Raw genomic sequence first — 48,256 nt, forward strand, 5'->3', positions numbered from 1 at the left:
TGTCCGCTACAGCGAGGCCGCCGCCGAGCACCTGTTCGCGGTGGCCAGCGGCCTGGACTCGATGGTGGTCGGCGAACAGCAGGTGCTCAGCCAGATCCGCGGCGCCTACGCCACCGCCGACGACCGGCAGGCCGTCGGCCGCACACTGCACGAGCTGGCCCAGCACTCGCTGCGGGTCGGCAAGCGCGTGCACGCCGAGACCGGAATCGACCGCGCGGGCGCGTCGGTGGTGTCGGTCGCGCTGGACCGCTCCAAGCAGGTGCTCGGCGACCTGGCGGGCAAGACCGCCGTGGTGGTCGGCGCGGGCGCGATGGGCGGACTGTCGGTCGCGCATCTGGCCCGGGGCGGCATCGGCCGCATCATCGTGGTCAACCGCACCATCGAACGGGCCCGCAGGCTGGCCGAGACCGCCGCTTCGCACGGGGTGGCGTCCAGTGCGCTGGAGCTGTCCCGGCTACCCGAGGCCATGTCCGGCGCCGACGTGGTGCTCTCCTGTACCGGTGCGGTCGGCGCGGTGGTGACGTTGGCCGACACGCACCGCGCGCTGGCCGACCGCGACCGCGCCGAATTCCCGGTCGGGGAACGCCCGCTGGTGTTCTGCGATCTCGGCTTGCCGCGCGATGTGGAACCGGCCGTGGCCGGACTGCCCGGTGTCGCCGTCATCGACATCGAGTCGCTGCAGCGCGATCCGGCCGCGGGCGCCGCGGCCGACGACACCGCCGCCGCGCGCTCGATCGTCGCCGAGGAGCTGGCCAAGTACCTGGCCGGACAGCGGATGGCCGAGGTGACCCCCACCGTCGCGGCGCTGCGTCAGCGCGCGGCCGAGGTGGTCGAGGCCGAACTGCTCCGCCTGGATTCCCGGCTGCCTGCCCTGGCCGAACCGGAACGCGACGAGGTCGCGCGCACGGTGCGCCGCGTGGTGGACAAGCTGCTGCACGCGCCGACGGTGCGGGTCAAGCAGCTGGCGTCCACGCCGGGGGGTGACAGCTACGCCGAAGCGCTGCGCGAACTCTTCGAGCTGAAGCCGGGGGCAGCGCAGGCGGTGGCCGCGCCGATGGAGATCAGCGCGATCGGCAACGACCGCAGCGCCGGCTTGGCCGACGACTTCACGCCCGGGCACACCCTGGGCCTCGAGCAGCACCTCGGTGAGGAGGAAACCCCGGCATGACCGTCGCGCAGGAAGAGGGCAATGTGACCGCGGTGGGAACGGGAGCACCGTTACGCATCGGCACCCGCGGCAGCCTGCTCGCGATGACCCAGGCGGGCACCGTGCGTGACGCCCTGGTCGCCGCGGGGCACCCGGCCGAACTGGTGGTGGTCAAGACGCCCGGCGACATGTCCTCCGATCCGGTGGCGACGATCGGCGTCGGGGTGTTCACCTCGGCGCTGCGCGACGAGCTGCTGGCCGGCTCCATCGACCTGGCGGTGCACTCCTACAAGGATCTGCCGACCGCGTCCGATCCGCGATTCACCATCGCCGCGATCCCGCCGAGAGAGGATCCGCGCGACGCCCTGGTGGCGCGCGACGGTCTGGTCCTGGGCGAGCTACCCGCCGGCTCCACGGTGGGCACCTCCGCGCCGCGGCGGATGGCACAGTTGCGCGCGCTGGGTCTGGGCCTGGAGGTCGTGCCGTTGCGCGGCAACGTCGAGAGACGGCTGGGTATGGTGAGCTCCGGCGAGCTCGACGCCGTGGTGATCGCCCGCGCGGGCCTGTCGCGCATCGGTCGCACCGAGGTGGTGACCGAGTCGCTCGAACCCGTGCAGATGCTGCCCGCCCCCGCGCAGGGCGCGCTGGCGGTCGAGTGCCGCAGCGAGGACACCACGCTCGCCGAAGCGCTGGCCGGGCTCGACGACGCCGCGACCAGAGCCGCAGTGGTGGCCGAACGCGCGCTGCTGGCCGAGCTGGAAGCGGGATGCACCGCGCCGGTAGGGGCGCTGGCCGAGGTCGTCGAATCGCTCGACGACGACGGCAGGATCGTCGAAGAGCTGTCGCTGCGCGGATGCGCTGCCGCGATCGACGGCTCGGAGGTGCTGCGCGCCTCGGTGGTCGGCGACCCGACTCAGGCGGCCGAACTCGGCCGCGCGCTGGCCCGCGAACTGCTGGAACTCGGCGCGCGCGACCTGCTCGCCGACGCGAGCCCGCCAGACACAGACTTCAGCAATCCCAGTCCGATGGAGAACCCTCAATGAGCCGAGCCACCAAGAAGCACCCCGGTCGGATCCTGTTCGTCGGGTCCGGACCCGGCGACCCGGCGCTGCTCACCGTGCGTGCGCGCGAGGTGCTCGGCAGGGCGACGCTGGCCTTCACCGATCCCGATGTGGACAAGGGCGTACTCGCGCTGATCGGCATCCAGGTCGAGGAGAACGAGGACGGCACTCGCCCGGTGGACGTGCGTCCGGCCCTCGGCGAGCCCGCCGAGGTCGCCAAGACCCTCATCGCCGAGGCCCGCAACGGTCACGACGTCGTGCGCGTCGTCGCCGGTGACCCGCTGACCACCGATTCGGTGATCACCGAGGTCACCACGGTGACCCGCTCGCACATGGTCTTCGAGGTGCTGCCCGGCCTGCCCAACGGCTCGGCGGTGCCCAGCTACGCCGGGATCGCGCTCGGCTCCGGCCACACCGAGGCCGACGTGCGCGGGGAGGTCGACTGGGCGGCGCTGGCCGCCGCGCCCGGCCCGCTGGTACTGCACGCCACCTCCGGTCACCTGGCCGAGACGGCGAGCGCGCTGGTGGAGCACGGGATGGCCTCGCAGACTCCGGTCGCGGTGACCGTGCGTGGCACCACCCGTCAGCAGCGCACCATCGAGGCGACCCTGGCCACACTCAACAGCGCGGCCTCCGAGCTGGTCGGCCCCTTGGTGGTGACGATCGGCAAGGCGGTCGCCAGCCGCTCGAAGATGTCGTGGTGGGAGTCGCGCGCGCTCTACGGCTGGACCGTGCTGGTGCCGCGCACCAAGGATCAGGCCGCCGAGATGAGCGAGCGGCTGGTGACCCACGGCGCCATCCCGATGGAGGTGCCGACCATCGCCGTCGAGCCCCCGCGCAGTCCGGCTCAGATGGAGCGGGCGGTCAAGGGCCTGGTCGACGGCCGCTATCAGTGGGTCGTCTTCACCTCCACCAACGCGGTGCGCGCGGTGTGGGAGAAGTTCGCCGAGTTCGGTCTGGACGCCCGCGCGTTCTCCGGGGTGAAGATCGCCTGCGTCGGTGAGGCCACCGCCGAGAAGGTGCGCTCCTTCGGCATCAACCCGGAGCTGGTGCCCTCGGGCGAGCAGTCGTCGGAAGGTTTGCTGGCCGACTTCCCGCCCTACGACGACGTGTTCGATCCGGTGAACCGGGTGCTGCTGCCGCGCGCCGACATCGCCACCGAGACGCTGGCCGAAGGGCTGCGCGACCGCGGCTGGGAGATCGACGATGTGACCGCCTACCGCACGGTGCGCGCCTCTCCGCCGCCCGCGGAGACCCGCGAGATGATCAAGACCGGCGGTTTCGACGCGGTCCTGTTCACCTCGTCCTCCACGGTGCGCAACCTGGTCGGTATCGCGGGTAAGCCGCACGCCCGCACCATCGTCGCCTGCATCGGCCCGAAGACCGCCGAAACCGCCGTGGAGTTCGGCTTGCGCGTGGATGTTCAGCCCGAGGTCGCCCAGGTCGGTCCGCTGGTGGAGGCGCTCGCCGAGCACGCCGCTCGTCTGCGCGCCGAGGGTTTGCTGCCTCCGCCGCGTAAGAAGAGCCGCCGCAGCCGGTAGGTCCGGACTGATCTCCGCCGGGACTCGTGTGGTCGCGGGCGAGGTGGGCTGGTCGGCCGCCAGTCGGCGAGTCGCTCTCGGAGGGCGAGCGCGTCACGGGGCGCGATCACCTCGGCGCCGTTGTCGACAGCGATCGGGACCGATGTCCGGCGGTGGGTGTCGCACCGGGGCAGGGTGGGCGATCACTCGCCCACCCTGCCCGTTCTCGGCTTCTGCCGGGCCTCAGCGGCTGTAGCGCAGCAGGGTGCGCACCAGTCGGCAGGTCCGGTCCGACGGCGGGCGGATGCCCACGGATTCGGCTGTGCGCCGGATCTTCTCGTTGGTGGCCTGGGCGGGGTAGTGGATGCCCGAGTCGAGCAGGGCGATGGACAGGCGCATGGCCTTGAGCCTGCGGTTGTGGGTGATGTACCAGGAACGCGGCCGACCCGCGGGCAGTGGCTGCTTCTCCAGCGGCCGGTACGGCGTGATGGCCCGGGACTGTGTCTGGCTGCCGGTATCGGCGGTTGCGGTGGTGGGCACCTGCATCCTCCCCTCGCGATCGGGAACCCGGCGGATTCCCTCGAACACATCTTCGATTGTACCCTCGGACACCGACAGAAATCGGCTGGCCACAAGGGTTTTCGGTCGTCGGCGGACGGAGTGGAAACGGCCGCCCGAACCGGGCCCGCGGCGCAGGCGTATCGTGCGATCCATGACCGGAACGGACCGCCCCCGACGGTTGCGCCGCACCCCCGCGCTGCGTCGTCTCGTGGCCGAGACCACCTTGGAGCCACGGCATCTGGTGCTGCCGATGTTCGTGGCCGACGGACTCGACGAACCGCGCGAGATCGGCTCCATGCCGGGCGTGCAACAACATTCGATGGATTCGCTGCGCAAGGCCGCCGTCGAGGCGGTCGCCGCGGGCGTCGGCGGGCTGATGCTCTTCGGCGTCCCGCTGGCCGAGGACAAGGATGCCGCGGGCAGCCAGGCGAGCGACCCCGAGGGCATCCTCAACCGGGGACTGCGCGCGCTGGCCGAGGAGGTCGGCGGCGCCACCGTCGTCATGGCCGACACCTGCCTCGACGAGTTCACCGACCACGGGCACTGCGGCGTGCTCAACTCCTCCTGCGAGGTGGACAACGATGCCACCCTGCACCGCTACGTGGACATGGCCATCGCGCAGGCCGAAGCGGGCGCGGATCTGCTCGGCACCAGCGGCATGATGGACGGTCAGGTCGGCGCGATCCGGCGCGGCCTGGACGCGGTGGGCCGCTCCGACACCGGCATCCTGGCCTATGCCGCCAAATACGCCTCCGCCTTCTACGGCCCCTTCCGCGAGGCCGTCTCGTCCTCGCTGGAAGGCGATCGGCGTACCTATCAGCAGGATCCGGCCAACCGGCGGGAGTCGATGCGCGAACTGGATCTGGATCTGGCCGAAGGGGCCGACATCGTCATGGTGAAACCGGCGATGGCCTACCTGGACATCCTGCGTGAGGTCGCCGACCGCGCCACGGTGCCGGTGGCCGCCTATCAGATCTCCGGGGAGTACTCGATGATCACCGCGGCCGCCGAGCGCGGGTGGATCGACCGCGAGGCCGCCGTGCTCGAGTCGCTGACCGGCATCCGGCGGGCCGGGGCCGATATCGTCCTCACCTACTGGGCGACCGAGGCCGCGCGCTGGTTGTCGTGACGCCGCCGCCCCACTCCACCCCGCCGAGAGGTTTCCCGCCCGGATCCGCGCCGCCGCCCCCTCCGCTGCCCTCTGGTTCGTTTCCGGCGAAAGCCGAGCCCGCACCGCTCGCGCCGGAGAGCGTGCGCACCGCCGCCCAGTTGTGGTGGGCCGTGGTGGCTCTCGGGGTGGTGCGGGTGGTCGCCGGTGCGATCGACACCATGGGCAATCGCGCGGAGTTCGAGCGCCGCCTCGTCGAGGACGCGCAGCAGCCGATGCCCGAGGCGGTGGCGCAACTGTACGTCTCGATGTACATGGTGTTCCTCGTCATGGGCGGGCTCGTGCTGGCGGCGGCCGCGGCGGGCGCGGTGTACCTGTTCACCAAGGGGCGTGTGTGGACGCGCACGCTGTTGACGGTGGGCGGCATATGGTTCGTGCTCACAGCGCTGATCACTCTGTTCACGCTGGGTGGTTCGGGCGGCGCGGCGGCTTTCGTGGCGGGTGGAGTGGCCGTCGTGCAAGGGGTCCTCGCGGGTGGTGCGTTGTACGGAAGTTACCGACCGGAGTCGAACGGGTACTTCTCCATCACCAACAAGTGAACCCGGGTTGGCAACTCATCGAATTGGCCGCAATGAGGCGGACCTGTATCGTGAGGGTTGTCACAGGAGACATGGGAACCGGTGGTCGATGGTCATACGTTATCGAGCTTCGCGCGCGGACGGTGCCCGGAGACATCCGGGAGATCGGAGGCATCGATGCGCGTGGTGATCCAACAGCCGCAGAGCATTCGGAAAGACGTGATCGTTCTCGGCCTGCTGGTTCTGTTCGGGCTGGTCACCGTGGCGCTGCTCCTGCTGCCCGGATCGGTCGGCTGACGGCAGCGCGAGGAGGCGGCGCGTGACCGACAGGGAGGCCGACGAGGTCCGCGACGATCGGGTCGACCACGCCGAGGACACCAGCCTGTTCTACGAACCGGGAGCCTGCTGGTGGACCGTGAGCTACGGGCCCGTCGCGTGCGCGCTCATCCTCGTGATCGAGATGGCGACCGGCACCACCCCGCACTGGTTCGCCCTGACCTTCTGCGCCACTCTGATCGCCGCCTTCTCGTCCGTGCAGGTGCTGGCGGCCCGCGCGCATGTCAGCGTGCAACTCACCGCATCGGCGCTGCGCCAGGGTGCGGAGACCATCCCGCTCTCGGCGATCGCCGCGGTGCTGCCCGAACACGGGGAGGGCACACTGGATGTCGCTGCCCTGCAAGGGGTCTCGTGGGATGACGCGGGCTCCTGGCCCGATGAGGAATGGACGTCGGCCAGGGCGCTGGGTGAACTGAGCGGAGTGCCGCGCAGGCGCACGGGCATCGGGCTCCGGCTGCGCGAAGGCGGACTGGTACGGGCGTGGGCCAAGGATCATCGGGGACTGCGGGCGGCGCTGACCGAAGCGCTGCGCTCGCGCGCCGACGACCGAGGCGAGAACAACGGCGAGGAGAGCGCGTGAGGCGAGACCGAGTGATCGCGATCGTGGAAGCCGTCGTGGCCGCTGTGCTCATGGTCGCCGCGGTGGCGAGCTGGCGCGGTGGCGTGGTGGACACCTCGTTCGCGGCGCAAGGTGAGGTGCCCGCTCATGATTCGGTGCGCTATGTGGGTCCATGGCTCGTGCTGGCCGCCACGCTGGTCGCCGTGGCCGGGCTGACTCTCGTCGACGCCACCGCCCGGGTACGGCGGACTCGTTCGCTGCGCCCCTGACCGCTCGCGCTGTCCGTCCACTCCGGCTGGACCGGGAAGTGGCACACCACGTCGGCCCGCGGCCGCTCGTACTCAGTCCCAGTTCTGATAGACGTCGAGCACCCGTCCGTTGTGGGTGCCGGGCGCGTTGAGGAAGATCGAGACGGTGCCGTCGGGGTGCCGGGCGCTCTCGGAGATCACCTGCCGCAGCGAGGCGCGGATGTTGCCGTTCTCGTCGCGCCACAGCGTGGTCTCCGGATGCAGACCCGCGCCCAGGGCGCGGGGCGGGATCACCATCGTCACCAGCGCGGGGATCGGACCGCCCGCCAGCCACACGGTCTCGTCGTGGTTGAGGTGGACGCCGGCGCGGCCCTCATCGAGGGCGAGGACGGGTTCGGCCGCGGTCGCCGGCCCCGCGCAGACGACCAGGGCGGCCACGGCGCCGATGGTGACCGAGGCGAGACCGATCGCCACCGACCTGATCGGCGCACGACCGACCGACGGCGAACCTACCGACGCTGAACCTGCCGACGTGGAGAGCATGTGAACCTTCCCGACGCTGGGTGCCCGACCCACAGAGAGTACGCACCGGCCGCGCCCCTCGCGGGTAATCCGCGACAAACCGTTTCCGGCGCGTCGTTGCGGTGCGTATCACGTGTCCTACACCCTGTCGTCGACGCCCTCCGGCGGGGCTGCGACACTGGAGGCCGTGAGTTCTTCTCCGCGCGCGACCAGTGCCTCCTCGATCGGTGACGTGTCGGCGGCGGTGTCCGCCCGCCTGTTCGACCGGGCAGCTTCGGTGATCCCCGGCGGGGTCAATTCGCCGGTTCGCGCCTTCAAGGGCGTCGGCGGGACGCCCCGCTTCATCGCCTCGGCGGCGGGCTGCACCATGACCGACGTCGACGGCAACGAATACGTCGATCTCGTCTGCTCCTGGGGCCCGATGATCCTCGGCCACGCCCATCCGGCGGTGGTGGAGGCGGTGCGCGAGGCCGCGCTCGGCGGCCTGTCCTTCGGCGCTCCGACCGAGGCCGAGATCGAGCTGGCCGAGCACATCGTCGAGCGTGTCGAGCCGGTCGAGCGGGTGCGGCTGGTGAATTCGGGCACCGAGGCGACCATGAGCGCGGTGCGGCTGGCGCGCGGCTGCACTGGACGCACCAAGATCATCAAGTTCGCCGGCTGCTACCACGGTCACGTGGACGCGCTGCTGGCCGACGCGGGCTCCGGCGTGGCCACCCTCGGCCTGCCCACATCACCCGGCGTGACCGGTGCGCAGGCCGCCGACACCATCGTGCTGCCGTACAACGACCTGGCCGCCGTCGCCGCCGCCTTCCAGGCCCACCCCGGTGAGATCGCCTGTGTGATCACCGAGGCCGCGGCGGGCAACATGGGCGCGGTCGCGCCACTGCCCGGATTCAACGCGGGCCTGCGCGAGCTCACCGCGGCCGACGGCGCGCTGCTGATCATGGACGAGGTCATGACGGGCTTCCGGGTCAGCCGCTCGGGTTGGTACGGCCTCGAGGGCGTGGCGGGCGACCTCTACACCTTCGGCAAGGTGATGAGCGGCGGCCTGCCCGCCGCGGCGTTCGGCGGTCGCGCCGAGTTCATGAACCAGCTCGCCCCGCTCGGACCGGTCTACCAGGCGGGCACACTGTCGGGTAATCCGGTCGCCGTCGCCGCGGGTCTGGCCTCGCTGCGCGCGGCCGACGACGCGGTGTACGCCGCGCTGGACAGCAATGCCCGGCGTCTCGGCGGACTGCTCGGCGAAGCGCTGACGACGGCCGGGGTCGAGCATCAGGTTCAGTTCGCGGGCAATATGGTGAGCGTGTTCTTCGCCGATCGTCCGGTCACCGACTACGCCACCGCCAAGGCCAGCCAGACCTGGCGTTTTCCCGCCTTCTTCCACGCGCTGCTCGACGGTGGCGTCTACGCGCCGCCGAGCGCGTTCGAGGCGTGGTTCGTCTCCGCGGCGCTCGACGAGAACGCATTCGACCGTATCGCCGCCGCCCTGCCCGCCGCCGCTCGCGCGGCCGCGGCCGCCACCCCCGAAGGAATCCGCGCGTGAGTTCCGACCACGACAAACCAGGCGCCGACGGCCACGACCCCGTCGCGGCCACCACCCCCGCCGCCGAGCGGGCCGCCACCGAACCGCCCGTCGACGAGGTGGTGGTCGGGGCCGTCGAGACCCAGGCCGACGAGGTCGACGCCCTCGGGTCGGGGGAAGTGGTCCCCGAGACCACCGTCCTCGAGACCACCGTCACCGAGACCGCAACCACTGAATCCGCAGCCGCCGACGCCCGTATCACCGACTCCGCCGAACTGCGGTCGGTGCAGTCGCAGCCGGCCGCGGCCGGATCCGCGGCCGCCGCGTCCGACGAGGAGGCGCACTCCGCGGTAGCCTCCGCCGCTCCCGCGACGACGAAACCCCGTGCGGAGCAAGCGGACACCGACATCGTCGACGACGAGGTCGAAACCATCGTGCACGTGCTGCGCCACGGCGAGGTGCACAATCCCAACGGGATCCTCTACGGCCGCCTCCCCGGCTTCTCGCTCTCGGTGTCCGGCCGCGCGCAGGCGGGGGCGGTCGCGCGCGCGCTCGCCGATCACGACATCGCCCTGGTCATCGCCTCGCCGCTGCAGCGGGCACAGGAGACCGCCACGCCGATCGCCGAGCAGCACGGGCTGACCGTGCGCACCGACGAGAACCTGATCGAGGCGGGCAACACCTTCGAGGGCCTGCGGGTGTCCGTCGGTGACGGCGCGCTGCGCAAGCCGAGGCACTGGTGGAAGCTGCGCGACCCGTTCACCCCGTCCTGGGGCGAGCCCTATCTGCAGATCGCGCACCGGATGCTGGCCGCGGTCAACAAGGCGCGCGTCGAGGCGGGAGGCCGCGAGGTCGTGCTGGTGTCGCACCAGTTGCCGGTGTGGACGTTGCGCCGTTTCCTGCAGGGACAGCGCCTGTGGCACGACCCGCGCCACCGGCAGTGCTCGCTGGCCTCGCTGACCTCGCTGGTCTATCGCGGCGACACCCTGGTCGACATCGTCTACTCCGAGCCCGCGGGCGCGTCGGATCCCACGGTGCACGGCGCATGAGGCGCCCCGCGTCGGTTCCGCCGAGCCTGCTCGCGCCCGCACGGGCGCCGGGCCGGGTCGTCGCGGCGCTACTGGCGTGCGTGGCGCTGGTCGCCGGGCTCGCGGGCTGCTCCACCGGAACCGACGCGGTGAGCCAAGGCGGGACCTTCGAATTCGTCTCTCCCGGCGGCAAGACCGACATCTACTACGACCCGCCCGGATCGCGCGGCACCATCGGTGAGCTGTCCGGTCCCGACCTGATGAACGACGGCGAGACGATCGCGGTGTCGGACTTCCAGGGCCAGGTCGTGGTGCTCAACCTCTGGGGCCAGTGGTGCGGCCCGTGCCGTGCCGAGGTGCCCGCCCTCGAGGACGTCTACGAGGCGACCAAGGATTCCGGTGTCGCTTTCCTCGGCATCAACGTGCGCGATCCGCAGCGCGACAAGGCACAGGATTTCGTGACCTCCAACAAGGTCGCCTACCCCTCGATCTACGACCCGCCGATGCGCACCCTGCTCGCGCTCGGCGGCAATTTCCCGACCAGCGTGATCCCCACCACCCTGGTGCTCGACCGTGAGCACCGGGTGGCCGCGGTGTTCCTGCGCACGCTGCTGGCCGAGGATCTCCGGCCGGTCGTCGAGCGGATCGCCGGGGAGGCCAGGGCATGACCGTCGTGCTCGCCGGGGTGGGGGATTCGTTCCAGCAGACCGCGGCCACCGGCCCGTTGCTGCTGGCGCTCGGCGCCTGCCTGCTGGCCGGGTTGGTGTCGTTCGCCTCGCCGTGCGTGGTGCCGCTGGTGCCGGGCTATCTGTCCTACCTGGCCGGTCTGGTCGGCGCGGAAGCCCCGCCGGTCACCGCCTCCGAAGCCGTGGAATCGCGCACGGCCACCGCGACCGAGGTGCGTCTCGGGTCGGCGAAATTGCGGGTTGCGGGCGCCGCCGGACTGTTCGTCGCCGGATTCACCGTGGTGTTCGTGCTGGCGACCGCGACGGTCTTCGGCGTCATCGCGACCCTCAATGTGAACCGGGAATTGCTGCAGCGAATCGGCGGCGTGGTCACCATCGTGATGGGCCTGGCCTTCATCGGCCTCATCCCGGCACTGCAGCGCGACACCAGGATGGAGCCGCGCAGGCTCACCAGCCTCGTCGGGGCGCCCCTGCTCGGCGGCGTCTTCGCGCTGGGCTGGACGCCGTGCCTCGGCCCGACGCTGTCCGGGGTCATGGCGGTGGCGGCGGGCACCGAGGGCGCCACGGCCGCGCGCGGCGTCGCCCTCATCGTCGCCTACTGCCTCGGCCTCGGGTTGCCGTTCGTCGTGCTGGCCTTCGGCTCGGCGGGCGCGCTGCGCGGCGTCGGCTGGTTGCGCCGCAATTCCCGCACCATCCAGATCGTCGGCGGCATCCTGCTCGTCGCGGTCGGCGTCGCGCTGGTGACCGGCGCCTGGGATCTGTTCGTCGCCTGGGTGCGCGACGCGTTCGTCTCCGAGGTGACCCTGCCGATATGACCGTGACCGATCAGCGACCCGATTCCGCTCCGAAGACCCCACCGCGTCAGTCCGCCCCCGGCCGGGCGTGGGCGCTGGTGCGCAACACCTGGCGCGGGCTGACCAGCATGCGCACCGCGCTGGTGTTGTTGTTCCTGCTCGCGCTGGCCGCCATTCCCGGCGCGCTGTTGCCCCAGCGCAGCCTCAACGAGCAGAAGGTCGAGCAGTACATCGCCGACCGCCCGACGCTCGGACCGTGGATGGACCGGGCCCAGTTGTTCGACGTGTTCGGCAGCTCCTGGTTCACCGCCATCTACGTGCTGCTGTTCATCTCGCTGGTGGGTTGCATCCTGCCCCGCGCGGTCGATCACTACCGCGCGCTGCGCACCCCGCCGGTGCGGGCGCCGCGCAACCTCGCCCGCCTGCCGCGCCACTACACCGCCGAGTCGGCGCGTACGCCCGAAGAAGTCGTCGGACACGCCAGGACCGGTCTGCGCGGCTGGCGCACCGAGGTCCGCACCGGGGTGGGCCGCGAAGGCGAGATCACCGTCTCCGCCGAGAAGGGCTATCTGCGCGAATTCGGCAACCTGGTATTCCACCTGGCGCTGGTCGGGCTGCTGGCCTCGATCGCGGTGGGCAAGCTGTTCGGCTACGAGGGCAGCGTCATCGTCATCGCCGACGACGGGCCCGGCTTCTGCACCACCTCTCCCGCGGTCTACGACTCGTTCCGCGCGGGCAACGTCAACGACGGCACCGGGATGACCCCGATCTGCGTGCGGGTGAAGGATTTCCGCGCCGACTACCTCGAGACCGGCCAAGCCGAGATGTTCACCTCCAACATCTCCTACCAGGCCGGCGAGGACCTGGCCACCGGCACCTGGCGCGACACCACGCTGCGCGTGAATCATCCGCTGCGCGTCGCGGGCGATCGCATCTACCTGCAGGGCCACGGCTACGCGCCGACCTTCACCGTCACCTTCCCCGACGGGCAGACCAGGACCGAGACCATCCAGTGGGCGCCCACCGACGCCCGCACCTTCCTGTCCGGCGGCGTGCTGCGCATCGACCCGCCCGGCGGCATGTACGCCACCGACGAGGAGCGCCGCAAGAACCAGATCGCCATCGAGGGCCTGTTCGCCCCGACCGCCATGTTGCACGGCAGCCTGCTGACATCGGTCTTCCCGCGCATGGACGACCCGGCCGTAGCCGTGGACATCTACCGCGGCGACACCGGCCTGGACACCGGCCGCCCGCAGTCGCTGTTCTCGCTCGATCAGGAACTGGTGCGTCAGGAGCGGCTGACCAAGGAGGCCAGGGTGAACCTGCGCCCCGGCGAGTCGGCCACGCTGTCCAACGGCACCGTGGTCACCTTCGACGGCGCTAAGGAATTCGTGAACCTGCAGGTCTCGCACGATCCCGCCCAGCAGTGGGTGCTGGTGAGCGCGCTGACCATGATGGCGGGCCTGCTGGTGTCGCTGTTGGTCAAACGGCGTCGGATCTGGATCCGGGTGTACCCGGCGGCGGACGGGGCCGGTACGGTGGATCAACGACGCACCGTAGTAGAGATGGGCGGCCTGGCCAGGACCGACCAGGCGGGCTGGGGCGACGAGTTCGACCGCCTGCGCGCCCGGCTGCTCGACACGGACAACGACACGGCTCGAACCGGGGCCGACAGCACGGGAGACTGACGATGCCGATCGACGACACCCTCGCCCAGTACAGCGACCTGGCCTTCAAATCGGCACTGGTCGTGTACGCGCTGGTGCTCGGGCTGCTGCTGTGGCAGTTCGCTTCCGCGCAGGTCCGCAGGAGCGAGGAGCGCGAACTCGTCGGCGTGGGCGGCGGCAGCGCCGATCGGCCCAGCGGTCCCGGCAAGGTGATCGAGACACCGGCGACCCCGCTGCCGGTGCGCCTGGGCAATATGGCGTTCTCGGTGCTGTTCGTCGCGTTCGCTCTGCACGTCGCCTCGATCGTGTTGCGCGGCTTCGCCACGGACCGGTTCCCGCTGGGCAACATGTACGAGTTCGTCACCATGGCCTGCGCCGCGACCGTGCTCGTCGGCTTCTGGCTGCTGCGCGAACAGCGCCACCGCGCCACCTGGGTGTTCCTGCTGGTGCCCGTGCTGATCCTGATGTTCCTGGCGGGCACGGTCCTCTACGCCGACGCCGCTCCCGTCGTCCCCGCGCTGCGCTCGTTCTGGCTGCCGTTGCACGTGACCATCGTCAGCATCGGCAGCGGGGTCTTCATGGTCTCCGGCGTCGCCAGCCTGCTGTTTCTCTACCGCCTGCGCCAGCCCGAAGGCGAGGAGTCGTCGAACGTCCTGGGCGCCATCGCCCGCCGCCTCCCCGACGCGCGGACCCTGGACCGTCTCGCCTACCGCACCACCATCGTCGGCTTCCCGCTCTTCGGCGCGGGCGTCATCCTCGGCGCCATCTGGGCCGAAGCCGCGTGGGGCCGGTTCTGGGGCTGGGACCCCAAGGAAACCTGCTCCTTCATCGCCTGGGTCCTCTACGCCGCCTACCTGCACGCCAGGGCCACGTCCGGCTGGCGTGACACCAGGGCCGCCTGGATCAACGTCGCCGCATTCGTCGCCATGCTGTTCAACCTCTTCATCATCAACCTGGTGATCAGCGGCCTGCACAGCTACGCCGGCCTGACCTAAAACTCACCGAGACCATGGCCCCTACCACACCCCTGCCTCCGACCTCTCCGGGCGAGATTCTCGCGGAAGAGTTCTTGGAGCCACTCGAGATCAGTCAGAACGCCTCGGCGCGCGCGGTCGGCGTACCGCCCCGGCAGATCAACCAGATCGTGCAAGGAAGCCGGGCGATCACCATCAGGACAGCGCTGCTCTTCGCGCGATATTTCGGCACGACGCCCGAATTCTGGATCAACCTTCAGACGCGCTACGACCTGGTGCGTGAGAAGGAGAACCTGCGAGACAAGCTGGAGAGCATCACGCCCCGGCAGCCGATCGCCTGCTGAGTAGGTGGCACGGCAGGCCGGGAGCAACTCGACGGATCCCGGCCTGGGCGGCTAGTGCTCCTTGGGACCCTCTCTGTCACGGCGCTGCTGCTCGCGCGAGATCCGCCAGAGGAAGTCGGGATCGTCGTCGGGGCCCAAGATCGGGCGACGTCGCGGAGGGGCCGGAGGGGCTACGGACCGATCGATTCTTCCCGGACCGAACGCCTTCCACATCAGCACTGCCACCGCGATCACTGCGATGAGGGCCAACAGATATGCCACGTGGCTCACCTCCTGCTACCGAGGGTAGCCCTGTGAGTGGTCCACGCACAGCGTGGGCCACGGGCGAGTGACCTTCGGCAGCCGGTCAGTGTTCTGTTTTGGCCTCGGTGGTCAGTGACTTCAGCAGTTGCATGACCTCGGACTCGCGGAAGCGGCGATGTCCGCCGGGAGTGCGCAGCGATCCGAGACGGCCCGCGTGTGCCCATCGGGTGACGGTCTTGGGATCGACGTGGAACAGTGCGGCGACTTGCCCGGGGGTCAGCAGGGTGTCCTGGCCGCCGACGGTGATCGCACTCATAGCAAACCTCTCCGTTCTTCGACAGTCCCTCATCAGATGGCGCCATCGTCGCACTCCACCCCCTAGGTACTCGAATCACCTACAGCGGGTAAAGGCGAAGTAATGGACAAATCGGATGCTCGTCCGGTGAGGGCGCGTCGGGCCCGCAAACCGGGTCGCCTACCCTGGTCGGCGTGAGCGAAACGACTGGATCCCACCCGCGGGTGGGCCGCAGCCTGGCCGTCAACCTGGGCTTGTACACCCTGGCGCGGCTGGCCTTGGTCGCCGTGATCGCCGCGGTGGTCTACGGGGTCGCCCGACTCGTCGGTGTGCAGGTGCACCTGCTGCTGGCCGTGCTGGCCGCGGTGCTCATCGCGATGCCGCTGTCGCTGATCTTGTTCAAGGGGCTGCGCGGGCGGGTCAACGCCGATATCGCGGTGGTCGACGCCAAGCGCAGGCAGGACAAGGCGCAGTTGCGGGCGCGGTTGCGCGGTGAGACCGAAGGCGACGATCCGGCATAGGCCACGGCGAGCGAATGCGAGGCTATCGGTGAAGTACTGCGATCGCAGCGCCCCGCGCGACTGGGTGGACAACGCTGTCCGCCTCATCGACGCGGATGCCCAGCGCAGCGCGGACACCCATCTGTTGCGGTATCCGCTGCCCGTCGACTGGAACATCCAGCTCTACCTCAAGGACGAGTCGACCCACATCACCGGCAGCCTCAAGCACCGGCTGGCCCGCTCGCTGTTCCTGTACTCGATCTGCAACGGCTGGATCACCGAGGGCACCACGGTGGTGGAGGCCTCGTCGGGGTCGACGGCGGTGAGCGAGGCGTATTTCGCGAAGTTGCTCGGGCTCGACTTCGTGGCGGTGATGCCGGAGAAGACCTCGCAGCGCAAGATCGCGCTCATCGAGGCCCAGGGCGGGCGCTGTCACTTCGTGCGCCGCCCGCCGGACATGTACACCGAGGCGGCGCGGCTGGCGGCCGAGTCCGGCGGCCACTACATGGACCAGTTCACCCACGCCGAACGGGCCACCGACTGGCGTGGCAACAACAACATCGCCGACAGCATCTTCACCCAGCTGCAGCTCGAGACCCACCCGGTACCGGAGTGGATCGTCATGAGCGCGGGTACCGGCGGCACCAGCGCCACCATCGGCCGCTACATCCGCTACCGCAGGCATGCGACCAGACTCGCCGTGGTGGACCCGGAGAACTCCGCCTTCTACGGCGGCTACGAGACCGGAGACGCCGGTTATCAGACCGGCATGCCCTCGCGTATCGAAGGCATCGGCAGGCCCCGGGTGGAGCCGTCGTTCGTCGGCCAGGTGGTCGACCGGATGATCGCGGTGCCCGACGCCGCCTCGATCGCGGCCATGCGCTACGGCGGCCAGGTCCTCGGCAGGCGGATCGGCGCCTCGACGGGCACGAACCTGTGGGGTGTCTTCCACCTGATCGGCGAGATGCTGGACCGGGGTCGCAGCGGCAGCGTGGTCACCGTGCTGTGCGACGGCGGCGACCGCTACGCCGACACCTACTTCGACGACGACTGGGTCGCGGCGCAGGGCTGGGATCTGACCGAACCGACCGCCGTCATCGACGAGTTCCACCGCACCGGCATCTGGAACGGCTGATCCCTGCGCGCGGCGTGGATTCCGGCGCGCGCTGCTCTGTAATCGATGCTGTGTTGTCTCTCCGAGCGTTGTCTCTCCGAGCGGCCCTTTCCGCCGATTTCGTCAATTTACGTTGACATTCGCCGGTGATGTCAATCAAAATTGACGTCATGACCGAAGCGACAACTCTGGCGGCCGCGGCGGGCAGCCCCGATCCCGAGATCGGGCTGCGCGCGGTCCGCGCGCTGCGCAGGCTGCTCGAACGTTTGGAAGCGATTCAGGTGCGAAATGCCAGGGACCAGGGGTGGTCCTGGCAGGCGATCGCCGACGCGCTCGAGGTCAGCAAGCAAGCGGTGCACCAGAAGTACAACCGGAAGGGCGGCAAGTGATGTTCGAACGATTCAGCCGATCGGCGCGGACGGCCGTGGTCGCGGCGCAGGAAGAAGCCCGGGAGCTGCGCGCACCGCGCATCGACGTCGAGCACGTGCTGCTCGGCCTGCTCGCGCACGCAGAGCCGGGCCTGTCGGCGCTGGTCGCCGAGAGCGCCGGGCTCACGCACGACGGGGCGCGCCAGGCGCTCACGGAAGCGGGCGCGAGTGCGCCGCTGGGACCTGAGGACGCGGAGGCGTTGCGCTCCATCGGCATCGACCTCGACGCGGTGCGCGAATCGCTGGAAGCGAGTTTCGGCGCGGACGCGCTCGATCGCGCCGCACCGGAGCAACGGCGCGGGCTGTTCGGCCGCGACCGGAGCTCGGGCCACACCCCGTTCACCCGCGAGGCGAAGAAGGTGCTGGAGCTGGCGTTGCGAGAGGCGCTGGCCCGCAAGGACAAGAGCATCGAATCCGGGCACATGCTGCTGGCCGTGCTGCGCGCGCCGAACCCGGCCACGGTCCGGTTGCTCGGCGGCCCGGAGTCCGTCGAAGCGTTGCGCCCGCGGGTGCACGAACTGCTCGACGCCGACCGCGCGGCCTGAGCGGGCTCCGGCCGTCTGCGCGCGAGCCCCGCGCGAACAGGCCTGTGCGGCTTAGCATGGGCGCATGCAGCTTGTGATCCGACTGATCATCAACGCGGTGGCCATCTGGCTGGCGGCGGCGTGGGTGAGCGGCATCGACATCCTCAGTCCCGACGACGCCGGGACGGGGGCGAAGATCGCTGTCGTGCTGGCCATCGCCGCCCTGTTCACCCTGGTCAACGCCCTGGTGAAGCCGATCGTGCAGCTGCTGTCGCTGCCGCTGATCCTGCTGACCCTCGGGTTGTTCCTGCTGGTCATCAACGCCCTGATGCTGTGGCTGACCGCGGCGCTCACCGACGTGGTCGACACCGGCGGCTACGGCCTGGAGGTCGCCGGCTTCTGGGCGGCGATCCTCGGCGGCATCATCATCTCGCTGGTGAACTGGGTGCTCGGCGTGCTGGTTCCGGACGGAGACTGAGTTCCGCCGGGGCGGTGCGGGCCATCGCCCCGGCGCGGAATGTGGCGCTGTATCCGAGGCGCGGCAACGCCGGTCGTGCGGCGCCGGTCGTGCGGTGGCGCCGAGGAATACCGAACAGCTCAGCCCAGCGCGAGCGCGACAGCGCACAGGATCGACCAGGCCAGCAGCGCCAGGCCGGAATCACGCAGGGCCGGAATCAGTTCGAGCCCGTTGCCGCCGCCGCGCACCGGGGCGTTGGCCCGCACCGCGAGCGGCGCGGCCAACAGGCCGGCCAGCGCCCACGGCGTGTGCAGGGCCAGTGTCAGGGTGAGCAGGAACGGCACCGTCAGCAACGCCAGATGCAGTGTGCGGGTGCGGGCGTCACCGAGGGTGACCGCCAGGGTGATCTTGCCGGTGGCGGTGTCGGTCGGGATGTCACGCAGATTGTTCGCCACCAGCACGGCGCTGGAGAACGAACCGACCCCGACCGCGAGCGCCGCGCCCACCCAGTCGATCCGCTCGGCCTGCACGAACTGGGTGCCGAGCACGGCGACCAGGCCGAAGAACACGAACACGGCCACTTCGCCGAATCCGCTGTAGCCGTAGGGCTTGCTGCCGCCGGTGTAGAACCAGGCGCCCGCCAGGCAGGCCGCGCCGATCAGCAGCAGCCACCAAGCGGTGGTGAACACGAGCACCAGCCCCAGGACCGCGCCGAGCGCCAGGCAGCAGATCGCGGCGGTCTTCACCGCGGTGGGGGAGGCCAGCCCGGAGCCGACCAACCGCAGCGGGCCGACGCGATCGTCGTCGGTGCCGCGCACGCCGTCGGAATAGTCGTTGGCGTAGTTCACCCCGAGGATCAGCGCCACCGAGAGCAGGAGCGCCACAACGGCTTTCCACCAGACGACGGCGTCGAGCGCGGCGGCGGCTCCGGTCCCCGCGATCACGGGGGCGATCGCGTTCGGCAGGGTGCGCGGCCGCGCGCCCTCGATCCATTGCGCTGCTGTTGCCATGCGGGCAGCCTAATGCGCAACGCCGATCGGCGAACCGGCCACTGCCGCTCACCTACGACGGCGGACGGCATGAGTGCACATCAGCGCGGCCTCGCCGCCGTGTAGGGCAGCTCCAGCCCGTCGGGCAGCTCCACCCCGTCGGGCGACAGGGCGCTCGTCGTCGGGCTGCTCGGCGAGATCGCCGCCGGACGCCGATTCGCCGCCGGACGCCGGTGTGGGCGCGCCTGCCGCCGCGCCGTGATCAGGTGGTGGACCGGGCCATCAGCAGTTCGCGCAGTCTGTGCCGGTTCGGCTTGCCCGGCCCGTGCAGTGGCAGTTCCTCGACGATGGCCAGTTCACGCGGGGCCGAGGTGGGATCGAGCTCGCGCTCCACGTGCACCCGCAGGTCTTCCAGTGTCGGCGTCGCGCCCGCGGCGGGCACGACAGCCACCGCGACCCGCTGGCCGAGCCGGTCGTCGGGCAGGCCGAGCACCGCGCACTCGCTGATCGACGGATGGGTGACGAGCACGTCCTCGACGACCTGCGGGATGACCAGCAGGCCGCCGGTGAGAATGGCCTCGTCGAGCCGGCCGGTCACCCGCAGCACGCCGTCGTCGAAACTGCCCGCGTCGTCGGTGCGGAACCAGCCGGGTTCGGCGAAGGCGGGGTGGTCGGGCCGGCCGCGGTAGCCGCGGGCGATCATCGGGCCACCGAGCACCACTCGGCCGTCGTCGATGCGGACCTGCACGCCCGTCAGCGGGATGCCGTCGTAGACGCAGCCGCCGCAGGTCTCGCTCATGCCGTAGGTGCGTACCGCGTTGATGCCCAGCGCTCGGGCACGCTCGTAGACCGGAGCGGGAGTGGCCGCGCCGCCGACGAGCACCGCGTCCAGCTCGGCGAGCGCCGCCGCGGCGGCGGGTTCGTCCAGGGCTTTGATCAGCTGGGTGGGCACCAGCGCGGTGTAGCGGCGCTCGCCGCGCATCCCGGAGATCGCGCCCACCAGCGCCTCGGGCAGGAAGCCGCCGGACACGTCGAGCACGGCGGGTTCGGTGCCGGCCAGGATGCTGCGCAACAGCACCTGCAGACCGGCGATGTGATGGCTGGGCAGTGCCAGCAGCCAGGTGCCCGGACCGCCGAGCCGCTCGTGTGTGGCGGTGCCGCTGGCCCGCAACGCCGACGCGCTGAGCATCGCGCCCTTGGGCACGCCGGTGGTGCCGGAGGTGGTGACCACCAGCGCGACGTCGTCGTCGATCGGCTCGCCCGGGCCGAGCGCGTCGGCGAGTCTGCGCGCTTCCCGGCGGTCGGAGGTGGGGATCGGCAGCCAGGCGGGGCCGTGCTCGCCTTCCAGCGCCGCCCGCAGATGCGGGAGCACATCGACGACGCCCGAGCCCGTGGGCATGGGCAGTGTTCGCAGGGTGTTGCTCACGACGCGACCTCGTTCCAGCTCATGGTTCGCTCGCAGCAGGGCCTCACGACAGGGATGGTGTCATGTCGGCGGGCCCGCACGCGGAACGGGTGGGCCTCGGGGACAGGGGATGCGCTGGGCCGGACATCGGGACTGCGATTCACTCGGCAGACGGGACTGGCGGGCCCCGGGCGTCGGCGGCCGGGGAGCCGCTACGGGTGTAATCGTCCCCGCCGGGTGGGCGAAAGGCAACTCGATGTCCGGGCCCCGGCCCGCCCGCCGGGCCGCGGTCAGTCCTGCGACCAGCGCGAATCCCGCCGAAGCGGATGCTCGGCCGGGATCTGGACCAGGACTATCGGCACCCCATCGGGGTCTTTGGTCCACATCTCGATCAGCCCCCACGGCTCCTGTTTCGGCGCGCGATCGATCACGATGCCCTTGGTCGCCAGTTCGGCCGCCGCGTCCTGAGCGTCGCGGACCTGCAACCACAGGGCGCCGTCGAAGGTGCTCGCCGCGCCGGAGCCGCCGTGGGCGGCCACCTCGATGAGCGACTGCCCGGCGAAGAACACCGTGCCGCCCGGGTACTCCCTGGCGACGGCCAAGCCGAGTCCGTCGCGGTAGAAGGCCAGGGTGGCCTGGTAGTCGCGCGGTCGCAGGATCACTCGGCTGCCGAGGATGTCCATGACGGGATGTCCCTTCTCAGAAGTACCACGGGTAGGGCGTCCAGTCGGGGGCGCGCTTCTCCAGGAAGGAGTCGCGGCCCTCGACGGCCTCGTCGGTCATGTACGCCATCCGGGTGGCTTCGCCGGCGAACAGCTGCTGGCCCACCAGGCCGTCGTCGAGCAGGTTGAACGCGTACTTGAGCATGCGCTGCGCCTGCGGCGACTTGCCGTTGATGTCGGCGGTCCACTCCAGCGCCTCGGTTTCGAGCCGATCGTGGTCGACCACCTTGTTCACCGCGCCCATCCGGTGCATCTCCTCGGCGGTGTAGGGGCGGCCGAGGAAGAAGATCTCGCGGGCGAACTTCTGGCCCACCATCTTGGCAAGGTAGGCGCTGCCGTAGCCGCCGTCGAAGCTGCCCACGTCGGCGTCGGTCTGCTTGAACCGGGCGTGCTCGCGGCTGGCCAGGGTCAGGTCGCACACCACGTGCAGGCTGTGCCCGCCGCCCGCCGCCCAGCCGTTGACCAGTGCGATCACCACCTTCGGCATGAACCGGATCAGCCGCTGCACCTCGAGGATGTGCAGTCGTCCCGCCCGCGCCGGGTCCACCGTCTCGGCGGTCTCGCCGTCGGCGTACTGGTAGCCGCTGCGCCCGCGGATGCGCTGGTCGCCGCCGGAGCAGAACGCCCAGCCGCCGTCCTTCGGGCTGGGGCCGTTGCCGGTGAGCAGCACCGCGCCGACGTCGGAGGTCATCCGCGCGTGGTCGAGCGCCCGGTAGAGCTCGTCGACGGTGTGCGGACGGAACGCGTTGCGCACCTCCGGCCGGTCGAACGCCACACGCACGGTGCCCTGCTCGATGTGCCGGTGGTAGGTGATGTCGGTCAGGTTCTCGAATCCGGGGACCGGTCGCCACAGCTTGGGATCGAAAGTCACGTCGGTGATTATCGCCCCGGCCCGATGTGACGCGGCTCGCGCCACGGTCACCGGCGGGACCGGCCCGCCGACTTGACGGTGTAAAGCCACGCGATACCGTGCAGGTATGAGCCAGGAAGTGACACCTGTTCCAGAAGACGCGGCGGCGGGGAGCGGTGTAGCCACGAGCACGCGCCGTATCGACACCAGCGCGATCGATCCGGACCGCTACGAATCGCACGGTGGATTCCCCAAGATCGCCCCCGCGTCGCCCGGCCCGGAGTTCGGCCCGTTCGTGGAAGCCATGCGGACGCTGCAAGACCTGGCTGTCTCCGCCGACGCCCCCGACGAGGTCTACGGCGCGGCCCTCGGCAAGGCGCGCGAGCTGATCGATCTGCTCGAGCCCTACCGGGCGCCGGAAGGGCGTTCGCCCGCGGGCCGCTCGGTCGAACTGCCCGGCCGCGGCAGTTTGCTGATGCTGCCGTGGACCGTGGTCGAAGCGGGCCCGGACGGCATCACCACCACCGGCGTGTTCCGCCGATACCACCTGGGCGGCAACGGCGCCGCGCACGGCGGCGTGCTGCCGCTGCTGTTCGACGATCTGTTCGGGATGATCGTGCACTACGCGGGCAGGCCGATCAGCCGGACGGCGTACCTGCACGTCAACTACCGCAAGGTGACTCCGCTCGAGACGCGGCTGACCGTCACCGGGCGCGCGGATCGCATCGAGGGCCGAAAGACCTTCGTCACCGCGGAATTGCGCGACGAACAGGGCGAAGTGCTCGCCGACGCCGAAGGATTGATGGTTCAGCTGCTGCCCTGGCAGCCCTGATCGGCCCGGCTGCGAGCCGATAGCCGGACTTCCGTAGCGTGCGCGGGCGCGCCTGTGCGTATAGTGGCGTGCGCTCGTTCATCGATATCTATTCGGAGGACCCTCAAAGTGGTTGCAGCACTGTCTGAATCCCTGCTCGACGACACGAAGCGCTCGGCCTTCCTTGCCGAAGCCAAGGAGGTTCTGGACGCTGAGGTGTCGGACAAGGGCGGCGCGTCGGGCCTGGCCGTCAAGGGCGGCTACGCGGCCGTGAACAAGATCGGCCCGTCGATCGTGCCGGACGCCCTGGAGTCGTTGGCGCCCAAGCTGCTCGAGCAGCTGCAGCCCTTCTGGGCCGAGTACCAGGCCGCAGGCGCCGGCACCTTCGCCGACCTGCTCGTCTCCAAGTCCGACGCGGTCGCCGAGTCGCTGCTGGCCGTGACCGACGCGCGCGCCGAGTCGTCCAGCCGTCCGGCCCTGCAGAAGGTCTACAACTCGCTGCGCTCCTCGGCGAAGAAGCACGTCATCGAGGCGCTGCCCCGGGTCGGCGACCTGGTGCAGAAGCACGCCAACTGAGCCGACGCTCGGTGAGCGAGGTGGCGACGCGACTCGCGTCGCCACCTCGACGCGTTTCTCGGCGGTATCGCACCGGAAGTACGCGTTGATCGGCTCCGGTGGTGACATGGGGCCCGGCTGTGATCAGGCCGACCGAGCCGGAAGCGTCCGCATCTGACAGGCTGGTGAGGTGAATCCGTCCACTGCGCAGGCCAGGGTTGTCGTCGACGAGTTGGTGCGCGGCGGCGTCCGTGACGTGGTGCTGTGCCCCGGCTCGCGCAATGCCCCGCTGGCCTTCGCGCTACAGGCCGCCGACGCGGCCGGGCGGCTGCGGCTGCACATGCGCATCGACGAACGCACCGCGGGATTCCTGGCGATCGGCCTGGCCGTGTCGGCGGGCGCGCCGGTCCCGGTGGTGATGACCTCGGGCACCGCGGTGGCCAATCTGGGACCGGCTGTGCTGGAAGCCAATTACGCGCGGGTCCCGCTGATCGTCCTGAGCGCCAACCGGCCCTACGAGATGCTCGGCACCGGGGCCAACCAGACCATCGAACAGCTCGGCCTGTTCGGCAGCCAGGTACGCGCGACGGTCAGCCTCGGCATCGCCGAAGCCGACGGCGCGGGTGCGGGCAGCTACGAACAGCAGAACAGTGTGTGGCGATCCTCGGTCTGCCGGGTGCTGGCGGCCGCTCGCGGAACCCGCTCGGGCAATGCCGGACCGGTGCACTTCGACATTCCGCTGCGCGAACCGCTGGTCCCCGATCTCGCCGCGGGCGAATCCGAGCCCGCGGGCCGCGCCGACGGCAAGCCGTGGACGGCCACCCAGTACGCGACGCTGGACGTGCCGCTCGAGATCGATCTGAGCATCGACACCGTGGTGGTCTCCGGTCACGGCGCGGGCCCGCGCCCCGAACTGGCGCAACTGCCCACCGTCGCCGAACCGACCGCCCCCATGCACGGCCCGGCCCTGCATCCGCTCGCGCTGCCGCTGCTGAACCCGCGCCAGGCGATCATCACCGGACGTCCGACCCTGCACCGCCAGGTGTCGCGACTGCTCGCCGATCCCGAAGTCACCGTCTACGCCCTGACCACCGGACCGCGCTGGCCCGATGTCTCCGGGAACGTGGTCGGCACCGGCACCCGCGCGGTGACCTCGGGCGCACCGCGCCCGGAATGGCTGCGGCACTGCGCCGACCTGAGCGTCACCGCCGAGCGGGCGGTGCGCACCGAGCTGGCCGGGCATCCCAAGCCCACCGGCCTGCATGTGGCTGCGGTGGTGATGGACGCGCTGCGTGAGGGCGATCAGTTGCTGCTCGGCGCATCGAATCCGGTGCGCGACGCCGCGCTGGTGTCCACGCCGCGCCCCGGCGTGCGGGTGCTGTCCAACCGGGGTGTGGCCGGCATCGACGGCACCGTCTCGACCGCTGTCGGCGCCGCTCTCGCACACGAAGGCCGCACCATCGCCCTGATCGGCGATCTCACCTTCCTGCACGACGCCTCCGGCCTGCTGATCGGCCGGGGTGAACCGCGCCCGGCCGATCTGACCATCGTGGTCGCCAACGACGACGGCGGCGGCATCTTCGAACTGCTCGAACAGGGCGACCCGCAGTACGCGGGCGTGTTCGAGCGAGTCTTCGGCACCCCGCACGGCATGGACCTCGCGGCACTCTGCGCGGCCTACCGCATCCCGCACCGCCAGGTCGACCCGGCCGAGCTGGCGGCCGAACTCACCGGCAACGCCCACGGCCTGCGCGTGCTCGAGGTCGCCACCGAGCGCTCCAGCCTGCGTGAACTGCACGCCACCGTACGCAGCAAGATCGCCCCCTGATCAAGATCGCCCCCGATTAGGGTCGGCTCGCCGACCGAGGGCGATCCCGCCCCGGGCCGGAGCGGGATCGTCCCCGGCGGAGTCAGCTCTCCTCGCGGTCCTCGTCGTCGATCGGTACGGCGATGAACTGCTCGGCCACATCGGCCGGGTCGGCGTCCCATCCGGCGCGCGGGTCTGCTTCGGGCGGCGAGTCCTGCGCGGTCACCTCGGGGTCGTCGGGCTCCTGGTAGTCCGCCGGTGTCGTCTGATCGACGAGATCGGTCTCGGACACCTCGTCCGCCGCGCCGAACGTGCTGTGATCGACCATCGTGCGCTCCTCTCCGCTCGTGCACATCGAGAATTGCTTCTCTCGATCATGCCCGAAGTCGGTGTTACCCGCTCCCGGTCGGTCGACGCGGCCGGGTGCCCACGGCACTTCCCGGCCCGGCCGATGTCGGCGGTCCGGGGGGCTGAAGCGGCGAGCCGCTGCCGAGCGATGATTTCCCGCTGCCGGCCTCGTCTGCATCGGTGAGCCCTGATGTCGACCCGTCCCTGTCCGGGAGGACCACATATGCAGACCCGTTTCGATCTCCAGCCCGCCACCAGCACCCTGGAGTCCGTGGTGGCCGCGATCCGCGACGACCAGCTCGACGCGCCCACCCCGTGTGCGGAGACGTCGGTGCGCACACTGCTTGTGCACGTCCTCGGTCTGGCCGAGGCATTCCGGCAGGCAGCCACCAAGGAATCCGTCGGCCGCTCGCAGGCCCCCGACCTCGCGGCACTGCCCGACCTGCCGTCGGACTGGCGGGCACGCATCGGCGAGCGGTTGCGGGCGCTGACCGAGGCATGGCAGGCACCGCAGGCGTGGGAGGGCGAGACCGAAGCCGGTGGCGTGCGCGAGGCAGCCCCCGTCATGGCCGCGATCGCGCTCGACGAACTGGTCGTCCACGGCTGGGATCTCGCTCGGGCGACCGGTCAATCGTTCCACTGTGCCGACGCCCACATCGAGGTGCTGCTCGAGATGCTGCGCGGCACTCCGCCCGAGGGCGTGCCCGGGCTGTTCGGCCCCTCTGTCGCGGTGTCGCACGATGCCCCGGCGCTGCACCGGGTACTCGGCCTCACCGGTCGCGACCCGGAGTGGGCCGGGTGAGGGTCCATCCCGGATGCCTCCGGGCTGCCGATGCCGCGCGCGAGTGGCCGACCGTTCCCGCGAGGGGCCATCACGAGCCGGTGAACACCCCTGCGCCGACCGCGGCGAGCGTCGCCTCGGCGGCCGCCAGCGCCGTCGCGTCGTCGATGGGATCTCCGCTGGCCAGCAGCCGGTAGTACAGCGGCGCGGCGACCGCGGAGAACACCGCACGCGGGTCGGTGCCGGCCGGTGCCTCCCCGCGCTCGACGGCATCGCTCACGCACGCTCCCCATTCCCGGAGGCGGACGTCGTAGAAGCGGTGCAGGGCGGTCTCGGCCTCGGGGTCGCAGGTGGCGGCGGCGATGACGGCGCGAAACAGCCTGCCCTGCCGCGGATCGGTGAGGGTGCGCGCGATCAGGCGCGCGTTCTCGGTGAGATCGCCGCGTAGCGAGCCGGTGTCCGCACGCGGCACCGACTGCTCGGCCATGTCCTCGAGCAGGTCGGCGACCACCGCGGTCGGGGTGCCCCAGCGGCGGTAGACGGTCGTCTTGCCAACCCCCGCTCGTGCGGCGACCTCGGTCAGATCCAGGCCGGAGAAGCCGCGTTCGGCCAGCAGATCCCCGGCCGCCCGCAGTACTTCGGCCCGCACCCGGGCGGTGCGGCCCCCTGGCCGCACCGAACCGGGGGAGCGTTCGTCCTCGGCCATAGCTCGTTCGGTCATAACGGGACTCCAGTTCCATTTATCGCCGCGAGGGCGTACAGTCGCCCTTGTTAACGGAACTATAATCCCTTTAGGAGGGATCATGGAGTATCGGCGACTGGGCGCCTCCGGACTCGAGGTGCCCGCTCTGAGCTTCGGCGCGGGTACCTTCGGCGGCCGCGGCGAGCTGTTCGGCGCGTGGGGCGATGTCGACGTGAAACAGGCCAAGCGCATGGTCGACATCTGCCTGGAGGCCGGGCTGACCATGTTCGACACCGCCGACGTCTACTCCGACGGCGCGTCCGAGGAGGTGCTGGGCGCGGCCGTCGCGGGCCGCAGGGACCGGCTGCTCATCTCAACCAAGGCGAGCTTGCCCACCGGCCCCGGCCCCAACGAGTCAGGTTCGGGCCGGGCCCGTCTGATCGCCGCCGTCGAGGGCTCGCTGCGCAGGCTCGGCGTCGACCACATCGACCTGTTCCAGCTGCACGCCTTCGACGCGCGCACCCCCGTCCCCGAAGTGCTGGCCACCCTCGGGGATCTGGTGCGCGCGGGCAAGATCCGTTATGTCGGCGCCTCCAACTTCGCCGGCTGGCAGCTCATGAAATCCCTTGCCGCCGCCGAGGAGTACGGGCTGCCGCGCTACGTGGCGCATCAGGTGTACTACTCGCTGGTCGGCCGGGACTACGAATGGGAACTCATGCCGCTCGGGCGCGATCAGGGCGTCGGCGCGGTGGTGTGGAGCCCGCTGGGCTGGGGGCGGCTCACCGGCAGGATCCGCCGGGGCACACCACTGCCCGCGGGCAGCAGGCTGCACAGCACCGCCGAGGCCGGGCCGCCCGTCGAGGACGACCTGCTCTACCGGGTGGTCGATGTCCTCGACGAGATCGCCGCCGAGACCGGCCGCACCGTCGCGCAGATCGCGCTCAACTGGCTGCTGACCCGCCCCACGGTCTCCTCCGTCCTCGTCGGCGCGCGCAACGAGGAGCAGTTGCGCCAGAATCTGGGTGCGGTCGGCTGGCGTCTGGACGACGAGCAGATCACCCGCCTGGACAAGGCGAGCGCCACCACACCGCCGTACCCCTACTACCCGTACTATCGGCTCCCGGATTTCACCCGGCTCAACCCGCCCGCGGCATGACGCCACTCAATACACGTCGCGGAGGTAGCGCTTGTCGGCGATGAGCTGTTTGCGAAAGGCGATCGCGCCCTGCTCGTCGAGCTTGCCGTGGATCCTGGCCAGCGCGAGCAGGGTGTCGTCCACATCCTTGGCCATCCGCGCGGCGTCACCGCAGACATAGAAGTACGCGCCGTCGCGCAGCCAGGACCACAGTTCCGCGCCGTGCTCGATCATCCGGTGCTGCACATAGACCCGCTCCCGCTGATCCCGGGAGAAGGCGAGGTCGAGACGGGTGAGGAAGCCGGTGCGGAACATGTCCTCGAGTTCGCCGCGGTAGTAGAAGTTCTGGGCGGCGTGCTGGTCACCGAAGAACAGCCAGTTGCGGCCGGTCGCGCCGAGTGCGCGGCGTTCGTGCAGGAACCCGCGGAACGGGGCGATGCCGGTGCCCGGCCCGACCATGATCATGGGCGCGGCGGGGTCCTGCGGCGGGCGGAAGTGCGGGGCGCGTTGCAGGAAGATCGGCACCTCGGTGCCCGCGCGGTCGGCCAGGAAGGTCGAGGACACCCCGCCGCGGCGATGATTCTCCCCGTAGCGCACCACACCGACGGTCAGCTGGACCTCGTGCGGATCGACCAGCGGGCTCGACGAGATCGAATACTGACGTGGCTGCAGCTTTTTCAGCGCGCCCAGCCATTCGATCAGATCCGCGTGCACCGGGAACTCGCGCAGCACATCCACCGCCTGCCGGTCCCACAGGAAACTCTCCAGCTCGTTGCGGTTGTCCCGGCGCAGCAGCTTGGCCAGCCGCTGACTCGGATTGTGCCCGGCCACGAAATCCAGCAGGCCGGGACTCACCCCGGTGATGTCGTAGTGGGTGCGCAATGCCTCGGCCAGCGGCATCTCGCGCTCGTCGATCGCCACGGCGCGCCGCCCGTCCAACCCGGTCACCGACAGCCACTCCCGGACCAGATCGGGACAGTTCGACGGCCGGACGCCCAGCGAATCGCCCGCCTCGTACGTCACGCCGAGCCCGCCCAGATCGAAGCCGAACCGCCTGACCTCCTTAGCCGAATCCGGATGCGTCAGCATCTCGTTGCGCACCAGCGGCGCGAGGACCGGCGCGTTCCGGGTGAACGGCGCGGCCTGCGGACCGGGCTCGGTGAGCAGCATGGTCGAGCCGCTGCCGCCATGAGCCGAGGCCGATACTCCGGCTGCCCCGGCGTTGCGCCCGGCCTGGAATGCGGTACCGCCGAGAGCAGTTCCGGCGGCCCCCCTGCCCCCGGAAGCGGGGACGTGCGTGGCACCGTTGAGGGGCGTGCCGCCGGGAGCGTCATCTCCCGGAGTCGTGCCGCGCGGATCGGCTCCGGTGGGAGTCGCCGCGCCGGTGGAACTTCCGGGGTCGCCCGGCGATCCGCGCAGTACGAGGACGATCTCGTCGAGCCAGGTCTCGGCACGTTCGTGGTGCTCGGGTTCGGAGTCGACCCGCTCCAGCAGTCGTTGTGCGCCGCGTCCGGCGAGCAGGGTGTCGATCTTGCGCCCATGCCCGCAGAAGTCGTCGTAGGACGAGTCGCCGAGAGCGAAGACCGCGTAGCGCAGGCCGGGAAAGCGGACGGCGGAGCCGGACAGGCGTTCCCAGAAGTCCGCGCCGTTGTCCGGCGGGCCGCCGTCGCCGAAGGTGCTGCTGATGATCAGCACATTCCCGGTGAGCGCGTCGAGCGCGCAGGAGTCCATATCCCACAGCCGGGGCGCGAACCCCTCGGCGGTCAGCCGCTCGGCGGTCTCGGCGGCGATCTCCTCGGCCGTGCCGGTCTGCGAGGCCCACAGCACGGTGACCGGCGTGGGCGGCGCGGCGGCGGGTTCGGCCCCCGACGCGGCCACGGTTTCCCCGCCGGCCATGGGCTCGGCTACGGCGAGGCCGCGCGAGTACATGCCGGCCAGCAGCCCGTCGACCCACACCCGCCGCGATCCGGAGATCGGCGCGGATTCCGGCAGCACAGGCTGTCCGGTGACCGGGATCGTCTGCAACGCGGCCAGAAACCCGCCCAGATACACGCGCTCGAGTTCGGACAGCGTCGGCGCGGCCGCGGTGTCCACACCCAGCACGGCTGCCAACGGGTGCGGTCCGGCCGCGCCGGAGCCACCGTCGTGATCCGCGATACCTCGCTGTGCCGGTGCCCACTGCCCCGCTCCCGCCGGAACCGACTCCGTTCGGGCGCCCACATCGGCCCGCGCCCCACCCGGCGCGCTCGGCACTGTGCCGGACAGCGTCGCGCCCGTCTGCCCACTCAGCCCGTCACCGGCACGCGGCATCGGCGCGACCCGGCGCAGCGAGACCGCGCACTGCTTGAACTCCGGCTGCAGCGACTGCGGGTCGACCGCGTCGTTGGTCACCGCGTTGATGGTCAGGTACTCGCCCTGCTCGTCGTTCCAGTGGAAGGGCGCGAAACAGTCCCCCGGCCGTACCCGGTCGCTGATCCGCATCGGAAGCACCGCCCGGCCGCGGCGGGAGGCGATCTCGAGGTGGTCCCCGGCGCGCACCTCGAGCCGTTCGGCGTCCTCGGGATGCACCTCCACGAACGGCCCCGCGTCGAGCCGGGTGAGTTTCGCGACACGGCCGGTCTTGGTCATGGTGTGCCACTGGTGTTGGAGGCGGCCGGTGTTGAGCACGAAGGGGTAGTCGTCGTCGGGCAGTTCGGCCGGTTCCATGTGCGGTCGGGCGAAGAACTGGGCGCGCCTGCTCGGGGTGGCGAAAGCCAGCGCGGGGCGGTGCCCGTCGGCGTCGGTGAACAGTTCCTGGCTGACGCCGTCGTTGCGATAGCGCAGCGGGTTGCGCCGCTGCGCCGGGTCGGGGCACGGCCACTGCATCGGGCCGTCGGCCAGCGCGTCGTAGCTCATGCCGCGCAGGTCGTAGCCGGTGGCCGGATTGGCGAAGGAGACGATCTCGTCGAAGATCTCGGCACCGGAGGCGTAGTCGAAGCCGGGGAAACCCATCGCGGTGGCGATCTGGGCGATCAGCTGCCAGTCCGGACGAGCCTCGCCCACCGGGTCCACGCAGCGCCGCATCAAGGTGACATTGCGCTCGGAGTTGACCATCACCGCGTCGGATTCGGCCCACAGTGTGGCGGGCAGCAGCAGGTCGGCGTAGGAGTTGGTGGCGGTGTCGGTGTAGACATCCTGGACGATCACCAGTTCGGCGGCTTCCAGACCGGCGATCACCGTCTTGCGGTTGGCCACCGAGGCCACCGGATTGGTGCAGATGATCCAGGCCGCCTTGATCTCGCCCTCGGCCATGCCCCGGAACATCTCGATGGTGCCCGGTCCGGCCTCGGTGCGCAGCGCGCCCGGCTCGAGCCCCCACGCGGTCTCCACGAAGGTCCGATCCGTCGCCGAGAGCACCGAGCGCTGGCCGGGCAGCCCCGGCCCCATGTAACCCATCTCCCGCCCGCCCATCGCATTGGGCTGGCCGGTCAGCGAGAACGGCCCCGACCCGGTCCGGCAGATCGCCCCGGTCGCCAGATGCAGGTTGCAGATCGCGTTGGTGCTCCAGGTGCCATGGGTGGACTGGTTGAGCCCCATCGTCCACAGCGTCATCCATTCGCCCGCTTCGCCGATCCAACGTGCCGCGGTGCGGATGTCGTCCTCGGCCAGCCCGGTGATCCCGGCGACCACCTCGGGCGGGTAATCGGCCAGGAACTCCGGCATCGGCTCCCAGCCCTCGGTGTGCTCGGCGATGAACCGCTCGTCGATCGCGCCCTCGGCGACCAGCAGATGCAGCAGACCGTTCAGCAGGGCGAGGTCGGTGCCAGGACGCAGTTGCAGGAACAGGTCGGCCCTGGCGGCGGTATCGGTGCGGCGCGGGTCGGCCACGATCAGCTTCGCACCCGCCTTCAACCGATCGGCCATGCGCAGGAACAGGATCGGATGGCAGTCGGCCATGTTCGCGCCGATGACGAAGAACACATCGGCGTGATCGAGATCGTCGTAGGAGCCGGGCGGGCCGTCCGCGCCGAGGGACTGCTTGTAGCCGGTTCCGGCGCTCGCCATGCACAGCCGCGAATTGGCCTCGATGTGCTTGGTACGCACGAATCCCTTGGCCAGTTTGGTCGCCAGGTACTGCGCCTCCAGCGACATCTGCCCCGAGACGTAGAGCGCGATCGCGTCCGGCCCGTGCTCGTCCAGGACCGCCCGCAACCGATCGGCGGCCTCGCGCACCGCCTCGTCGACCGGGATCGGAACCGGCATCTGGTCGCGTTGCGGGCGGCGGTAGGCCGATTCCATCCGACCCGGCGCCCGGGTGAGCTCGAGGTGGGTGGCGCCCTTGGTGCACAGCCGGCCCGCGTTGGCGGGATGCAGCTTGTCCCCGGCGACCTTGGCGATCACCGGGGCGCCGGTGGCACCGGGTGCGGTCTGCACAGTGATTCCGCACCCCACGCCACAGTACGAGCACGCCGTGCGGGCGGTACCCGGTGTGGGGTCGATGGATGCGTCCGACATGCCCTCGATCATGCGGACCCTCGATTGCGCCGGATTTACCCCGCGTTAGCGACAGATGACAATCCACCTCACCGCCCCGGATCGCGGCTGTGAGGTGTGTCCGGAATCACGCGCCCGGCCGGACATCGGAGCCGGAGCCGGGGTGCGGAACGGCGCGGGGAGCGCGGGCAGGTCAGCCGAGCTTGTAACCCCGGTGCAGAGCGACGACACCGCCGCTGAGATTGCGCCACTTGACCTGCGACCAGCCCGCTTCGGCCATCCGCATGGCGAACTGACGCTGATTCGGCCAAGCCCGGATGGACTCGGCCAGATAGACGTAGGCGTCCGGATTGCTGCTGACCGCACGCGCCACCCGGGGCAGCGCCTTCATCAGGTACTCCATGTAGAGAGTGCGGAACACCGGAACGACCGGCGTGGAGAACTCGGCGATCACCAGCCGCCCGCCGGGCTTGGTCACCCGCAGCATCTCCCGCATCGCCAGATCCGGGTCCGAGACATTGCGCAGGCCGTAGGAGATGGCGACCGCGTCGAAGGATCCGTCGGCGAACGGCAGCGCCATCGCGTCACCCGCCACCATCGGCACCGGACGGAAGCTGCCCGCCGCGAGCATGCCCTTGGAGAAGTCCGTCGCCACGCACCACGCGCCCGACTTGGCGAATTCGACGGTCGAGACCCCGGTGCCCGCCGCGAGATCCAGCACCCGCTCGCCGGGCCGCAGGTCGAGCGCCTTGCGGGTCGCCCACCGCCAGTAACGATCCTGGCCCACCGAGATCACCGTGTTGGTGAGGTCGTAGCGCTTGGCGACACCGTCGAACATCGTCGCGACTTCGTGCGGTTGCTTGTCCAGCGAGGCCCGGAACGACTCGCGCTGCTGCTCTGTCTTCGCCACGCCTCGACCCTAGTTCGGTACAGCGGGATTCGTCTCGCCGGGTGCGGCTTCGCCCCGGACGAGCCGGCGGCCGGGTCAGGCGGTGTGCCAACGGCGGCTGTCGACGCCGGTGACCTCCGCGTAGTGGCCCATCAGTTCGGCGCAGACCGCGGGCCAGGTGCGCCGCAGCACCGATGTGCGGGCTGCCGCGCCGAAGCGCCTGCGCAGAGACCGATCGTGCAGGGCCGAGACCGCGCTCGGCAGCAGCTCTTCGAACCTGTCCACGGGCAGCAGATAGCCGTTGCGGCAGTGCGAGATCAGGTCGCGCGGGCCGCCCGCGTCCGGTCCGATCACCGGGATGCCCGCCGCCAGCGCTTCCTGGACGCCCTGGCAGAAGGTCTCGTGCTCGCCCGGATGCACCATCACGTCCAGGCTCGCGTACGCCTCGGCGAGGTCGTGACCGCCCAGTTCACCGGTGAACACCGCGCCGGGCAGCACCCGGCCCAGCCGGTCGCGCTCGGGACCGCCACCGACCACGACCAGGCGGATCCGCGGATCTCCGGCCAGCACCGCCAGTCGTTCCACGTGCTTCTCCGGCGCCAGCCGCCCGACGAACCCGACCACCAGCCGGTCCTGTCCCCGCAGCCACCGCTCCCGCAGCGCGGCACTGCGCGCCGACGGCGTGAAACGGCCGATGTCCACGCCTCGGCCCCAGCGATGCACCCGGGGGATGCCATGCGCGGCCAGATCGGCCGCCGCCGCGCTGGACGGGGCGAGCGTGCGGGTCGCGCGCAGGTGGATGCGGCGGGTCCACGCCCACGCGGCCCTGCTCGCCGGTGCGAGACCGTAGCTGCGCGCGAACCCGGCGACATCGGTCTGATACACCGCCACCGTAGGTAGATCCAGCCGCAGCGCCGCGGACAGCCCGCCCGCGCCGAGCAGGAACGGTGAGGCCAGATGCACCACATCGGCGTCGAAATCGGCCAGCAGGTGAGTGATCCTCGGCTGCGGCAGCCCCACGGGCAGCGAGCTGATCTTCGGCGCCATCACCGCGGGCACCCGGTACACCGGCACTCGCCCGTGTTCCCGCGGCGCCGCGGGCTGCCCACCGGGAGTGTCGGGCGCGATCACCAGCGCCTCGTGGCCGTGCCTGCCCAGATGATCGAGCACCTGGAGCACCGAATTCACGACGCCGTTCATGTTCGGCAGGAACGACTCCGAAACAATGGCTACGCGCACCCTGCCAGGCTGCCGGATCCGCGCCGCCTGCGCCTCACAGCGACATGACCGGCGCGCGAAGTTCCGGCGAACTCCTGTTCTCCTCACCCGCCTCCGGGAGCTCCGGGTTCGCGCCGGCCCGCACGCACCAGCAGCCACCACACCGGCAGCGCCAGCAACCAGGTGACCACGATGACCGACAGCGCGGGAACGACGGCGACCCGAGCATCGCGGCCGGCGACCCGGACCAGATCGGGATCGCTGCGACTGTATTCGACCTTGATGCGCTCGCCCGCGGTGAGATTGGTCGGATAGAGGATGCCGACCTTCGGATTGTGGGTCACGCCGTCCGGGGTGACGTAGACGACCGCCGAACGCAACCGGCCCGCCGAGAGCACTTCGCCGGTCGCCACGACCTTGTCCGACGAGATCAGGTGATCATTGCGCCACGCCGCGAACACCAGCAACACCATGAGCACACTGACCGCCGTCGCCGCGACGAGCACCCCGGTGCGCCATCGCCGCAGCCGGGTCGTCCGCCTTTCGGACTGGCTGGTTTCCGACACGGCCACAGGCTACCGAGGAACTCCGCTAGCGTGACCGCCATGTCCCGAAAAATCCGCTTCACCGTGCCGTACAACGTTCCGGTCGATGATCTGCACCGGGCCTTCACCAACGGCGACGCCTGGCGCACCCGATTCGCCGAAGCCACCACCGCGACCCTGGACGTGACGCACCCCGACGGACCGGGCACCGCCCGCATCCACATGACCGAACGGGCCCGCAAGGACAAGATCCCCGCCCTCGTCGGCAAAGTGCTCTCCGGCGAACTCGTCTTCGAGCGCACCGACAACTGGCGGCCGCTGTCCGGCGAGACAGCCGAGGGCGACTTCCGGGTGGCCACCACCGGCATCACCGCCGCCATGACCGGCAGCCATCGCCTGCGCCCCACCGCCGAGGGCAGTGAGCTCGAGGTCACCGGGACGCTGGAGGTGAAGGTGCCGCTGGTCGGGCGGGCCATCGAACCACTCGCCGAACAACTGCTGCACCGGGTGCTGAACAGCGAGCGCCACTTCTTCGAACAGTGGTGCACGCAACGCTCGCCGTCCTGACCCGTTCGTCGCCGACGGGCAGCCACCACGCGCTGCCTGCCCGATACCCCGGCCGGCTCGACACCCGGCCGCGGCATCGGGAAGCAACCAGCACGTCGACCGCGGGCCCGGTTGCGCCGACACAGCTGGTCGCGAACCCGCGGCGCCGCCCGCCCGTGCGCCTCGACGGCCTGGTCTCGCGACCGGCCCGGATATCTCCGTCTCGTCCTCGCCGCTGCGGATCGGCAATCGCACGCCGGTGGCGCGGGCCGAGAGCGCCGGTCCGCGGCTCCTCGGGCGATTGTCCGGCCCGGCCGGCGGTTCAGCTGAACGGCACCAGATCGTCCGCGCGCATGGACAACCGGCCCGCGGCGCGCCAGGCCCGTGCGGTCAGATCCACGTCCTCGTCGGTGACGAGATTGCCCATCACCCGAACCGCCGTGCGCTGCAGATACTTCGAGCGCATGACCGGCGGCCCGCCGGTGGGCACCATGCGCGGATGGGTCGCCAGCCCGGCGATCCGCCGCGCCACCGAGAAGGTGCGGCCGTAGCGTTCGCGCAGCAGATCCGGCCACAGCGCCGTGAAGTCGAGCGTGGCGAAATCCTCGGAGTCCAGGATTCGGCCGAGCATGTGCCCGCCCTCGAGCCCGTAATCGATGCCCTCGCCGTTGAGCGGGTTCACACAGCCCGCCGCGTCGCCGACCAGAACCCAGTTGCGCCCGGCCACATTCGACACCGCGCCGCCCATCGGCAGCAGCGCCGAGGCCACCGCCCGCAGTTCGCCCTCGAAACCCCACTCCTGGAAGCGTTGCGAAGTGTAATGGCGCAGCAGGGGTTTGAGCGCCACGTGCGAGGGCCGCCGCTCGGTCGCCAGCGATCCGACGCCGATGTTGACCTCGCCGTTGCCCAGCGGGAACACCCAGCCGTAGCCGGGCACCAGCTCCCCGTCGGCATCGCGCAGTTCCAGATGCGAAGTGATCCACTGGTCGTCGCTGCGTGAGGAGCGGATGTAGGCGCGCGCGGCGGTGCCGTAGGCGAACCGGCGATGCCAGGTCCGGCCGAGTTGCTTGCCGATGGGCGAGCGCACCCCGTCGGCCACCACCAGGATGTCGCAGGCGACGGTGACGGTCCGCTCCCCGATGGTGAACCGCACCGCGCTCACCCGATCGCCCTCGCGGACCACGTCGACGGCCTTGGCGCCCTCGACCATCAGCGCGCCGGACTTCACCGCGGTCTCGCGCAGCTTGTCGTCGAGTTCGGTTCGGGGGACGGCACTTCCGTAGGAGGGAAACGACCCGCCCGGCCAGGGCAACAGCGCCTCGCGGCCGAAGCCGGTCATCCGCAGGCCGTGGTTGACGGTGTGCGCGCGCAGCCAGCCGCCGAGACCGAGCAACTCCAATTCCTTGGTGGCGCGCGGCGTCAGACCGTCACCGCAGGTCTTGTCCCTGGGGAACACGGCGGCGTCGGTCAGCGCGACATCACGGCCCGCGCGCGCCGCCCACGTCGCGGCCGCCGATCCGGCCGGACCCGCACCGACCACGAGCACCTCCACGTGATCGGGCAGGACACGACCGGGCATGACATCGGCTGAACCCATGAGATCCATACTGGCACGCCGCACGATCTGGCCTGCGCGGCGTGTGGAAAAGTGTGCGATAAGCCGCCGAATGGCGGTGTTCATGGGCCGCGCGGCGGGGACACGCTAGGTTCTCTACCCGTGGGGTCGGACGCGGCGCTGGGAGACGAGATGAGCACATCGGCAGTGAGCGGCTCGAAGAGTGCCTCGAGCACGGTGGTCGCCGGAGTGGAACTCGGTGACGCTGAGCTCGCCGCGACCGTGGGCAACGGCCTCGAAGAGGTCGAGAAGCTGCTGATCGCCGAGCTCTCCGACGGCGCGGATTTCCTCCAGGAGGCGGCACTGCACCTGGCCAAGGCGGGTGGCAAGCGGTTCCGTCCGCTGTTCACCATCCTCACCGGTCAGCTCGGCCCTCGCCCCACCGATCCGGCGCTGGTCACCGCGGGCACCGTCGTGGAACTGGTGCACCTGGCCACCCTCTACCACGACGACGTGATGGACGAGGCCACCATGCGCCGCGGCGCACCGAGCGTGAACTCCCGCTGGGGCAACAACATCGCCATCCTGGCCGGGGACTACCTGTTCGCGCACGCCTCCCGGCTCACCTCGACGCTGGGCCCGGACGCGGTGCGCATCATCGCCGAGACCTTCGCCGAACTGGTCACCGGCCAGATGCGCGAGACCATGGGCGCGCGCGAGACCCAGGACCCCATCGAGCACTACCTGCGGGTGGTGTGGGAGAAGACCGGTTCACTGATCGCCGCCGCCGGCCGCTTCGGCGGCACCTTCTCCGGCGCCGACGCCGGACACGTCGAGCGTCTGGCCCGCCTCGGTGACGTGGTCGGCACCGCCTTTCAGATCGCCGACGACATCATCGACATCTCCTCGGCCTCCGAGCAGTCCGGCAAGACCCCGGGCACCGACCTGCGCGAGGGCGTGCACACCTTGCCGGTGCTCTACGCGCTGCGCGAGGAAGGCCCCGAGGCCGACCGGCTGCGCGAGCTGCTGGCCGTGCCGCCCGAGACCGACGAGGCCGTGGCGGAGGCCATCGATCTGCTCGCCCGTTCGCGCGGGATGGCGCTGGCCAAGGAGAAGCTGCGCGACTACGCCGAGCAGGCCTACACCGAACTGGCCGCACTGCCCGCCGGTCCGGCCAACGACGCGCTCGAACAGCTCGTGCGCTACACCATCGAACGGGTCGGCTGAGCGGCCTCCCACCGGCCCGGCCGCACGTTTGCCCGCCCGTCGCGGTGATCGCACGCCGTTGTCCGCCGAGGCGAGGCGATCCTGCCGTGACCAGCGAACACCGACGAGTCCCGCGCGCGGCGGCGCGGAACTCCGGCACGTCGGCGATCGTTTCCACCGTGTCGGCCGAGATACCGGCGAAGTGAAGAACGGGGGACTGGCAGGAGGCACATGCACGGGCGCGGATTCGCGAACGATCTGAAGACGTTCGGCCTGATGGCGGGGCTGTCGACGCTGATCGTTGTCGCCGGAGCCATGTTCGGCGACACCAGGATCCTGATCTTCGCCGTCGGGCTCGCCGTGGCGGTGAACGGCTGGGCGTACTTCAACAGCGACAAGCTCGCGCTGAAGGCCATGCGGGCCATCCCGGTCAGCGAGCTGGAAGCACCGGTGATGTACCGGATCGTGCGAGAGCTGGCGACCACCGCGCGCCGCCCGATGCCCCGGCTCTACATCAGCCCCACCAATGCCCCCAACGCCTTCGCCACCGGTCGCAGCCCGAGGCACGCGGCGGTCTGCTGCACCAGCGGCATCCTGCGCATCCTCGACGAACGCGAGCTGCGCGCGGTGCTCGGCCACGAACTCTCCCACGTCTACAACCGCGACATCCTGATCTCCTCGGTCGCGGGCGCGCTGGCCGCCGTCGTCTCCGGTTTGGCGAACATGGCGTTCTTCGCCGGTGTGTTCGGCGGCAACAACAGCGGCGACGGCCAAGGCGGCAATGTCGTGGGTGTGCTGCTCGTCTCACTGCTGGGCCCGGTCGCCGCCACCCTGGTGAAGCTGGCGGTCTCGCGCTCACGCGAGTACGAGGCCGATCAGTCCGGCGCGGAGCTCACCGGCGACCCGCTGGCGCTGGCCTCGGCCCTGCGCAAGCTCGAACGCGGCGTGCAGGCCGCTCCGCTGCCGCCGGAACCGCAGCTGGCCGCGCAGTCGCACATGATGATCGCCAATCCGTTCCGCGCCGGCGAACGCGCCGCCCGGCTGTTCGCCACCCACCCGCCGATGGCCGAGCGGATCGCGCGGCTGGAGGCACTGGCGGGCGACGGCCGCGATCCCTATCGCAACGACTACTACCGCTGAGCGCGGGATCGCGAGTTTCGGTCGCCTCGGGCCCCGGTCGTCTTCCCGCGGGACCTAGCGGTAGTTGACGAACTGCAGGGCGATGCCGAAGTCCTCGCCCTTGAGCAGCGCGATGACCGCCTGCAGGTCGTCGCGCTTCTTGCTGCTGACCCGCAGTTCGTCGCCCTGGATCTGCGCCTTGACGCCCTTGGGCCCCTCGTCGCGGATCTTCTTGGAGATCTTCTTCGCGTGCTCGGTGTCGATGCCCTGCACGAGTGTGCCGGTGATCTTGTAGGTCTTGCCGGAGGCCGCGGGCTCGCCCGCGTCGAACGCCTTGAGCGAGATGTCGCGGCGGATCAGCTTCTCCTTGAAGACCTCGAGCGCCGCCTTCACACGCTCCTCGGCCTCGGCGGTCAGGACGATCTTGTCCTCGCCGGACCACTCGATCGTCGCGCCGGTGCCACGGAAGTCGTAGCGGGTGCTCAGCTCCTTCTCCGCCTGATGCAGGGCGTTGTCGACCTCCTGCCGATCGACCTTGCTCACGACATCGAATGACGAATCGGCCACACTGCGCTCCTGTTCCTCATGGATCCGACGACTCCGCACACCACCGGGCACACCGGGGCCGGGAGTACGGGCGACGTCGGCACACTACCCCGGAAAGTGCTACCCCCCGAAAAGCGACACCTGCTCCGTCCGCACGGCGTTGGCCAGCCGGTTTGCATTCTGGACGGGGGTTCGTTGTATTCTGCTCCACGCACCGGCAACGGTGGCACGGCAGGTTGCCCGAGCGGCCAATGGGAGCAGACTGTAAATCTGTCGGTGAAAGCCTACGTAGGTTCGAATCCTACACCTGCCACAAGATCGGCAGAGAGCCCCGCAAGCGAGAAATCGCTTGCGGGGCTCTTCTGATTTTCGGGCTCTCGGCAGGTGTGATTCCGGGACCTCACCGAGGCTCTCGTCGCAGGCCGGGTCTGATCGGCTGCCATCGCGCCCGACGAGGTGATCGCGTCCTTCGCCCCGGGGGCGGGGACGCCGGACATCTCGAACGGCCGATGAGAGCAGCCGAACGCCCCGTTCGAGACCCTTCTCGATGCTGCCGAAAAGTCTGTCTGACCAGCCGATTTGTAACTCGACGTAGCGTGTGTGTAATCTCTTTCAAGACGTCGCCGCCCCGGAGTCGCGAAGAGGGACAACGGAGCGAGTGTAGTCATGCCCCCTTAGCTCAGTCGGCAGAGCGTTTCCATGGTAAGGAAAAGGTCAACGGTTCGATTCCGTTAGGGGGCTCGCCGGATTGCCGGTGGTGTCCGACTCGGCAACCTCGCCGCGGCGTCGCCGACGGCAGACCGCGCACAAGGCGGTGTAGCTCAGGCGGTAGAGCAAACGACTCATAATCGTTGTGTCGCCGGTTCGAGTCCGGCCATCGCTACCCATACTGATTATTCAGGTCGACCCGGAAAGAAGGCATAGTCGTGGCCGCGAAGTCCACCGATGTCCGGCCAAAGATCACCTTGGCCTGCGAGCAGTGCAAGCACCGCAACTACATCACCAAGAAGAACCGGCGTAACGACCCGGATCGGCTGGAACTGAAGAAGTTCTGCCCGAACTGCGGCACGCATCGCGCGCATCGCGAATCCCGCTGACTTCTCACGCGTGACATCCTCCGCGTGAAACGCCAAGGGCCGGACGGAATCGTCCGGCCCTTAGCGCTGTCTGCGGTAGGGTACGACAAAGGTGAACGCCCCCGCCGACCCCCGGCTGCGGGGTCAGATAGGTACAGTCCCCACGTGACTACGAACACCGGAACACAGCAAGCGGTCCAGGTGAACGAAGAAGTCTTCGACGCCGCGGCACACGCGGCGGCCATGGTCGGTCACCACTATCGCGTCGACGACTACTACGAAGTCGGTCGCGAGAAGGTCCGGGAGTACGCCCGGTCCGTGCAGGACTACCACCCGGTGCACTGGGACGAGAGCGTCGCGCAGGAGTACGGCTACGACAGCCTGGTCGCCCCGCTCACCTTCGTCTCCCTGGTCGGCATCCTGGCCCAGCGCAAGCTGTTCGAGACGGTCGTCACCGGCTACGACCTGAGCCAGATCATGCAGACCGACCAGATCCTGGAATTCCATCGCCCGGTCCGGGTCGGCGACCAGCTCACCTGCGATGTGTACCTGCACTCGTTCCGGCAGGCGTTCGGCGGCGACATCATCGTCACCAAGAACATCGTGACCGCGCAGAACGACGAACTGGTGCTCACCACCTACACCACGCTCGTCGGCCGCAGCGGTGCCGATATCGACCCGAACCTGCAGCACGCGGTGCGCAACGTGCTCATGCACGGCATCGGTCCCGAGGAGCCCGAGCACCACCCGCGCGCCGATCACCTGCTGGGCCAGGTGGCGAGCGCTTCCCCGGTCCCCGTCGGCACCCTGCCCGAGCCGTTCGTCAGCGAGCGCGCCCGCGCCTTCGACCACGTCGCCGTCGGCGACGAACTGCCCGTCCGCACGGTGCGGCTGACCCGCGGCGATCTGGTCAACTACGCCGGAGTGTCCGGCGATGCCAACCCGATCCACTGGAGCGACGATGTCGTCAAGCTGGTCGGCCTCGACGACGTGGTCGCCCACGGCATGCTGACCATGGGCCTCGGCGGCGGCTTCATCAGCTCCTGGCTGGGTGATCCCGGCGCGGTCAAGGAGTACAACGTGCGCTTCACCAGCCCGGTGTTCGTGCCCGCCGATTCCGCCGCCGAGATCGAGTACGCCGGCAAGGTGAAGTCGATGGATCCCGAGACCCGCACCGCCGTGATCGCCGTCGTCGCCAAGTCCGCGGGCAGGAAGATCTTCGGCCGCGCGACCGCGACAGTGCAGCTGTCCTGAATACCGGCTGACCTGCCGCACCGGGCCGGATTGGCTATTGCGCGGGTCGGTAAGTACACTCGGGAGCCTGGGGTCACCAGCCGCTGCGCGCTGCTCTGTGGGGCTGGTTCCTGCGGGAGCCGGCAACGCCGACGCGGCGCGCGTCCTGTGTAAGGTGCGTAAGGTGCCCCCGGACCGGAGTCGGGAACGCTTCGACGCCGGTACAACTGAATATCGAACGGTGGTTGGACAGCTGTTCCACACGGTCCAACCGAAGGGGCGTAGCTCAACTGGCAGAGCAGCGGTCTCCAAAACCGCAGGTTGCAGGTTCAAGTCCTGTCGCCCCTGCCCTTTTGCCAGCGACGAGAGAGGATCGACGTGAGCGACGAGCGGGACACTCGCCACGGCGCGCATGCGGCCGACAATGGCGATGGCACCGCCGAGGTGAACCGGCCGAGCGGCAAGCGTTCGGCCCGGCGGACCCGCTCCGGCTCGTCCTCCTCGGTCGAAACCGGTGCGATCGCCACGATCGACCGGTCGTCGAACAAGGCGAACAAGTCTGCCGGCAAGGCCACACGCGAAGGAACGGGTAACCCGTTCAAGCGGCTGATGAAGTTCCTGCGAGAGGTCATCGCGGAACTGCGCAAGGTGATCTGGCCGAACCGGAAGCAGATGGTCACCTATACGAGCGTTGTTCTGGTGTTCGTGGTCTTCATGGTCGCGTTCATCAGCGGGTTGGATCTGGCGTTCATCAAGGGTGTCAACTGGCTGTTCGGCTGACGCCGAGCTGTTCGGCCGACGCCGAGGCTGTTCGGCCGACGCTGACGCCGTAGCCGATCCCCGGGGCGGACCGGCGGAGAGATCTCCGTCGCGCCCGGCCCGGCACGCAGAGGATGTACGTGACGACACAGGAAGCGAGTGCCCCAGTGAGCACCCCGGAGAACGACACCAACGCCGAGTTCCCGGTCGACGACGTGGTGGCCGAGCAGGCCCGCGACGAGGTGGACGACGCGGCGCCCGCCGAGGAGCCTGTGGCCGAAGACGACGCTGTGGCCGAAGCCGCCCCCGAGGAGCCGGCCGATCCCGTCGCCGCGATGAAGGCCGCGCTGCGCCGCGCCCAGGGCGACTGGTATGTCATCCACTCCTACGCCGGCTACGAGAACAAGGTGAAGGCCAACCTCGAGACCCGCGTGCAGAACCTGGACCTCGAGGACTACATCTTCCAGGTCGAGGTGCCGACCGAAGAGGTCACCGAGATCAAGAACGGCCAGCGCAAGAACGTCAACCGCAAGGTGCTGCCCGGCTACATCCTGGTGCGCATGGAGCTCAACGACGAGTCCTGGGGCGCGGTGCGCAACACCCCCGGTGTCACCGGCTTCGTCGGCGCCACCTCCCGGCCCTCGCCGCTGTCCATCGACGACGTGGTGAAGTTCCTGGTGCCCGCCTCGCAGCGGAAGAAGGCGCCCGCCGCCGCTGCCGCGAGCGCCGAGTCCGCCGCGGGCGCCGAGGCGGCGCCGAAGCCGGTCATCGAGGTCGACTTCGAGGTCGGCGAGTCGGTGACGGTGATGGACGGCCCGTTCGCGACGCTGCCCGCCAGCATTTCCGAGGTCAACGCCGAGCAGCAGAAGCTGAAGGTGCTCGTGTCGATCTTCGGCCGCGAGACCCCGGTCGAGCTGGCCTTCACCCAGGTCGCGAAGATCTAGTTGCTTCCGTCGCGGCCCTGGCGGTCGGCGACGGGATGGTTCGGGCCCGCGCCGCGGGTTCGACTTCCGCGAGGCTTGCACACAGCAAGGACACCAACACCTAGGAAAGAAAGATGCCCCCCAAGAAGAAGAAGCTCGCCGGGATCATCAAGCTTCAGATCCAGGCCGGTCAGGCGAACCCGGCTCCGCCGGTGGGCCCCGCTCTCGGTCAGCACGGCGTCAACATCATGGAGTTCTGCAAGGCGTACAACGCCGCGACCGAGTCGCAGCGTGGCAACGTCATCCCGGTCGAGATCTCGGTGTACGAGGACCGGTCCTTCGACTTCAAGCTGAAGACCCCGCCGGCCGCCAGGCTGCTGCTCAAGGCCGCGGGCGTGCAGAAGGGCTCGGCCGAGCCGCACCGCAACAAGGTCGCCTCGGTGACCATGGACCAGGTGCGCGAGATCGCCAAGACCAAGATGGAAGATCTCAACGCCAACGACATCGATCAGGCCGCGAAGATCATCGCCGGTACCGCTCGCTCGATGGGCATCACTGTCGAGGCGTGAGCCTCGGCACGAACCCGTCGGGCTGGAACGCCGCCCGGCAAGACACGGTGGGAGGGTCGGCCAGACCCGTGAACCACTTCTGAACCACGAAGGACAGACAATCATGGCAAAACGAAGCAAGGCGTACCTCGCCGCGGCCGAGAAGGTCGATCGCTCGAAGCTCTACTCCCCGCTGGCCGCCGCGCGGCTGGCCAAGGAGACCGCCACCACCAAGACCGACGCGACCGTCGAGGTCGCCGTCCGTCTCGGTGTGGACCCCCGCAAGGCCGACCAGATGGTTCGCGGCACCGTGAACCTGCCGCACGGCACCGGTAAGACCGCCCGCGTCATCGTGTTCGCGGCCGGCGAGAAGGCTGCCGAGGCCGAGGCGGCGGGCGCCGACGCGGTGGGCGCCGAGGATCTGATCGAGCGTATCCAGGGCGGCTGGCTGGACTTCGACGCCGCGATCGCCACCCCGGACCAGATGGCCAAGGTCGGCCGCATCGCGCGTGTCCTGGGCCCGCGCGGTCTGATGCCGAACCCGAAGACGGGCACGGTCACCAACGACGTGACCAAGGCCGTCAACGACATCAAGGGCGGCAAGATCAACTTCCGCGTCGACAAGCAGGCCAACCTGCACTTCGTCATCGGCAAGGCGTCCTTCGACGACGCCAAGCTGGTGGAGAACTACGGCGCCGCGCTGGAGGAGATCCTGCGCGTCAAGCCCTCCACCGCGAAGGGCCGCTACGTCAAGAAGGTGACGGTCTCGACGAACACCGGACCGGGCATCCCGGTGGACCCGAACCGCACCCGCAACCTCCTCGACGAGGAAGCGTGAGCGCCGACAGGTAACCCCTGATCCGTCCGTGAGGGTGGGAACGCTACCGAAGCGTTCCCACCCTCACGGCGTTTCCGACGGGAGTAACCGGCCGGACCGCCCGGTTGATCCCGGTGTGACCGAACACCAGACCTCCGGCTCCATGGCACCCGGCGCCGCATCATCCGGCTCCGCATCACCCGGCTCCGCGACGGCCGCTTCCGCGACGCCCGGCTCCGCGAGATCCGATTCCGCGACAGCGGGTTCGGTGACGGCGGGTTCGGTGACGGCGCGGATTCTGCTGATCTCCGGAAGCACCCGCGAGGGCTCCACGAACACCGCCGCACTGCGCACTGTCGCCGCGGATGCCACCGGGGAGGTCCGCGTGCGGCTCTACGGGGGTCTGCGCGAGGTGCCCGCCTTCGTGCCCGGTGCCGACCCAGGGCAGTTCCCCGCCGTCGTCGCGCTGCGGGCCGCGCTGGCGTGGGCCGACGCGGTGTTGATCTCGACCCCGGAGTACGCGGGCACCTTGCCCGGCGCGTTGAAGAACCTGCTCGACTGGACGGTGGGCACCGCCGACCTGTACGAGAAGCCGGTCGCCTGGCTGGCGGTGGCCCCGGCGGGGCGCGGCGAGGGTGCTACCTCCACCTTGGCGAGTGTGCTCGGTTACGTCGGTGCGCGGGTGGTGCGGGCGGCGTGCCTGAGCAGCCAGGTCCTGGCTTCCGAAATCGGCGACGACGGCCTGGTGACCAGCGCCGCATTCCGCAGCACTGCCGCCGATGCGGTGAACATGCTTGCGGCACAGGCCATCACAATGGTGAACGCACGCGGTTGATGCCGTTTCGATGAGCAGCGTGACAGGGTCGGAGCGGCCGACGTCGACCCGTTTTGGCAGATGAGGGGCCTACCGGGTACTCTGGTCGGAAGTTGTCGACCAGTTCGACCGCTACCCAATCCGTTCTACCGAAGACCGTTGGTCGCCGTGCCCGTAAGGGTTCGGCCGAAGGTCCGGCATCGCGCCGGCGGCCCACGCAGGGAGAGCCGAGGCTGGGAGCCCCGTTCGAGCGAGAGCTCGTAGGGTCTTTCTGATGCGCCCCGGAACGCTCTGCGTCCGGGGCGTTCGTGTTGCCGGGGACTTTCCCGCAACAGACTCCCGCGGTGATCGGTAGGGGGAGACACCAACCGAGCATCAGAGAGGAGGCGAAGTATGGCAAAGGCTGAGAAGGTCACCGCGGTCGCGGAGATCGCTGAGCAGTTCAAGAGCTCGACGGCCACCGTGGTCACCGAGTACCGCGGCCTGTCCGTCGGCAAGCTCACCGAACTGCGTCGTGCGCTCGGTGACGAGGCCACCTACTCCGTCGCCAAGAACACCCTGGTCAAGCGGGCGGCCGCCGAGGCGGGCGTCGAGGGTCTGGACGAGCTGTTCGTCGGTCCCACCGCGATCACCTTCATCACCGGTGAGCCGGTCAACGCGGCCAAGGCGCTCAAGACCTTCGCGAAGGACAACAAGGCGCTCGTCATCAAGGGCGGCTACATGGACGGCAATGCGCTGTCCGTCGCCGAAGTCGAGCAGATTGCCGACCTGGAGACCCGCGAGGTCCTGCTGGCCAAGCTGGCCGGCGCGCTGAAGGGCAACCTGGCGAAGGCTGCCGGTCTGTTCAACGCTCCCGCGTCGCAGGTGGCCCGCCTGGCCGCCGCGCTCGAGGAGAAGAAGCGGGCCGAAGGCGGCGCGGAATAATTTCCGCGAATAAATACCCCCTGCATACTTTTAAATCGAAAGGAAACAACAATGGCCAACGTTGACGAACTGCTCGAGACCTTCGGCAACATGACCCTGCTCGAGCTGTCGGACTTCGTCAAGAAGTTCGAAGAGAAGTTCGAGGTCACCGCTGCTGCTCCGGTCGCCGTCGCCGCCGTCGGTGGCGCTGCCGCTCCGGCCGAGGCCGCCGAGGAGCAGGACGAGTTCGACGTCATCCTCGAGGGTGCGGGCGACAAGAAGATCCAGGTCATCAAGGTGGTCCGTGAGATCGTCTCCGGCCTGGGCCTGAAGGAAGCCAAGGACCTGGTCGAGGGCGCCCCGAAGGCGATCCTGGAGAAGGTTGCCAAGGATGCCGCCGAGGCCGCCAAGGCGAAGCTGGAAGAGGCCGGCGCCAAGGTCGCCGTCAAGTAATTCCACCGAATTACTTCCACGGGCGGTCCTCATTGCGGGGGCCGCCCGTTCGTCATTTCCGGGCGATAAACGCGCAATTCGCGGCATCGGCGTGGTTACTCTTCGGTCAGGTAGTGGTGTGCACATCACATCGATGCGTTAGAGTGACCGAACCCACTGTGACGTGACGCATCGATCGTCATCCGTGTATCCGGTGGGGGGCTCGCCGAGAATTGTGGAGGTTTGCGTGGGCGTCGAGGTCAGAACAGAGGGCGTGACGAAGTCCTTCGGTTCGCAGCGTATTTGGCAGGATGTCTCGATCACGCTGCCCGCCGGTGAGGTGAGTGCCCTGC

The 48,256-nt window shown here is 69.9% G+C and carries 51 protein-coding genes, 4 tRNA genes and 1 pseudogene (1 of these 56 running past the window's edge); 41 read left to right on the forward strand and 15 right to left on the reverse strand.

Translation table 11 applies throughout. The features are described from left to right. The 3 genes in view from IU449_RS23710 to IU449_RS23720 are tightly spaced (each overlapping or abutting the next) and all read left to right on the forward strand, a layout consistent with a single transcriptional unit that may run on beyond the window. Window positions 1-1,168 carry the 3' portion of a glutamyl-tRNA reductase gene (locus tag IU449_RS23710; RefSeq protein ID WP_195004346.1) on the forward strand. The gene continues 266 nt to the left of window position 1, outside the view, so the window shows 1,168 of its 1,434 coding nt (coding positions 267-1,434); its start codon lies beyond the left edge, outside the window; its stop codon occupies window positions 1,166-1,168. After that, on the forward strand, window positions 1,165-2,190 hold the full coding sequence (hemC, locus tag IU449_RS23715; RefSeq protein WP_195004347.1) for a hydroxymethylbilane synthase: 1,026 nt from the start codon (window positions 1,165-1,167) through the stop codon (window positions 2,188-2,190). Before IU449_RS23710 ends, hemC begins: the two co-directional genes overlap by 4 nt. Next, window positions 2,187-3,749, forward strand: a complete 1,563-nt coding sequence (locus IU449_RS23720; RefSeq protein ID WP_195004348.1) for a uroporphyrinogen-III synthase — start codon at window positions 2,187-2,189, stop codon at window positions 3,747-3,749. Before hemC ends, IU449_RS23720 begins: the two co-directional genes overlap by 4 nt. 222 nt (window positions 3,750-3,971) lie before the next feature. On the opposite strand, the gene IU449_RS23725 is transcribed toward IU449_RS23720, so the two are convergent. After that, on the reverse strand, window positions 3,972-4,316 hold the full coding sequence (locus IU449_RS23725) for a hypothetical protein (RefSeq protein WP_324188400.1): 345 nt from the start codon (window positions 4,314-4,316) through the stop codon (window positions 3,972-3,974). Between the two features lie 124 nt (window positions 4,317-4,440). On the opposite strand from IU449_RS23725, the gene hemB reads away from it, so the two are divergent. The 4 genes from hemB to IU449_RS23745 all read left to right on the forward strand — a co-directional run bounded on the left by hemB (window position 4,441) and on the right by IU449_RS23745 (window position 7,139). Continuing rightward, window positions 4,441-5,418, forward strand: coding sequence for a porphobilinogen synthase (gene hemB / locus IU449_RS23730; RefSeq protein ID WP_195004349.1), 978 nt, complete (start codon window positions 4,441-4,443; stop codon window positions 5,416-5,418). A gap of 122 nt (window positions 5,419-5,540) precedes the next feature. Beyond that, entirely contained in the window at window positions 5,541-5,996 is a 456-nt protein-coding gene (locus IU449_RS23735; RefSeq protein ID WP_195004350.1) for a hypothetical protein, read from the forward strand. 298 nt (window positions 5,997-6,294) lie between these two features. Further along, a complete protein-coding gene (locus IU449_RS23740) occupies window positions 6,295-6,891 on the forward strand; it encodes a hypothetical protein (RefSeq protein ID WP_416382233.1) in 597 nt (198 codons plus the stop codon). Then, window positions 6,888-7,139 carry a hypothetical protein gene (locus IU449_RS23745; protein WP_195004351.1) on the forward strand — a complete coding sequence of 84 codons (252 nt, stop codon included), beginning with the start codon at window positions 6,888-6,890 and terminating at the stop codon, window positions 7,137-7,139. The genes IU449_RS23740 and IU449_RS23745 overlap by 4 nt, the downstream gene beginning before the upstream one ends. Before the next feature lie 72 nt (window positions 7,140-7,211). Here the strand turns inward: IU449_RS23745 and IU449_RS23750 are convergent, their stop codons facing one another. After that, window positions 7,212-7,592, reverse strand: coding sequence for a hypothetical protein (locus IU449_RS23750; RefSeq protein ID WP_324188401.1), 381 nt, complete (start codon window positions 7,590-7,592; stop codon window positions 7,212-7,214). Window positions 7,593-7,827: 235 nt separating this feature from the next. Here IU449_RS23750 and hemL point away from each other — a divergent pair, with 235 nt between their 5' ends. The 7 genes from hemL to IU449_RS23785 all read left to right on the forward strand — a co-directional run bounded on the left by hemL (window position 7,828) and on the right by IU449_RS23785 (window position 14,655). Continuing rightward, entirely contained in the window at window positions 7,828-9,183 is a 1,356-nt protein-coding gene (gene hemL, locus IU449_RS23755) for a glutamate-1-semialdehyde 2,1-aminomutase (RefSeq protein ID WP_195004352.1), read from the forward strand. Between the two features lie 386 nt (window positions 9,184-9,569). Then, the gene (locus IU449_RS23760; protein ID WP_195004416.1) at window positions 9,570-10,211 is read left to right on the forward strand and encodes a histidine phosphatase family protein; all 642 of its coding nucleotides are present in this window, start codon (window positions 9,570-9,572) and stop codon (window positions 10,209-10,211) included. Further along, window positions 10,208-10,858, forward strand: coding sequence for a TlpA disulfide reductase family protein (locus tag IU449_RS23765; RefSeq protein ID WP_195004353.1), 651 nt, complete (start codon window positions 10,208-10,210; stop codon window positions 10,856-10,858). The genes IU449_RS23760 and IU449_RS23765 overlap by 4 nt, the downstream gene beginning before the upstream one ends. Continuing rightward, the gene (locus tag IU449_RS23770; RefSeq protein WP_195004354.1) at window positions 10,855-11,691 is read left to right on the forward strand and encodes a cytochrome c biogenesis CcdA family protein; all 837 of its coding nucleotides are present in this window, start codon (window positions 10,855-10,857) and stop codon (window positions 11,689-11,691) included. Before IU449_RS23765 ends, IU449_RS23770 begins: the two co-directional genes overlap by 4 nt. After that, window positions 11,688-13,358, forward strand: coding sequence for a cytochrome c biogenesis protein ResB (gene resB / locus IU449_RS23775; RefSeq protein WP_195004355.1), 1,671 nt, complete (start codon window positions 11,688-11,690; stop codon window positions 13,356-13,358). The genes IU449_RS23770 and resB overlap by 4 nt, the downstream gene beginning before the upstream one ends. Window positions 13,359-13,360: 2 nt before the next feature. Further along, window positions 13,361-14,332 carry a c-type cytochrome biogenesis protein CcsB gene (gene ccsB / locus IU449_RS23780; RefSeq protein WP_195004356.1) on the forward strand — a complete coding sequence of 324 codons (972 nt, stop codon included), beginning with the start codon at window positions 13,361-13,363 and terminating at the stop codon, window positions 14,330-14,332. Window positions 14,333-14,346: 14 nt separating this feature from the next. Then, window positions 14,347-14,655 carry a HigA family addiction module antitoxin gene (locus IU449_RS23785; RefSeq protein ID WP_195004357.1) on the forward strand — a complete coding sequence of 103 codons (309 nt, stop codon included), beginning with the start codon at window positions 14,347-14,349 and terminating at the stop codon, window positions 14,653-14,655. 346 nt (window positions 14,656-15,001) lie between these two features. Here IU449_RS23785 and IU449_RS23790 read toward each other — a convergent pair whose 3' ends face one another. After that, entirely contained in the window at window positions 15,002-15,214 is a 213-nt protein-coding gene (locus IU449_RS23790) for a BldC family transcriptional regulator (RefSeq protein ID WP_067861712.1), read from the reverse strand. 203 nt (window positions 15,215-15,417) lie between these two features. Here IU449_RS23790 and IU449_RS23795 point away from each other — a divergent pair, with 203 nt between their 5' ends. From IU449_RS23795 to IU449_RS23815, 5 genes are all read left to right on the forward strand, one after another. Further along, window positions 15,418-15,714: a DUF4229 domain-containing protein gene (locus IU449_RS23795; protein WP_416382235.1), complete on the forward strand. Its 297-nt coding sequence runs from the start codon at window positions 15,418-15,420 to the stop codon at window positions 15,712-15,714. A gap of 28 nt (window positions 15,715-15,742) precedes the next feature. Further along, window positions 15,743-16,828 (forward strand): PLP-dependent cysteine synthase family protein, encoded by a 1,086-nt coding sequence (locus tag IU449_RS23800; RefSeq protein ID WP_195004358.1) that lies wholly within the window; start codon window positions 15,743-15,745, stop codon window positions 16,826-16,828. A gap of 149 nt (window positions 16,829-16,977) precedes the next feature. Then, window positions 16,978-17,196, forward strand: a complete 219-nt coding sequence (locus IU449_RS23805; protein ID WP_195004359.1) for a helix-turn-helix domain-containing protein — start codon at window positions 16,978-16,980, stop codon at window positions 17,194-17,196. Next, complete coding sequence (locus IU449_RS23810) at window positions 17,196-17,780, forward strand: Clp protease N-terminal domain-containing protein (RefSeq protein ID WP_195004360.1); 585 nt, start codon at window positions 17,196-17,198, stop codon at window positions 17,778-17,780. The genes IU449_RS23805 and IU449_RS23810 overlap by 1 nt, the downstream gene beginning before the upstream one ends. Before the next feature lie 64 nt (window positions 17,781-17,844). After that, window positions 17,845-18,237 (forward strand): phage holin family protein, encoded by a 393-nt coding sequence (locus tag IU449_RS23815; protein WP_195004361.1) that lies wholly within the window; start codon window positions 17,845-17,847, stop codon window positions 18,235-18,237. A gap of 119 nt (window positions 18,238-18,356) precedes the next feature. Here IU449_RS23815 and IU449_RS23820 read toward each other — a convergent pair whose 3' ends face one another. From IU449_RS23820 to IU449_RS23835, 4 genes are all read right to left on the reverse strand, one after another. Then, complete coding sequence (locus IU449_RS23820) at window positions 18,357-19,226, reverse strand: 1,4-dihydroxy-2-naphthoate polyprenyltransferase (RefSeq protein WP_195004362.1); 870 nt, start codon at window positions 19,224-19,226, stop codon at window positions 18,357-18,359. A gap of 241 nt (window positions 19,227-19,467) precedes the next feature. Then, window positions 19,468-20,604 carry an o-succinylbenzoate--CoA ligase gene (menE, locus tag IU449_RS23825; RefSeq protein WP_195004418.1) on the reverse strand — a complete coding sequence of 379 codons (1,137 nt, stop codon included), beginning with the start codon at window positions 20,602-20,604 and terminating at the stop codon, window positions 19,468-19,470. A 296-nt stretch (window positions 20,605-20,900) separates the two neighbouring features. Beyond that, the gene (locus IU449_RS23830; RefSeq protein WP_195004363.1) at window positions 20,901-21,293 is read right to left on the reverse strand and encodes a VOC family protein; all 393 of its coding nucleotides are present in this window, start codon (window positions 21,291-21,293) and stop codon (window positions 20,901-20,903) included. Window positions 21,294-21,309: 16 nt separating this feature from the next. Further along, a complete protein-coding gene (locus IU449_RS23835; RefSeq protein ID WP_195004364.1) occupies window positions 21,310-22,203 on the reverse strand; it encodes a 1,4-dihydroxy-2-naphthoyl-CoA synthase in 894 nt (297 codons plus the stop codon). Window positions 22,204-22,309: 106 nt separating this feature from the next. Here IU449_RS23835 and IU449_RS23840 point away from each other — a divergent pair, with 106 nt between their 5' ends. The 3 genes from IU449_RS23840 (at window position 22,310) to menD (ending at window position 25,376) form a co-directional block, all read left to right on the forward strand. Beyond that, window positions 22,310-23,014: a PaaI family thioesterase gene (locus IU449_RS23840; protein ID WP_195004365.1), complete on the forward strand. Its 705-nt coding sequence runs from the start codon at window positions 22,310-22,312 to the stop codon at window positions 23,012-23,014. 108 nt (window positions 23,015-23,122) lie between these two features. Next, window positions 23,123-23,569: a DUF6918 family protein gene (locus tag IU449_RS23845; protein ID WP_195004366.1), complete on the forward strand. Its 447-nt coding sequence runs from the start codon at window positions 23,123-23,125 to the stop codon at window positions 23,567-23,569. Window positions 23,570-23,738: 169 nt separating this feature from the next. After that, a complete protein-coding gene (menD, locus tag IU449_RS23850) occupies window positions 23,739-25,376 on the forward strand; it encodes a 2-succinyl-5-enolpyruvyl-6-hydroxy-3-cyclohexene-1-carboxylic-acid synthase (protein ID WP_195004367.1) in 1,638 nt (545 codons plus the stop codon). An 82-nt stretch (window positions 25,377-25,458) separates the two neighbouring features. Here menD and IU449_RS23855 read toward each other — a convergent pair whose 3' ends face one another. Continuing rightward, entirely contained in the window at window positions 25,459-25,683 is a 225-nt protein-coding gene (locus IU449_RS23855; protein WP_195004368.1) for a hypothetical protein, read from the reverse strand. A 243-nt stretch (window positions 25,684-25,926) separates the two neighbouring features. On the opposite strand from IU449_RS23855, the gene IU449_RS23860 reads away from it, so the two are divergent. Next, complete coding sequence (locus tag IU449_RS23860; RefSeq protein ID WP_195004369.1) at window positions 25,927-26,505, forward strand: TIGR03086 family metal-binding protein; 579 nt, start codon at window positions 25,927-25,929, stop codon at window positions 26,503-26,505. A 70-nt stretch (window positions 26,506-26,575) separates the two neighbouring features. Here IU449_RS23860 and IU449_RS23865 read toward each other — a convergent pair whose 3' ends face one another. Next, entirely contained in the window at window positions 26,576-27,205 is a 630-nt protein-coding gene (locus IU449_RS23865; RefSeq protein ID WP_228805585.1) for a TetR/AcrR family transcriptional regulator, read from the reverse strand. Between the two features lie 82 nt (window positions 27,206-27,287). Here IU449_RS23865 and IU449_RS23870 point away from each other — a divergent pair, with 82 nt between their 5' ends. Beyond that, entirely contained in the window at window positions 27,288-28,322 is a 1,035-nt protein-coding gene (locus tag IU449_RS23870; RefSeq protein WP_195004370.1) for an aldo/keto reductase, read from the forward strand. Window positions 28,323-28,328: 6 nt separating this feature from the next. On the opposite strand, the gene IU449_RS23875 is transcribed toward IU449_RS23870, so the two are convergent. The 4 genes from IU449_RS23875 to IU449_RS23890 form a co-directional block, all read right to left on the reverse strand. After that, the gene (locus tag IU449_RS23875) at window positions 28,329-32,795 is read right to left on the reverse strand and encodes a molybdopterin-dependent oxidoreductase (RefSeq protein WP_195004371.1); all 4,467 of its coding nucleotides are present in this window, start codon (window positions 32,793-32,795) and stop codon (window positions 28,329-28,331) included. Window positions 32,796-32,967: 172 nt separating this feature from the next. Beyond that, window positions 32,968-33,684, reverse strand: a complete 717-nt coding sequence (locus IU449_RS23880; RefSeq protein WP_195004372.1) for a demethylmenaquinone methyltransferase — start codon at window positions 33,682-33,684, stop codon at window positions 32,968-32,970. Window positions 33,685-33,759: 75 nt separating this feature from the next. Further along, window positions 33,760-34,902 (reverse strand): glycosyltransferase family 4 protein, encoded by a 1,143-nt coding sequence (locus IU449_RS23885; RefSeq protein ID WP_195004373.1) that lies wholly within the window; start codon window positions 34,900-34,902, stop codon window positions 33,760-33,762. 83 nt (window positions 34,903-34,985) lie between these two features. Next, complete coding sequence (locus IU449_RS23890) at window positions 34,986-35,447, reverse strand: DUF3592 domain-containing protein (RefSeq protein WP_195004374.1); 462 nt, start codon at window positions 35,445-35,447, stop codon at window positions 34,986-34,988. A gap of 39 nt (window positions 35,448-35,486) precedes the next feature. Here IU449_RS23890 and IU449_RS23895 point away from each other — a divergent pair, with 39 nt between their 5' ends. Next, the gene (locus IU449_RS23895) at window positions 35,487-35,993 is read left to right on the forward strand and encodes a DUF2505 domain-containing protein (RefSeq protein ID WP_195004375.1); all 507 of its coding nucleotides are present in this window, start codon (window positions 35,487-35,489) and stop codon (window positions 35,991-35,993) included. Between the two features lie 301 nt (window positions 35,994-36,294). Here the strand turns inward: IU449_RS23895 and IU449_RS23900 are convergent, their stop codons facing one another. Then, a complete protein-coding gene (locus IU449_RS23900) occupies window positions 36,295-37,569 on the reverse strand; it encodes a geranylgeranyl reductase family protein (RefSeq protein WP_195004376.1) in 1,275 nt (424 codons plus the stop codon). 150 nt (window positions 37,570-37,719) lie between these two features. Here IU449_RS23900 and IU449_RS23905 point away from each other — a divergent pair, with 150 nt between their 5' ends. Together IU449_RS23905 and htpX are read left to right on the forward strand one after the other, a co-directional pair. Then, a complete protein-coding gene (locus IU449_RS23905; RefSeq protein ID WP_195004377.1) occupies window positions 37,720-38,754 on the forward strand; it encodes a polyprenyl synthetase family protein in 1,035 nt (344 codons plus the stop codon). 210 nt (window positions 38,755-38,964) lie between these two features. After that, window positions 38,965-39,873, forward strand: coding sequence for a zinc metalloprotease HtpX (htpX, locus tag IU449_RS23910; RefSeq protein ID WP_195004378.1), 909 nt, complete (start codon window positions 38,965-38,967; stop codon window positions 39,871-39,873). Between the two features lie 54 nt (window positions 39,874-39,927). Here the strand turns inward: htpX and IU449_RS23915 are convergent, their stop codons facing one another. Beyond that, entirely contained in the window at window positions 39,928-40,419 is a 492-nt protein-coding gene (locus IU449_RS23915) for a YajQ family cyclic di-GMP-binding protein (protein ID WP_195004379.1), read from the reverse strand. A gap of 209 nt (window positions 40,420-40,628) precedes the next feature. On the opposite strand from IU449_RS23915, the gene IU449_RS23920 reads away from it, so the two are divergent. The 14 genes and pseudogenes from IU449_RS23920 to IU449_RS29235 form a co-directional block, all read left to right on the forward strand. Then, window positions 40,629-40,711 (forward strand) — tRNA-Tyr (locus tag IU449_RS23920). 355 nt (window positions 40,712-41,066) lie between these two features. Then, a tRNA-Thr gene (locus IU449_RS23925) sits at window positions 41,067-41,139 on the forward strand. A gap of 69 nt (window positions 41,140-41,208) precedes the next feature. Continuing rightward, window positions 41,209-41,281, forward strand: a tRNA-Met gene (locus tag IU449_RS23930). Window positions 41,282-41,324: 43 nt separating this feature from the next. Then, the gene (rpmG, locus tag IU449_RS23935) at window positions 41,325-41,495 is read left to right on the forward strand and encodes a 50S ribosomal protein L33 (RefSeq protein ID WP_011211653.1); all 171 of its coding nucleotides are present in this window, start codon (window positions 41,325-41,327) and stop codon (window positions 41,493-41,495) included. Window positions 41,496-41,639: 144 nt separating this feature from the next. Then, window positions 41,640-42,728 (forward strand): fused (3R)-hydroxyacyl-ACP dehydratase subunits HadA/HadB, encoded by a 1,089-nt coding sequence (locus IU449_RS23940; protein WP_324188403.1) that lies wholly within the window; start codon window positions 41,640-41,642, stop codon window positions 42,726-42,728. 254 nt (window positions 42,729-42,982) lie between these two features. Further along, window positions 42,983-43,055: transfer RNA gene (locus IU449_RS23945), tRNA-Trp, on the forward strand. Between the two features lie 30 nt (window positions 43,056-43,085). Further along, a complete protein-coding gene (gene secE, locus IU449_RS23950) occupies window positions 43,086-43,487 on the forward strand; it encodes a preprotein translocase subunit SecE (RefSeq protein WP_195004380.1) in 402 nt (133 codons plus the stop codon). Window positions 43,488-43,633: 146 nt separating this feature from the next. Further along, window positions 43,634-44,410 (forward strand): transcription termination/antitermination protein NusG, encoded by a 777-nt coding sequence (gene nusG / locus IU449_RS23955; RefSeq protein WP_195004421.1) that lies wholly within the window; start codon window positions 43,634-43,636, stop codon window positions 44,408-44,410. 113 nt (window positions 44,411-44,523) lie between these two features. Continuing rightward, window positions 44,524-44,958 (forward strand): 50S ribosomal protein L11, encoded by a 435-nt coding sequence (gene rplK / locus IU449_RS23960; protein WP_195004381.1) that lies wholly within the window; start codon window positions 44,524-44,526, stop codon window positions 44,956-44,958. Between the two features lie 103 nt (window positions 44,959-45,061). Further along, window positions 45,062-45,775 carry a 50S ribosomal protein L1 gene (rplA, locus tag IU449_RS23965; RefSeq protein ID WP_195004382.1) on the forward strand — a complete coding sequence of 238 codons (714 nt, stop codon included), beginning with the start codon at window positions 45,062-45,064 and terminating at the stop codon, window positions 45,773-45,775. A 262-nt stretch (window positions 45,776-46,037) separates the two neighbouring features. Continuing rightward, the gene (locus IU449_RS23970) at window positions 46,038-46,589 is read left to right on the forward strand and encodes an NADPH-dependent FMN reductase (protein WP_324188404.1); all 552 of its coding nucleotides are present in this window, start codon (window positions 46,038-46,040) and stop codon (window positions 46,587-46,589) included. A 372-nt stretch (window positions 46,590-46,961) separates the two neighbouring features. Next, window positions 46,962-47,492 carry a 50S ribosomal protein L10 gene (gene rplJ, locus IU449_RS23975; protein WP_195004384.1) on the forward strand — a complete coding sequence of 177 codons (531 nt, stop codon included), beginning with the start codon at window positions 46,962-46,964 and terminating at the stop codon, window positions 47,490-47,492. A 51-nt stretch (window positions 47,493-47,543) separates the two neighbouring features. Continuing rightward, on the forward strand, window positions 47,544-47,924 hold the full coding sequence (gene rplL / locus IU449_RS23980) for a 50S ribosomal protein L7/L12 (protein WP_195004385.1): 381 nt from the start codon (window positions 47,544-47,546) through the stop codon (window positions 47,922-47,924). Between the two features lie 226 nt (window positions 47,925-48,150). Next, window positions 48,151-48,256, forward strand: a pseudogene (locus IU449_RS29235) (ABC transporter ATP-binding protein); the annotation flags it as partial.

Source organism: Nocardia higoensis (assembly GCF_015477835.1).
Classification (GTDB): Bacteria; Actinomycetota; Actinomycetes; order Mycobacteriales; family Mycobacteriaceae; genus Nocardia; species Nocardia higoensis_A.

Excerpts from the sequence above, each read along its gene's own strand:
- IU449_RS23785 (WP_195004357.1), top strand. The coding sequence starts at position 14,347 with ATGGCCCCTACCACACCCCTGCCTCCGACCTCTCCGGGCGAGATTCTC.
- IU449_RS23855 (WP_195004368.1), bottom strand. The coding sequence starts at position 25,683 with ATGGTCGATCACAGCACGTTCGGCGCGGCGGACGAGGTGTCCGAGACC.
- IU449_RS23840 (WP_195004365.1), top strand. The coding sequence starts at position 22,310 with ATGAGCCAGGAAGTGACACCTGTTCCAGAAGACGCGGCGGCGGGGAGC.
- IU449_RS23810 (WP_195004360.1), top strand. The coding sequence starts at position 17,196 with ATGTTCGAACGATTCAGCCGATCGGCGCGGACGGCCGTGGTCGCGGCG.
- IU449_RS23815 (WP_195004361.1), top strand. The coding sequence starts at position 17,845 with ATGCAGCTTGTGATCCGACTGATCATCAACGCGGTGGCCATCTGGCTG.
- IU449_RS23875 (WP_195004371.1), bottom strand. The coding sequence starts at position 32,795 with ATGTCGGACGCATCCATCGACCCCACACCGGGTACCGCCCGCACGGCG.
- IU449_RS23830 (WP_195004363.1), bottom strand. The coding sequence starts at position 21,293 with ATGGACATCCTCGGCAGCCGAGTGATCCTGCGACCGCGCGACTACCAG.
- IU449_RS23900 (WP_195004376.1), bottom strand. The coding sequence starts at position 37,569 with ATGGGTTCAGCCGATGTCATGCCCGGTCGTGTCCTGCCCGATCACGTG.
- IU449_RS23765 (WP_195004353.1), top strand. The coding sequence starts at position 10,208 with ATGAGGCGCCCCGCGTCGGTTCCGCCGAGCCTGCTCGCGCCCGCACGG.
- ccsB (WP_195004356.1), top strand. The coding sequence starts at position 13,361 with ATGCCGATCGACGACACCCTCGCCCAGTACAGCGACCTGGCCTTCAAA.
- IU449_RS23860 (WP_195004369.1), top strand. The coding sequence starts at position 25,927 with ATGCAGACCCGTTTCGATCTCCAGCCCGCCACCAGCACCCTGGAGTCC.
- IU449_RS23870 (WP_195004370.1), top strand. The coding sequence starts at position 27,288 with ATGGAGTATCGGCGACTGGGCGCCTCCGGACTCGAGGTGCCCGCTCTG.
- rplJ (WP_195004384.1), top strand. The coding sequence starts at position 46,962 with ATGGCAAAGGCTGAGAAGGTCACCGCGGTCGCGGAGATCGCTGAGCAG.
- rplA (WP_195004382.1), top strand. The coding sequence starts at position 45,062 with ATGGCAAAACGAAGCAAGGCGTACCTCGCCGCGGCCGAGAAGGTCGAT.
- IU449_RS23790 (WP_067861712.1), bottom strand. The coding sequence starts at position 15,214 with ATGAGTGCGATCACCGTCGGCGGCCAGGACACCCTGCTGACCCCCGGG.
- IU449_RS23865 (WP_228805585.1), bottom strand. The coding sequence starts at position 27,205 with ATGACCGAACGAGCTATGGCCGAGGACGAACGCTCCCCCGGTTCGGTG.
- htpX (WP_195004378.1), top strand. The coding sequence starts at position 38,965 with ATGCACGGGCGCGGATTCGCGAACGATCTGAAGACGTTCGGCCTGATG.
- IU449_RS23820 (WP_195004362.1), bottom strand. The coding sequence starts at position 19,226 with ATGGCAACAGCAGCGCAATGGATCGAGGGCGCGCGGCCGCGCACCCTG.
- IU449_RS23720 (WP_195004348.1), top strand. The coding sequence starts at position 2,187 with ATGAGCCGAGCCACCAAGAAGCACCCCGGTCGGATCCTGTTCGTCGGG.
- IU449_RS23770 (WP_195004354.1), top strand. The coding sequence starts at position 10,855 with ATGACCGTCGTGCTCGCCGGGGTGGGGGATTCGTTCCAGCAGACCGCG.
- IU449_RS23805 (WP_195004359.1), top strand. The coding sequence starts at position 16,978 with ATGACCGAAGCGACAACTCTGGCGGCCGCGGCGGGCAGCCCCGATCCC.
- resB (WP_195004355.1), top strand. The coding sequence starts at position 11,688 with ATGACCGTGACCGATCAGCGACCCGATTCCGCTCCGAAGACCCCACCG.
- IU449_RS23895 (WP_195004375.1), top strand. The coding sequence starts at position 35,487 with ATGTCCCGAAAAATCCGCTTCACCGTGCCGTACAACGTTCCGGTCGAT.
- rplK (WP_195004381.1), top strand. The coding sequence starts at position 44,524 with ATGCCCCCCAAGAAGAAGAAGCTCGCCGGGATCATCAAGCTTCAGATC.
- hemB (WP_195004349.1), top strand. The coding sequence starts at position 4,441 with ATGACCGGAACGGACCGCCCCCGACGGTTGCGCCGCACCCCCGCGCTG.
- rplL (WP_195004385.1), top strand. The coding sequence starts at position 47,544 with ATGGCCAACGTTGACGAACTGCTCGAGACCTTCGGCAACATGACCCTG.
- menE (WP_195004418.1), bottom strand. The coding sequence starts at position 20,604 with ATGCCCACGGGCTCGGGCGTCGTCGATGTGCTCCCGCATCTGCGGGCG.
- IU449_RS23905 (WP_195004377.1), top strand. The coding sequence starts at position 37,720 with ATGAGCACATCGGCAGTGAGCGGCTCGAAGAGTGCCTCGAGCACGGTG.
- hemC (WP_195004347.1), top strand. The coding sequence starts at position 1,165 with ATGACCGTCGCGCAGGAAGAGGGCAATGTGACCGCGGTGGGAACGGGA.